The sequence below is a fragment of the Pseudomonas sp. 8(2025) genome (assembly GCF_052665325.1).
The window spans coordinates 1-57535 of sequence record NZ_JBQOIE010000024.1; the positions used below are offsets into that span (position 1 = coordinate 1).

General features: G+C 66.3%; 44 protein-coding genes and 1 pseudogene (1 of these 45 cut by a window edge). 21 read left to right on the forward strand and 24 right to left on the reverse strand.

The window, feature by feature from the left end; genetic code table 11:
• The 7 genes from ACUXVH_RS29125 to ACUXVH_RS29155 all read right to left on the reverse strand — a co-directional run.
• The coding region (locus ACUXVH_RS29125; RefSeq protein WP_445496585.1) for a beta strand repeat-containing protein at positions 1-1626 on the reverse strand (1626 nt) is incomplete at its 3' end.
• Between the two features lie 126 nt (positions 1627-1752).
• Positions 1753-2298 carry a GNAT family N-acetyltransferase gene (locus ACUXVH_RS29130; RefSeq protein WP_065364269.1) on the reverse strand — a complete coding sequence of 182 codons (546 nt, stop codon included), beginning with the start codon at positions 2296-2298 and terminating at the stop codon, positions 1753-1755.
• On the reverse strand, positions 2295-2852 hold the full coding sequence (locus tag ACUXVH_RS29135; protein ID WP_053152323.1) for a phage tail protein: 558 nt from the start codon (positions 2850-2852) through the stop codon (positions 2295-2297). The genes ACUXVH_RS29130 and ACUXVH_RS29135 overlap by 4 nt, the downstream gene beginning before the upstream one ends.
• Before the next feature lie 28 nt (positions 2853-2880).
• Positions 2881-3456, reverse strand: a complete 576-nt coding sequence (locus ACUXVH_RS29140) for a phage tail protein (RefSeq protein WP_019094514.1) — start codon at positions 3454-3456, stop codon at positions 2881-2883.
• Positions 3457-3473: 17 nt separating this feature from the next.
• Positions 3474-4019, reverse strand: coding sequence for a phage tail protein (locus tag ACUXVH_RS29145; protein WP_065364268.1), 546 nt, complete (start codon positions 4017-4019; stop codon positions 3474-3476).
• A gap of 723 nt (positions 4020-4742) precedes the next feature.
• The gene (locus ACUXVH_RS29150; protein ID WP_065364267.1) at positions 4743-5876 is read right to left on the reverse strand and encodes a branched-chain amino acid ABC transporter substrate-binding protein; all 1134 of its coding nucleotides are present in this window, start codon (positions 5874-5876) and stop codon (positions 4743-4745) included.
• Between the two features lie 121 nt (positions 5877-5997).
• Positions 5998-7251, reverse strand: a complete 1254-nt coding sequence (locus ACUXVH_RS29155) for a methionine gamma-lyase (protein ID WP_015635977.1) — start codon at positions 7249-7251, stop codon at positions 5998-6000.
• 124 nt (positions 7252-7375) lie between these two features.
• On the opposite strand from ACUXVH_RS29155, the gene ACUXVH_RS29160 reads away from it, so the two are divergent.
• Complete coding sequence (locus ACUXVH_RS29160) at positions 7376-7846, forward strand: Lrp/AsnC family transcriptional regulator (protein ID WP_011061793.1); 471 nt, start codon at positions 7376-7378, stop codon at positions 7844-7846.
• Positions 7847-7933: 87 nt separating this feature from the next.
• Here the strand turns inward: ACUXVH_RS29160 and ACUXVH_RS29165 are convergent, their stop codons facing one another.
• The 4 genes from ACUXVH_RS29165 to ACUXVH_RS29180 all read right to left on the reverse strand — a co-directional run bounded on the left by ACUXVH_RS29165 (position 7934) and on the right by ACUXVH_RS29180 (position 11863).
• Positions 7934-8443 (reverse strand): flavin reductase family protein, encoded by a 510-nt coding sequence (locus ACUXVH_RS29165; protein WP_019094510.1) that lies wholly within the window; start codon positions 8441-8443, stop codon positions 7934-7936.
• Positions 8444-8549: 106 nt separating this feature from the next.
• Positions 8550-9584, reverse strand: coding sequence for a methionine synthase (locus ACUXVH_RS29170; RefSeq protein WP_176707094.1), 1035 nt, complete (start codon positions 9582-9584; stop codon positions 8550-8552).
• A gap of 27 nt (positions 9585-9611) precedes the next feature.
• The gene (locus tag ACUXVH_RS29175) at positions 9612-10595 is read right to left on the reverse strand and encodes a DUF1852 domain-containing protein (protein ID WP_065364265.1); all 984 of its coding nucleotides are present in this window, start codon (positions 10593-10595) and stop codon (positions 9612-9614) included.
• Positions 10596-10948: 353 nt separating this feature from the next.
• Entirely contained in the window at positions 10949-11863 is a 915-nt protein-coding gene (locus ACUXVH_RS29180) for a LysR family transcriptional regulator (RefSeq protein ID WP_011061789.1), read from the reverse strand.
• A 106-nt stretch (positions 11864-11969) separates the two neighbouring features.
• Here ACUXVH_RS29180 and ACUXVH_RS29185 point away from each other — a divergent pair, with 106 nt between their 5' ends.
• The 5 genes from ACUXVH_RS29185 (at position 11970) to ACUXVH_RS29205 (ending at position 17931) form a co-directional block, all read left to right on the forward strand.
• Complete coding sequence (locus tag ACUXVH_RS29185; protein ID WP_065364264.1) at positions 11970-13709, forward strand: amidohydrolase; 1740 nt, start codon at positions 11970-11972, stop codon at positions 13707-13709.
• A 201-nt stretch (positions 13710-13910) separates the two neighbouring features.
• Positions 13911-14966, forward strand: coding sequence for a sugar phosphate isomerase/epimerase family protein (locus tag ACUXVH_RS29190; RefSeq protein ID WP_015635973.1), 1056 nt, complete (start codon positions 13911-13913; stop codon positions 14964-14966).
• Between the two features lie 22 nt (positions 14967-14988).
• Positions 14989-15876: an alpha/beta fold hydrolase gene (locus tag ACUXVH_RS29195; protein WP_065364263.1), complete on the forward strand. Its 888-nt coding sequence runs from the start codon at positions 14989-14991 to the stop codon at positions 15874-15876.
• Between the two features lie 144 nt (positions 15877-16020).
• Positions 16021-16620 (forward strand): TetR/AcrR family transcriptional regulator, encoded by a 600-nt coding sequence (locus tag ACUXVH_RS29200; RefSeq protein WP_065364262.1) that lies wholly within the window; start codon positions 16021-16023, stop codon positions 16618-16620.
• A gap of 132 nt (positions 16621-16752) precedes the next feature.
• Positions 16753-17931 carry a sugar transporter gene (locus ACUXVH_RS29205; RefSeq protein WP_011061784.1) on the forward strand — a complete coding sequence of 393 codons (1179 nt, stop codon included), beginning with the start codon at positions 16753-16755 and terminating at the stop codon, positions 17929-17931.
• Positions 17932-18173: 242 nt separating this feature from the next.
• On the opposite strand, the gene ACUXVH_RS29210 is transcribed toward ACUXVH_RS29205, so the two are convergent.
• The 7 genes from ACUXVH_RS29210 to ACUXVH_RS29240 all read right to left on the reverse strand — a co-directional run bounded on the left by ACUXVH_RS29210 (position 18174) and on the right by ACUXVH_RS29240 (position 26603).
• Positions 18174-19388 carry an MFS transporter gene (locus ACUXVH_RS29210; protein ID WP_019094505.1) on the reverse strand — a complete coding sequence of 405 codons (1215 nt, stop codon included), beginning with the start codon at positions 19386-19388 and terminating at the stop codon, positions 18174-18176.
• Between the two features lie 3 nt (positions 19389-19391).
• Positions 19392-20219 carry an ABC transporter ATP-binding protein gene (locus ACUXVH_RS29215; protein ID WP_255313412.1) on the reverse strand — a complete coding sequence of 276 codons (828 nt, stop codon included), beginning with the start codon at positions 20217-20219 and terminating at the stop codon, positions 19392-19394.
• Positions 20219-21286 carry a FecCD family ABC transporter permease gene (locus ACUXVH_RS29220; protein ID WP_053159148.1) on the reverse strand — a complete coding sequence of 356 codons (1068 nt, stop codon included), beginning with the start codon at positions 21284-21286 and terminating at the stop codon, positions 20219-20221. Before ACUXVH_RS29220 ends, ACUXVH_RS29215 begins: the two co-directional genes overlap by 1 nt.
• Positions 21283-22416, reverse strand: a complete 1134-nt coding sequence (locus ACUXVH_RS29225; RefSeq protein ID WP_103290086.1) for an ABC transporter substrate-binding protein — start codon at positions 22414-22416, stop codon at positions 21283-21285. The genes ACUXVH_RS29220 and ACUXVH_RS29225 overlap by 4 nt, the downstream gene beginning before the upstream one ends.
• Positions 22403-23275 (reverse strand): PepSY-associated TM helix domain-containing protein, encoded by an 873-nt coding sequence (locus ACUXVH_RS29230; RefSeq protein WP_239690378.1) that lies wholly within the window; start codon positions 23273-23275, stop codon positions 22403-22405. The genes ACUXVH_RS29225 and ACUXVH_RS29230 overlap by 14 nt, the downstream gene beginning before the upstream one ends.
• Before the next feature lie 16 nt (positions 23276-23291).
• Positions 23292-25523 (reverse strand): TonB-dependent siderophore receptor, encoded by a 2232-nt coding sequence (locus ACUXVH_RS29235; protein ID WP_065364259.1) that lies wholly within the window; start codon positions 25521-25523, stop codon positions 23292-23294.
• A gap of 177 nt (positions 25524-25700) precedes the next feature.
• Positions 25701-26603 (reverse strand): AraC family transcriptional regulator, encoded by a 903-nt coding sequence (locus ACUXVH_RS29240; protein ID WP_011061777.1) that lies wholly within the window; start codon positions 26601-26603, stop codon positions 25701-25703.
• A 12-nt stretch (positions 26604-26615) separates the two neighbouring features.
• On the opposite strand from ACUXVH_RS29240, the gene ACUXVH_RS29245 reads away from it, so the two are divergent.
• The 11 genes from ACUXVH_RS29245 to ACUXVH_RS29295 all read left to right on the forward strand — a co-directional run bounded on the left by ACUXVH_RS29245 (position 26616) and on the right by ACUXVH_RS29295 (position 45505).
• Positions 26616-26897, forward strand: coding sequence for a hypothetical protein (locus ACUXVH_RS29245; RefSeq protein ID WP_141679906.1), 282 nt, complete (start codon positions 26616-26618; stop codon positions 26895-26897).
• 80 nt (positions 26898-26977) lie between these two features.
• The gene (locus tag ACUXVH_RS29250; protein WP_065364258.1) at positions 26978-28645 is read left to right on the forward strand and encodes a (2,3-dihydroxybenzoyl)adenylate synthase; all 1668 of its coding nucleotides are present in this window, start codon (positions 26978-26980) and stop codon (positions 28643-28645) included.
• Positions 28638-30383 carry an ABC transporter ATP-binding protein gene (locus ACUXVH_RS29255; RefSeq protein ID WP_176707095.1) on the forward strand — a complete coding sequence of 582 codons (1746 nt, stop codon included), beginning with the start codon at positions 28638-28640 and terminating at the stop codon, positions 30381-30383. Before ACUXVH_RS29250 ends, ACUXVH_RS29255 begins: the two co-directional genes overlap by 8 nt.
• Entirely contained in the window at positions 30380-32146 is a 1767-nt protein-coding gene (locus tag ACUXVH_RS29260) for an ABC transporter ATP-binding protein (RefSeq protein ID WP_065364256.1), read from the forward strand. Before ACUXVH_RS29255 ends, ACUXVH_RS29260 begins: the two co-directional genes overlap by 4 nt.
• Positions 32136-35606, forward strand: a complete 3471-nt coding sequence (locus tag ACUXVH_RS29265) for a non-ribosomal peptide synthetase (RefSeq protein ID WP_065364255.1) — start codon at positions 32136-32138, stop codon at positions 35604-35606. The genes ACUXVH_RS29260 and ACUXVH_RS29265 overlap by 11 nt, the downstream gene beginning before the upstream one ends.
• Positions 35603-41026, forward strand: coding sequence for a non-ribosomal peptide synthetase (locus tag ACUXVH_RS29270; protein WP_065364254.1), 5424 nt, complete (start codon positions 35603-35605; stop codon positions 41024-41026). Before ACUXVH_RS29265 ends, ACUXVH_RS29270 begins: the two co-directional genes overlap by 4 nt.
• Entirely contained in the window at positions 41023-42138 is a 1116-nt protein-coding gene (locus tag ACUXVH_RS29275; protein WP_255313413.1) for a saccharopine dehydrogenase NADP-binding domain-containing protein, read from the forward strand. The genes ACUXVH_RS29270 and ACUXVH_RS29275 overlap by 4 nt, the downstream gene beginning before the upstream one ends.
• Positions 42135-42914: a thioesterase II family protein gene (locus ACUXVH_RS29280; protein WP_065364252.1), complete on the forward strand. Its 780-nt coding sequence runs from the start codon at positions 42135-42137 to the stop codon at positions 42912-42914. The genes ACUXVH_RS29275 and ACUXVH_RS29280 overlap by 4 nt, the downstream gene beginning before the upstream one ends.
• A 23-nt stretch (positions 42915-42937) precedes the next feature.
• Positions 42938-43261, forward strand: coding sequence for an isochorismate lyase (locus ACUXVH_RS29285; protein WP_026020138.1), 324 nt, complete (start codon positions 42938-42940; stop codon positions 43259-43261).
• Positions 43254-44678: an isochorismate synthase gene (locus ACUXVH_RS29290; protein ID WP_065364251.1), complete on the forward strand. Its 1425-nt coding sequence runs from the start codon at positions 43254-43256 to the stop codon at positions 44676-44678. Before ACUXVH_RS29285 ends, ACUXVH_RS29290 begins: the two co-directional genes overlap by 8 nt.
• 356 nt (positions 44679-45034) lie before the next feature.
• Positions 45035-45505: an Imm30 family immunity protein gene (locus ACUXVH_RS29295; RefSeq protein ID WP_011061767.1), complete on the forward strand. Its 471-nt coding sequence runs from the start codon at positions 45035-45037 to the stop codon at positions 45503-45505.
• A 76-nt stretch (positions 45506-45581) separates the two neighbouring features.
• On the opposite strand, the gene ACUXVH_RS29300 is transcribed toward ACUXVH_RS29295, so the two are convergent.
• The 4 genes from ACUXVH_RS29300 to ACUXVH_RS29315 all read right to left on the reverse strand — a co-directional run bounded on the left by ACUXVH_RS29300 (position 45582) and on the right by ACUXVH_RS29315 (position 50716).
• Positions 45582-46523 (reverse strand): alpha/beta hydrolase, encoded by a 942-nt coding sequence (locus ACUXVH_RS29300; protein ID WP_065364250.1) that lies wholly within the window; start codon positions 46521-46523, stop codon positions 45582-45584.
• Between the two features lie 166 nt (positions 46524-46689).
• Positions 46690-49110: a TonB-dependent siderophore receptor gene (locus ACUXVH_RS29305; RefSeq protein WP_065364249.1), complete on the reverse strand. Its 2421-nt coding sequence runs from the start codon at positions 49108-49110 to the stop codon at positions 46690-46692.
• Positions 49111-49226: 116 nt separating this feature from the next.
• On the reverse strand, positions 49227-50210 hold the full coding sequence (locus ACUXVH_RS29310) for a DUF4880 domain-containing protein (protein WP_065364248.1): 984 nt from the start codon (positions 50208-50210) through the stop codon (positions 49227-49229).
• Entirely contained in the window at positions 50207-50716 is a 510-nt protein-coding gene (locus ACUXVH_RS29315; RefSeq protein WP_011061763.1) for a sigma-70 family RNA polymerase sigma factor, read from the reverse strand. Before ACUXVH_RS29315 ends, ACUXVH_RS29310 begins: the two co-directional genes overlap by 4 nt.
• A 181-nt stretch (positions 50717-50897) precedes the next feature.
• On the opposite strand from ACUXVH_RS29315, the gene ACUXVH_RS29320 reads away from it, so the two are divergent.
• The 3 genes and pseudogenes from ACUXVH_RS29320 to ACUXVH_RS29330 all read left to right on the forward strand — a co-directional run bounded on the left by ACUXVH_RS29320 (position 50898) and on the right by ACUXVH_RS29330 (position 54924).
• Positions 50898-51869 (forward strand): bifunctional helix-turn-helix transcriptional regulator/GNAT family N-acetyltransferase, encoded by a 972-nt coding sequence (locus ACUXVH_RS29320; protein WP_011061762.1) that lies wholly within the window; start codon positions 50898-50900, stop codon positions 51867-51869.
• Positions 51870-52085: 216 nt separating this feature from the next.
• Positions 52086-53093, forward strand: a complete 1008-nt coding sequence (locus ACUXVH_RS29325) for a zinc-dependent alcohol dehydrogenase family protein (protein WP_065364247.1) — start codon at positions 52086-52088, stop codon at positions 53091-53093.
• Between the two features lie 456 nt (positions 53094-53549).
• Positions 53550-54924, forward strand: a pseudogene (locus ACUXVH_RS29330) (MFS transporter).
• Here ACUXVH_RS29330 and ACUXVH_RS29335 read toward each other — a convergent pair.
• Together ACUXVH_RS29335 and ACUXVH_RS29340 are read right to left on the reverse strand one after the other, a co-directional pair.
• Complete coding sequence (locus ACUXVH_RS29335; RefSeq protein ID WP_019094486.1) at positions 54893-55474, reverse strand: hypothetical protein; 582 nt, start codon at positions 55472-55474, stop codon at positions 54893-54895. The pseudogene ACUXVH_RS29330 and the gene ACUXVH_RS29335 sit on opposite strands and share 32 nt — an antisense overlap.
• Positions 55475-55583: 109 nt before the next feature.
• Positions 55584-56480, reverse strand: a complete 897-nt coding sequence (locus ACUXVH_RS29340; protein WP_011061759.1) for a LysR family transcriptional regulator — start codon at positions 56478-56480, stop codon at positions 55584-55586.
• Between the two features lie 115 nt (positions 56481-56595).
• Between ACUXVH_RS29340 and mdlC the strand changes: the two genes are divergently transcribed.
• Positions 56596-57535 carry the 5' portion of a benzoylformate decarboxylase gene (gene mdlC, locus ACUXVH_RS29345; RefSeq protein WP_065364245.1) on the forward strand. 647 nt of this gene lie beyond the right edge of the window, so 940 of the gene's 1587 nt are visible here — the first part of the coding sequence; it begins with the start codon at positions 56596-56598; its stop codon lies beyond the right edge, outside the window.

Genomic DNA, 57535 nt, shown 5'->3' on the forward strand with positions numbered 1-57535 from the left:
GATCGCACCGGTGCCGGTGTTCAGGCTGAGGCCGGTCGGCAGGCTGCCGGATGTGATGCTGTAGCTGTAGGGCACAGCGCCGCCGGTGGCGTTGAGGGTAGCGCTATAGGGCGTGCCGGCGGTGCCGTTGCTCAGGGAACCGGGGCTCAGGGTGATGCTCGGGGCACCGACGGTGATGCTCACCGTGGCCGGGCTGGAAGTGCCGCTGGCGTTGGTGGCGGTGTAGGTGAAACTGTCGGCACCGGAGAAACCGGCGGCAGGCGTGTAGCTGATGCTGGTGCCGCTGGCCGTGGCGCTGCCATGGCTGGGGGCGCTGGCCACGGCGACGCTGGTGGCGGCACCACCGGTGATGTTCAAGGGAATCGTGTTGGCGCTGCTGTTGGCCGCGACCGTGGTGCTCAGTGCGTTGGCAACTGGTGGCAGGCCGTTGATCAACAAGGTGTAGGCGCGAGAGCCGGTGGCGCTGTAGGCGTCGGTGGCGGTGATGGTCAGGTTGAATGCACCACCGGCAGTGGGGGTGCCGCTGAGTGTACCGGTGCCGGTGTTCAGGCTCATGCCGGCCGGCAGGCTGCCGGCAGTGATCGCGTAGCTGTAGGGGGCGGTGCCCGCGGAGGTGCTCAGGGTCTGGCTGTAGGCCGTGCTTTGAGTGCCGTTGGGCAGAGTCGTCGGTGTTATCGCCAGGGTGGGCGGGGTGACGGTGATGGTCACCGTAGCCGGGCTGGAAGTGCCGCTGGCGTTGGTGGCGGTATAGGTGAAGCTGTCGGTGCCGGAGAAACCGGCGGTGGGGGTGTAGCTGATGCTGGTGCCGCTGGCCGTGGCAGTCCCATGGCTGGCGGCGCTGGCCACGGCGACGCTGGTGGCGGCGCCGCCACTGAGGCTCAGAGTGATCGAGTTGGCGCTGCTGTTGGCGGCCACCGTGGCGCTGACCGGGCCGACTGTGGGGGCGGGCACGGCGTAGGTATAGCCATTGGTCAGGGTCGCGCTGCCGCCAGGGGTGATGATCGTTACGTTCACTGCGCCCGCGGCATGAGCCGGTGTGGTGGCCGTGATGGTCGTGGCGTTGTTGACGGTATAACTGGGGGCCGCCGTGCCGCCGAAGCTGACCGAGGTGGCGCCGGTAAAATTGCTGCCGGTGAGGGTGACGGCGGTGGCGCCTGCGATGCTGCCGCTGTTTGGGCTGACCGACGTCAGGGTTGGGACCGCAGAACTGGTGACCACCAGGTTGTAGGTGGCGACTCCAGCCTGGCCAACGCCGTCATTCAGGGAAATGCTGAAGGTATAGTTGCCGGCGGTGGTCGGTGTGCCGTGCAGGGTGGTGGCTGAACTGTGGGGCGAGGAGTCGAGGATCAACCCCGGCGGCAGGCAGGGGGTAATGCCATCGTAGCCCGGATCGTCGATGTCGCACTGGAACCATTGATCCAGGGGTGTTGCGCCGCCCACGGAAAGGATCGGGATGCTCATCGACTGGCCCACCGCAACTGACGGCAGGGTAGTGCCCGATACCGGGCTGGTGATCACTGGCGCTGCGGCCTGGGCCTGGGCAGCCAGGGCCAGGTTCAACAGCAGGAAGAGAAAGGCCAGCGGACGTGCCAGCCAAGCGTGGAAACAACTGCGTGATGTTTTCATAAAGGCTTCCTGCCATGCGACCTGCTTGGTTGAGTCGCATCCAGCGTGTAAGGGAGTCAAGGACGAAGGTGGAAAATACGCAGGCTGCCTGTTTCGGGCGTCCTGGCAGTAATACGCATTCAGGCTTCAGGGGTTGTCCAGATCCTCACGGACCGGTCGTTGTGCCGGCCGCTGCATTTGCAGGTACAGGCCATTCTCTTCAATGGGCTCAAAGCCCAGCCGCTGATACAGGTACCGGGCCCGGCTGGCGGTTTCGACGCTCAGGCTGCTGTTGTGTCCCTGGGCGTCGGCCTGCGCCAGGATCGCCCGCAACAGTCGGGTACCCAGGCCTTGGCCATGCCAGGCGGGCAGCAGGGCGATATCGACGATGCGCTGCTCAGTGGCGTGCCGATGCAGGCACAGGCGGCCGATGGGCTGGCCGGCCTGCTCGACAATCAGCCACTGCGCCTCCGGGTAGTGCCGCTCATAGTGCTGGCGTTGCAACTCGGCCTGGTTGTGCAGGAACGCCCGTCGTTGGGCGTCGCTCCAACCAGGAACGGCACTGACCTCGTCCCAACGGCGGGACACGAACAGCTCCCGCAGGAAGGCCAGGTCGTCAGCGCTCTGCGGACGCAGCCTGGCGCCGGCCGGCAGCGTGACCTGCAGGAGAGAGTCAAGGCATGATCTGGTCACGATTGCTGTGGGTACTCGCCGTTCAGGCAGATGCAATAGCGCAGGGTCAGGAAAGGCTGCATCACATCGCGCGTCGAACCTGTCTTCGCCGCCTCCGTACCGTTCGTGGTCACCGTACTTGGATGCAGGCTTGGTCCCGGAGCAGCGGTGGGCGGCACTGTGCCGTTGTACAAGCGCACACCCCGTGGTTGTGCCAGGTAGGCAGTGCCATTGGCCAGGTCCAGGGCGCCAGTGGTGTCGGTGCCGTCCTTGGCCAGTACGTGATGGGTATGGGGCGCAAAGTGTGCTGGCAACAAGGTCGTTGTATCGCCGCCCACGGCCTGGCCCAGGGATCGATTGGTCAGGTTGGCGCCCTGGCCGGTGCCGATGGTGACGCGACTTTTGAGGTTGGGCAGATTGAAACTGGTCCCGGCAGTACCGCCATAAGTGAGGCCGATCACGGAGTACAGTGCGGGGTAATTCTGCACGAGCAACGGGCTGCCGTCGCAGACGGCCCAGTTATCGGGAGCGAAGTTGAAGGGAAAGAGCCTGATTTCACCAGTAAAAGCGTCCATGGTCGAGCATTCCTGAAGTTAAGAGAAACTAGGGCTTTTGTGGGTAGTAGCCGTTCAGGCAGATGATGTAGGTGATCGCCAGGGACCCCATCATGTTGCTGTGTGGCTCGACTGCTTTATTGGGGATACCCAGAGCCGGGCTAAGAAAGTTGGGGCTCATGCTGACCACCGCCGATGTGCTGTCGCCCTTGCTGTAAAGGCCGGTAAAGCTGCCTTCAAGCTTGAACTTGCCAAAGGTGTAGCTATTGGCCGGTTGGTTGGCGGGGAGCGGGTTGGCGGATGTGACCTCGCTGGAACTGACCTGGAAGCCATGGATGTGCGGTGGGGTATTGAGCGCACTCATGGTGACCTGCTCGGTCCCTACGGCCTGGCCCAGGGCCCGGGGTGTGAAGCCGGGTCCATTGCCCTGGCCGATGGGGGTACGGCCGCGGTAGTCAGGCAGGCAGAAGGTGTTGCTGCCATCACCGCCGTAGGTCGTGCCGATCAGGGAGTAAAGGGCTTCAAAGTTCCGGATCAACAGTTGCGCACCGTTACACAGGGCCCAGCCCCTGGGGGCAAAGTTGCCGGCAAACATGCGGATTTCTCCGAGGTATGCATCAGACATATCACTATCCTTAGTCGTTAGGCCCGGGGTGGGTAGGTGCCGGTGACGGCAATGCAGAAGTTGCCGACGATCGACGGCTGCATGTTCGGCAGTGGATAGCCGAGGGTGGTCACCACTGTGGTCGGGTTGATCGTCACGCGATCTTTGTCGGCATAAGCGACATAGGTGGGCTTGGATACGACGCCTTTGGACGTCGAACTGATGGCGGGAATATTTCCCGCCGGCCCGCCGGTGCCGGCGGTGACCGCGACATTGGCGACATGGTTGTGGGCGGGCAGGTTGTTGAGGGTCAGTGCGACCCACTCGGCGCCGTCCATGCTGCCCAGTTCATGTACCCCCAGCACAGGGCTGGTCGACGCGACAGGGTTTTCCCCCAGGGCTGCGCGGCCTCGAAGGTCTGGCAGGCCGAAGGTGGTTCTACCGTCGCCGCCGTAGCGATCGCCGAGCAGGCTGGCCAGCGCCGTATAGTTCACGACGTCGAGGATCTGTCCCTGGCACAAAAGCCAGCCTTGCGGGGCCCAGGCCCAAGGGAACAGACGAATCTCGCCGAGAAAGGGTTCCATGTTCTTCGCTCCTTGAAAAGAGGCCTGGCAGAAGTACTTTCCGCAGCTGGCAATTTGATGTTGCGCACGATATACAAAATCGAATTTAGTTAGCAAACAGTATTTCTATCCATGAAAAAAGAGGAACTACTTCCCGATGTTAGTGGGTTTGCGGCTTATCTTTTTTTACTTCGTCGGTAACATTAAGTTCATCTTGATCGGTAACATTCAATGCGCGTCACAGTCTTGTGCTTTAACGTTTTAGTTGCGGCATAAGCGCAGCGCGGTAAGCCTCATGCCTAGCGGCTTGGCACTAAGGATAAGGGGCTTGGGGCTATTGAATGCTGGCTTGCGGCGGGTGGGCGGGGGTTATTGCGCTGCTCGCGAAAGTCCTCTAGTTCGGGCTTTTCAGGCCCTTTCATCATGAGCTCTAGTTGAGCGGAAGACGGCAGTCAAAAGTTCAGAAGAAAACAAAGCAGGCTAACGATCTTCCTGGGCGGGAAGCATGGGCCGCTTCCACGGGGAGGGTTCTGGAGTATAGGCAGGGGCTTTGGAAAGTGTTACCCGAAGCGGTCCTTGTTGTTACCCGTTCTTTAAGTTGTTCCCAACTAGAATACTCGGGAATTAGTGCTTTAAGTCTGGCTTGAAGGGCGTTGTTCAAACGGTGTGCAGAGCTTCTTTCAGGCCTTGTACCTGAAACGGGTAGGGCGCCGCTGCCCTGGCAGGCGGCACCCGGTGCCCGGCTTAGAGCCCGGCGTTTTCCGCCGCTACGCTTTTCGGCTTGCCGTAGTGCCACTCATAGACCACGAACTTGAAGTCCTTGAGATCGCCTTTCTCGTCGAAGCTCAGGTCTCCGGTGGGGGTCTTGAAGGTGCCCTTGTGGATCGCCTCGGCGACTTTTTCCGGGTCTTCGCTCTTGGCTGCGGCGATGCCTCCGGCAATCACTTCCACGGCCGAGTAGGACGGCAGCACGAACGGGCCGCTGGGGTTTTCCTTCTTGGCTTCGAAGGCCTCCACCAGGGCCTTGTTGGCCGGGTCCTGGTCGAAGGACTTGGGCAGGGTCACCAGCATGCCTTCGGAAGCGTCCTTGGCGATCTGCGAGATCGAGTCGTTGCCCACGCCTTCAGGCCCCATGAAGCGTGCGGTCAGGCCCTTTTCCTTGGCCTGGCGCAACAGCAGGCCCATTTCCGGGTGGTAGCCGCCGAAGTAGACGAAATCCACATTGGCCTGCTTGAGCTTGGCCAGGATCGAGGAGTAGTCGCGTTCGCCGACGTTGATGCCTTCGAACATCGCCACCTTGATGCCTTCCTTGCCGAGGATGTCCTTGACCGAGCTGGCAATGCCTTCGCCGTACTGTTGCTTGTCGTGCAGCACCGCCACATTGGTCGGCTTGAGCTGGGCGATGTAGCGTGCCGCCGCCGGGCCCTGGGCGTTGTCCAGGCCGATGGTGCGGAACACCATCTTGTAGCCACGGGCGGTGAGCTCTGGGCTGGTGGCGGCCGGGGTGATCATCACGATGCCTTCGTCTTCGTAGATGTCCGACGCGGGCTGGGTGGAGCTGGAGCACAGGTGTCCGACCACGAACTTGACGCCGTCGTTGACCACCTTGTTGGCCACGGCGACCGCTTGCTTGGGGTCGCAGGCATCGTCGTATTCCACGGCCACCAGTTGCTTGCCGTCGACGCCACCCTTGGCGTTGATCTGCTCGATGGCCATGCGCGCGCCGCTGAACTGCATGTCACCGTATTGCGCCACCGGGCCGGTCTTGGCCCCGGCGATGCCGATCCGGATGTTGTCGGCTGCCATGGAATGGCAGGCCAGGCCGGCAAGGATCATGGCGCTGAGCAGTTGGGTGGCTTTGTTATTGATACGACTCATGGGTTGTTCCACTCCTGTGGGTTACGGTTCTAAGGGTGTTGCGGGTGTTGCCTGGACTGCCGGCGCCCGGGCGCCGGCAGGGTGTTGTAGTCGGCTTTGCCGCCAGATGTGCTGATCCTGCTCAAGGCAGGGCCTTGCCGATCCGGCCCACGGCCTCCAGGGTGGGGCGCGCGGGTTCGGCGCTGGCGTCCAGGGCCTGGGCGATGTCGGCCAGCAGGTCGGCGATGTCTTCCAGCCCCACCGACAGCCGTACCAGGCCCTCGGCGATGCCGTGTTCGGCCCGTTCCTCCTGGGTGTAGGTGGAATGGGTCATGCTCGCCGGGTGCTGGGCCAGGGATTCGGCATCCCCCAGGCTGACCGCGCGGCTGAACAGCCCCAGGGCGTTCATGAAGCGTCGCCCGCTGGCCAGCCCGCCCTTGAGTTCGAAGGCGATCATGCCGCCGGGCAGCTTCATCTGTCTTGCGGCCAGGGCGTGTTGGGCAAAGGATGCCAGCCCCGGGTAGGCGACCCAGGCCACGGCGGGGTGGTCCTGGAGGAACTGGGCGACGGCCTGGGCGTTGGCGCAATGGCGATCCATGCGCAGGGCCAGGGTCTTGAGGCCGCGCATCAGGAGAAAAGCGTCCTGGGGCGAGAGCACCGCGCCGGTCAGGTCCTTCAGGCCCTGCAGGCGGATGCGTTCGGCCAGGGCCTGGCCGGTGACCACGATGCCGGCGGTGATGTCGCCATGGCCGCTGAGGTACTTGGTGGCCGAGTGCAGCACCAGGTCGGCGCCCAGTTCCAGCGGGCGCTGCAGGTAAGGTGTGCAGTAGGTGTTGTCCACCGCCACGAGCAGGCCGGGATGCTGGCGGGCCACCTGGGCCACGGCGGCGATGTCCACCAGTTGCATGTTGGGGTTGGCCGGGGTTTCGAAATAGATCATCCGCGTGGCCGGGCCGATGGCCGCCCGCAGCTCGCCCAGGTCGGTCAGGTCGACATGGCGTACCTTGACGCCGAATTCGCCAAGGCCGTGGTGCAGCAGGGCAAAGGTGCAGCCGTACAAAGTCTGGCCGACGATGACCTCGTCGCCCGGGCGCAGCAGGGTCCACAAGGTCGCGGCAATCGCCCCCATGCCGGAGCCGAACGCCACGGCCGCTTCGCCGTTTTCCAGGGCGGCCATGCGCGCTTCCAGCAACGCCAGGGTCGGGTTGCCGATGCGGGTATAGAAGTAGCCGGGTTCTTCACCGGCAAAACAGCCGGCGCCGTATTCGGCGGTGGCGAAGGTGAAGGTGGAGGTCAGGTAGATCGGCGGGATCAGCGCGCCCTGATGCTCCTGGGGGTTGTAGCCGTGATGGATGGCACGGGTGGAAAAACCAAGGTCACTGTTTTTATTGTTCATGGTGAACGCTCCCGGATTTGCTCTAATGCTATGCTCAAATCCGGCGCAATAATTTCCAATATCGGCCCTTTAAAACCGAATAATTGGAATAATTAACCATAAAAATAAGATAAAAAGGTAAGACATGCCTCTCGATCTGGACCGTATCGACAAAGCCCTGCTGATCGCCCTGCAAGACAACGCCCGGCTGACCAATGCCGAGCTGGCGGACAGCGTCGCCTTGACCACCTCGCCGTGCTGGCGCCGGGTGAAGATTCTCGAAGAGAGCGGGGTGATTACCGGTTACCAGGCGATCCTCTCGCCCAAGGCGCTGGGCTATGGGGTCACCGCCTTTGTCAGCGTGATGATGGAATCCCACTCCCAGGACACCGCCCGGGCCTTCGAGCAGAGGCTGCTGGAGATCCCGGAAATCATCGCCTGCCACAACGTCTCCGGGCGCTACGACTTTCTCCTCGAAGTGCTGGCCAAGGACCTGGAATCCTTCGGCGAATTCGCCCGTGAAGTGTTGCAGACCCTGCCGGCGGTGAAGGAGATCTATTCGAGCTTTTCCTTCAAGTCGGTCAAGCCGTTGCGGCAGATTCCGGTACAAGAGTGAGCGCAGGCGGGGCGCCAGCGTCCCTGCGATTCACAAGCAACCTTGCTGTCTGAAACAGGCCCTCAGCGAAGGAGCGCCGGTCAGGGGTCACACCGCGCCCGGGGCCGCGAGGTTGCAATATTGTCCTTTGAAATACAGCAATGGCTGCGCAGCAGTCGCTTGCTGCAGGTTCAGCGCCTTGACTTCACCGATCACGATCAGGTGGTCACCGGCGACGTGTTCGGCATGAATTTCACAATCGAGCCAGTGCAGGCTGCCGGCAATGATCGGGTTGCCCAGCGGCGATTCCTGCCATTGAACTCCCTGCCACTTGTCCGTGCCTTTGCTTGCGAACTGGTTGGAAATCCTGACCTGCTCGCCTGAGAGGATATTGACCATGAAGCGGCCCGCCTGACGAATCTTGGGGTAGCTGGCCGAGCTGGACATGACGCTGAATGACACCAGCGGCGGGCTCATCGACACGCTATAGAACGACTGGCACGTGAAGCCGAGCGGCTCGCCATCAACCTGTGAGGTAATCACCGTGATGCCGGATGCGTAGTGCCCGAGCGCTTCGCGAAAGCGCATTGGCTCGATAGCCGTACTGGGAAGTGACATGGCGGGTCCTGAATATTGGGTACTGTCCGACAGCGCGCAGAGGGGTGAAGCGGCGGCTTTTCAATCCACCGCTTCACCCCTCTGGCACACCACTTGCGGTTTTAGCTCAGCGCAGGTTCGAGAGTTCTCTTCGGATGATTTCTGCGCCGGCACTCAAAGCCTTCAGCTTGCCCCTTGCCACGCCACGGGATAAGGGCGCCATGCCACAGTTGGTGCAGGGATAGAGCTTGTCGGCATCCACGAACTGCAATGCCTTGCGCAAGGTGTCGGCCACTTCCTCGGGTGTTTCAATGGTGTTGGAGGCCACATCAATGGCCCCGACCATCACCTTCTTGCCTCTGATGAGTTCAATGAGATCCATTGGGACATGAGAGTTGTGACATTCCAGCGAAACTATATCGATACTGGATTTCTGCAGCTTGGGGAACGCCTCTTCATATTGCCGCCACTCTGAGCCCAGGGTCTTTTTCCAGTCCGTATTGGCCTTGATGCCATAGCCATAGCAAATGTGCACCGCCGTTTCGCATTTAAGACCTTCAATGGCTCTTTCCAGGGTGGCCACTCCCCAGTCATTCACTTCATCGAAGAAGACGTTAAAGGCGGGCTCATCAAACTGGATGATATCCACGCCGGCCGCCTCCAGCTCCCTGGCTTCCTGGTTGAGGATCTTGGCGAATTCCCAGGCCAGTTTTTCGCGGCTTTTGTAATGGCTGTCATAAAGCGTGTCGATCATCGTCATCGGGCCTGGCAGCGCCCACTTTATGGGTTGCTCGGTCTGCTGGCGCAGAAACCTGGCATCTTCCACGAAAACCGGCTTCTGGCGACTGACAGCCCCCACCACCGTGGGGACGCTCGCATCATAGCGATCACGAATCCTGACGGTTTCACGTTTTGCAAAATCAACGCCGCTGAGGTGTTCGATGAACGTCGTGACAAAGTGCTGACGTGTCTGCTCGCCATCACTGACGATATCAATGCCTGCTTGCTGTTGTTCTTGCAGTGACAAGCGCAAGGCGTCCTGCTTGCCTTCAACCAGTTCTTCCTCTTGCAACTTCCAGGGCGACCAGAGTGTTTCAGGTTGTGCAAGCCAGGAAGGTTTAGGCAAGCTGCCGGCAGTTGAAGTGGGTAACAACTTTTTCATCATGGGTGACCTTGTATTTTTGATGAGTCAAAGAGCGTAATTGGCGGACCACTGCTCAAGAATGGTCTGGTATGGCTTGATGAAGTTGTTCTCGACAAACTGCCCTTGCTCAATCGCCAGGCGGCTACGTTCTTCTCGGTCATAGACAATTCGAGTCAATGAATAGTCCTGGTGCTTCAGGCTCGGTTGATAGGATTTGCCTGCTGCAGAGTTGGCATTGTAGATCTCTGGCCGGTAAATCTTCTGGAAGGTGTCCATCGTGCTGATGGTGCTGATCAGTTCTAGGTTGGTGTAATCACTGAGCAAATCGCCGGCAAAGTAGAAAGCCAAAGGCGCAACGCTGTTGGACGGCATGAAGTAACGAACTTTCAACCCCATCTTGTTGAAGTATTCATCTGTTAGAGAATATTCGTCCTGCTGGTATTCAATGCCCAGTACAGGGTGCTGGTTTTCAGTCCGATGGTAGGTCTTGCTGCTCGAAACGCTCAGGCAGATCACCGGTGGCTTGTTGAAGTTTTCCTTGTAAGTGCTGGAGTTGATGAAGTGCTTGAATAGCTTTCCATGCAGCTCTCCGAAGTTTTCCGGAATGCTGAACTTTGGTCGCTCCCTGTTGTGCTCCGGCAACAGCACGCTGAAGTCGTAGTCCCGTACGTAAGAGGAAAAGTTGTTTCCTACAACGCCCTCAAAGCGTTCGTTGGTCTTTCGATCGAAAATATTGGTTTTCAATATTTCAATCAGGGGGATGGCATGGCCACTGCTTTGAGGGTCGATGTCCATCTCCACGGAGATGATTTCAAGCTCGACGGTATAACGATCGCCCTTGGGGTTATCCCAATGCGCCAAGGCATTGAAGCGGTTGTCAATCATCCTCAAGGTATTGCGCAAGTTCTCTTGGCGACTCTTGCCCCTGGCCAAGTTGGCAAAGTTGGTGGTGATGCGCGTATTCTCGGACGGGTGATAATCTTCGTCGAAGCAAATGCTCTTGATGGTGAATGTGAAATCGTTGTTCATTGTGATCTGGCATCCTGATTTCCGAGATAAGTCCTGAACTTGTTTATTGGCTTTCAGTGCTTTCCAGTTTTGTTCCTGGCTGCTTTTGCTCGGTAGTCTTTATGTTGTCTATTATTGAGGCGCATCTTATGTCGAGCTATTAATTGAGTACTAATGAATTGATTTCACCAGGTCTTTAGTCACATTCATGATGAGATATTCACTCAATCGCAAAAGCCTATTTGCCCCAGTATTCATTGCCCGGCCAAACCACTGGTTGAGGGTGTGCCTGGGCTCTGGCGCAGTCCGACCCGTGGTGGCTGCGGCAGCACTCGACAGGGCCGCCAGTGCCAGATGGGCCGGGAGCTGGCCCATCAATGCAATTGCTGCTCGTCCAGGTAGCGGTTCAGGCATTCGATGAACGCCTGGTGCTTGCGGGTCTGGCGCCGGTGGGCGGGGTAGATCACATGGATCCTCGGGCCGAACTGCTCCGGGTCCAGCTGCGCCTCGGGCAGCAGTTGCACCAGCTCGCCGCGACGCAGGTAGGGCGCGGCGCTCCACTGCGGGCACAGTTGCAGGCCCAGCCCGGCCAGTAGGGCACCGAACAGGAAATCGTAATTGTCACTGGCCAGCCGCGGCACCGGCTGGGGCACACGCTGCTGCTCGCCATTCAAGGTGAAGCGCCAGAAATGCGGGTTCAGTGCCGGGTGACGGAAGATCAGCCAGTCATGCTCGGCAAAATGCGCCGGGGTCACCGGCAAGGGCTGGCGCTGCAGATAGCGCGGGCTGGCGCAGAGCAGGATGCGGTTGGCCGTCAGCGGGCGGGCGATCAGGTCCGGCAGCTCCACCGGCCCGTCGCGCACGGCCAGGTCATAGCCGCCACTTTGCAGGTCGACGAATTCGTCGGTGAGCTCCACGTCCAGGCGCATCTGCGGGTACTGCTCAAGAAAGCCGTAGCAGGCGCCATTGAGAAAGGCCGGGGCGAAGGAGGGCGGCGCCACCAGGCGCAGGGTGCCGCACATTTCCTGCTGCAGGCGCTCGATGTCTTCCCCGGCCTGTTGCAGTTGGCGCAATACCTGCCGGGCGCTGGCCAGGTAGATATGCCCGGCCTCGGTGAGGGCGATCCGGCGTGTGGAGCGCTCCAGCAAGCGGGTGCCGAGCTGGCTCTCCAGGTGGCTCACTGCCTTGGTCAGGGCCGAGGTGGTCTTGCCCAGGCACGCTGCGGCGCGGGTGAAGCTGCCCTGATCGACCGTGGTCACGAACATGGTGATGGCGCCCAGCTGGTCCATTGCAGTCTTGCCTCTTTGGAAAGGATGGGTTGCGCGAAGCAGTATTCTTAAGCACCGGTGACTTGGCTAGTCTCTGGCGCATTCTGAGCCAAGGGTGCGAACAACAATGAAAAAGACGCTGAATATCACGCTGGCCTCGGCCCTGGCCCTGGTCTCGCTGCACAGCCAGGCCGCGGTGGACCTGGTGCTGCACAACGCCAAGGTGTTCACCGCCGAGCGGGGCCAGCCCCTGCAACAGGCGGTGGCGGTGGAGCAGGGGCGTATCGTCATGGTCGGCAGCGATGCCCAGGTGCTGGCGCTGAAGGCCCCGGGCACCCAGGTCATCGACCTGCAGGGCAAGGTGCTGATGCCGGGGTTCATCGACAGCCACAGTCATGCCATCTTCGGGGGCCTGAAGCTCAAGGCCGCCGACCTGGAAACCCAGCAACTGCCCCTGGACGAGCTGGAGCAGCGCCTGCGCGGCTGGCGCGATGACGGCAAGGCGCGGCATGGCGAGATCCTCAGCGTCAGCGGTTTTCCCTCGACCTACTGGAGCCAGGTGGACGCCCTGGAACAGCGCTTCAACCAGGGCGAATGGGCCGATGTACCGATTCTGTTCGTTGGCTGGGACTACCACACCGGCTGGGCCAACCGCGCCATGCTCAAGCGCGGCGGCATAGACGCCGCGCGGGTCAAGGCGCTGCAGGGCGAGGCCCAGGCCACCATCGGCCATCACCCGGACAGCAGCCCCGACGGTTTTGTCGCCGATGCCGGGCTCTCGGCCCTGACCTCGCAACTGCCGCCGCCGAGCTTCGAGCAGTTGCTCGACGCCGGGCGCGCCGCCCGCGACCTCAACCTGAGCCTGGGCATCACCGCGCTGATGGACCCGGCGGCCAACGCCACCCCGGGCGACGCGCTGTTCGCCATGCATCCCACGGCCCAGACCGTCGGTGTGCTGCCGGTGTACAAGGCGCTGGCGCAGAAGGGCGAGCTGACCCTGCGGGTCGCGGCCCTGATGGTGGCCAATCCCAAGAGCCGCCCGACGGACCTGGAGGTGCTGGAGCAGGTGCGCCAGCAGTTCCTCGGGGTGCCGAACCTGAGCCTGCCGGGGATCAAGATCTTCGCCGACGGTGTCGCCGAGTTTCCGGCGCAGACCGCTTCCCTGCTGACCCCCTACAAGAACTCGAAGAAGGACGGCGAACTGCTGATCGACCCGGCGCATTTCGGCGAGCTGGTCAGCGCCGCCGATGCCCGTGGCTGGCTGGTGCATGTACATGCCATTGGCGACCGCGCGGTGCGCGAATCCCTCAACGGCATCGAGCAGGCGCGGCGTGATCGCCAGAGTGGGGTGGTGCACTCCATCACCCACTTGCAGATGGTCAACCCCAAGGAGTTCGCCCGCTTCAAGCCACTGGACGTGATCGCCTCCATGCAGCTGTACTGGGCCGCCGCCGATGAGCTGAGCATCGATTTGCTCCAGCCCTACATCAGCGCCATGCAGTTCCAGTTCATGTACCCGGCCCGCTCGCTGCTGAAGAACGGCGCCACCATCGCCGGGGCCAGCGACTGGCCGGTAAGCACCCCGGAACCCTGGAAGGCCATCGCCCAGGCCATCAGCCGCAAGGGGCCCAAGGGCGTGTTGAACAAGGACGAAGGCATCGACCGGGAAACCATGTTCTACGCCTACACCCGCAACGCCGCGCGGGCCATTGGCCTGGAGCAGCAGATCGGCAGCCTGGCCCCGGGCAAGCAGGCCGACCTGATCGTTCTTGACCGCGATGTGTTCCAGGTGCCCCAGGAGCAACTGGCGCAAACCCAGGTGCTCAAGACCTACTTTGCCGGGCGTGAGGTGTATAGCCGGCCGTGATGCTGCATGGATACCGGCCGGGCCCGCGATCTTCATCGCGGGCTTTTTTTGCCTTGTCGACCACTGCGACGCCTTCGCTGGCAAGCCAGCGCCTACGTGCGAACGGCCTCACGGCCAAACACTTTTCTGCACGGCGATGATTGACGCGGCCAGAGCGTATCCCTATTCTTTGTCGACCGACAAAGAATAGGGAGCAGTTCGATGAAAACCCTCAAGGGGCCCAGCCTGCATCTGGCGCAATTCAGCGCCGAGACGGCGCCGTTCCACAATTTGCCGGCGATTGCCCAATGGGCCGCCGACCTGGGTTTCAAGGCGCTGCAGATCCCTGCCTGGGATGCGCGGTTGTTCGACGTCGCCACGGCGGCCGAGAGCCAGGACTACTGCGATGAACTCAAGGGCCAGCTGGCGCAGAAGGGCCTGCAGATCAGCGAGCTGACCAGCCATATCTTCGGCCAGCTGGTGGCGGTGCACCCGGCCTACGATGCGATGTGCGACAACTTCGCCCCGCCAGCGCTGCGGGGCAATCCGCAAGCCAGAACGGCCTGGGCCATGGAGCAGATGAAGCTGGCGGCCAAGGCTTCGCGCCGCCTGGGGCTGAGTGAGCTGGGGACCTTTTCCGGGTCCCTGGCCTGGCCTTATCTGTTTCCCTTTCCCCAGCGCCCCGAAGGCCTGATCGAGACAGCGTTCGACGAGCTGGCGCGGCGCTGGCGGCCGATCCTCGATGCCTGCGACGAGCAGGGGGTCAACCTGTGCTACGAGATCCACCCCAGCGAGGACCTGCACGACGGCACCAGCTTTGAACGCTTCTATGAATTGGTGGACCATCACCCGCGTTGCAACATCCTCTTCGACCCCAGCCACTTCGTGCTGCAACAGCTGGACTACCTGAGTTACCTGGACATCTACCACGAGCGCATCCGCATGTTTCACGTCAAGGATGCCGAGTTCAATCCCAGCGGCCGCCAGGGCATCTACGGCGGCTACAGCGCCTGGGTCGAGCGCGCCGGGCGCTTCCGTTCCCTGGGCGATGGCCAGGTGGACTTCAAGGGGATCTTTTCCAAGCTGGCGCAATACGACTACCCGGGCTGGGCGACCCTGGAGTGGGAGTGCTGCCTCAAGGATCAGGAGGATGGCGCCCGGGAAGGTGTCGAGTTCATCAACCGGCACATGATCCAGGTCACCCAGCGCATCTTCGACGACTTCGCCGGCGCGCAGATCGACCGCCAACAGATCAACGCCATGCTCGGCATTGCCTGAAACCCTTCATCGAGAACACACCATGAATGCTTTGACTGACACCCTCCAGGCCGACAGCCTCGACCTGGTTCACCGCTATGTGCGCGTCGATGGCCAGCGCATCCACTGTGTCACCGCCGGCACGGGCCGGCCGGTGCTGCTGATTCCCGGCTGGCCGCAGACCTGGTACGCCTGGCGTCAGGTGATCCAGGCCCTGGCTGCCCAAGGCTTCCAGGCCATTGCCGTGGACCCGCCGGGCAGCGGCCAGTCCGACCGCCCTGAGCACGGCTACGACACCGGCCATGTGGCCGGGGTGCTGCACCAGGTGATGGGGCAGTTGGGTTTCGAGCGCTACAGCGTGGTCGGCCACGACGTCGGCATGTGGATCGCCTACGCCTTGGCCTGCGACCATCCGCAGGCGGTGGAGCGCCTGGCGCTGACCGAGGCGGTGATCCCCGGGCTGGCGGATGCACCACCGATTTTCGTCGCGCCGCAGCAGAACATCTTTCTCTGGCACTTCATGTTCAACCAGCTGCGGGATTTGCCGGAAGCCTTGATCGCCGGGCGCGAGCGGGCCTATCTGAATTACATCTTCGACCACTGGTCCCATCGCCGCGAGGCGGTGGCCGCCGAAGTCTACATCGAGGCCTACGCTGCCCCGGGCGGGTTGCGCGCAGGCTTCGCCTATTACCGGGCGATCCCCGAGACGGTGCGCCAGAATCAGCTGCGCGCGCAGCGGCCGCTGACCATGCCGGTGCTGGCCATTGGTGCCGAGCACGCCACCAACGATGCACCTTTGCTGACCCTGCAGGGCCATGCCAATGACCTGCGCGGGGCCATTGTCGAGGACTGCGGGCACTTCATCATGGAAGAGGCACCGGAGGAATTTCTCGCGCTGCTGCTGCCGTTTCTGCAGGAGGGCCGTGACTGAGGCAGGGCGCAGGCAAGGCCGCGGCCACGGAAATTGGCCGCGGCCGGCGCAAATCTAATATCATTTCGTCCCGGCGCCCTGCGCCAACCGGCTGTTCGGGCTCAACCGAACGCCTTCCCTGTCCCGACGAGATACCCGACCCCCATGGCTGGAAGACCCCGCGAATTCGACCGTCACCAGGCACTGCGCCAGGCGCTCGAACTGTTCTGGCGCCGTGGTTTCGAAACCACCTCCATGGCCGACCTGGTGGCGGCCCTGGGCATCGCCTCGGCGCGCATCTATGCCGCCTTCGGCTCCAAGGAGGCGTTGTTTCGCGAGGCCATCGAGCTGTACGAAAGCCAGGAAGGCGGTTTCGCCGACCTGGCCCTGCAAGAGCCCTGCGCCTACGTCGCCATCGAGCGCATGCTGCAAGAAGCGGTGGCACTCTACACCCGGGCCGACGGCCCCCGTGGCTGCATGGTGGTGGCCTCGGCGGCGAACTGCTCAAGCGACAACGACAGCGTGCGCGAATGGCTGGCCGAACATCGCCGGGCGCGTACCGCAAGCATTATCCAGCGCCTGGAAGCCGCGCAGCAGGCGGGTGAATTGCCCGGCCACAGCGATGCAACTTCCCTGGGCGATTATTACTCTACGGTGCTCCACGGGCTGTCGGTGCAAGCCCGCGACGGCGTCAGTGCGGCGCGCCTGCTGCAGGGCGTGGCGCTGGCCATGCAGGTCTTTGCGCGAACCGCCCAAGGGAATTGAAGCGGCGCTGCACCCTGGCTCCGCCTGGGAGCCTTTGCCCGCAATCCGGGAGCAGTGATGCTGGCCCGGGTTGTGCATTTTTCCAGCGGGTCCCGGACCCGTTCCATCATCGAAAGAGTATGACGCCCCCCCATGAGTGATTCCGCGGCGACACCCCAAGGCAACTGGCAGCCGGTCATCGCGCTGGCGTTGGCGGCCTTTGTCTTCAACACCACCGAGTTCGTGCCGGTGGGCCTGCTCAGCGCCATTGGCGCCAGCTTCGACCTGCCCACCGAGCGGGTCGGTCTGATGCTCACCATCTACGCCTGGATCGTGTCCCTGACCTCGCTGCCGGTGATGCTGCTGACCCGCAACATCGAACGGCGCAAGCTGCTCACGGTGCTGTTCGGGCTGTTTATCGTCAGCCATGTGTTCTCCAGCCTGGCCAGCAACTTCGGCCTGCTGATGCTCAGCCGCATCGGCGTGGCCCTGGCCCATGCACTGTTCTGGTCCATCACCGCGTCCCTGGCGGTGCGCCTGGCGCCGCCGGGCAAGCAGGTGCAGGCCCTCGGGCTGCTGGCCACCGGCACCTCACTGGCCATGGTCCTGGGCATTCCCCTGGGCCGCTTGCTGGGCGAGGCCCTGGGCTGGCGCACCACGTTCAGCGTGATCGCGGCCATGGCCGGCCTGCTGGTGCTGTGGCTGATCCGCACCTTGCCGCTGCTGCCGAGCCAGAACTCCGGTTCCCTGCGCAGCCTGCCGCTGCTGTTCAAGCGCCCGGCGCTGGTGGCGATCTATGTGCTTACCGCCCTGGTGGTGACGGCGCAGTTCACCGCCTACAGCTACATCGAGCCCTTCATCAAGGTGGCGGCGGGCCTGGGGGGCGAGGTGGTGACCCTGGTCCTGCTGGTGTTCGGCGGCGCCGGGATCATCGGCTCGCTGCTGTTCAGCTGGCTGCACCGCCACAGCCCCCAGGGGTTTCTACTGACCGCGGTGGCGCTGCTGGCGCTGTGCCTGAGCCTGCTGTTGCCGCTCAATGGCCACGTCTGGTCGCTGGTGGCCCTGAGCGTGTTCTGGGGCATGGCGATCATGGGCTTCGGCCTGGCCCTGCAATCCAAGGTGCTGGTACTGGCGCCGGACGCCACCGACGTGGCCATGGCGATGTTCTCCGGCATCTACAACATCGGCATTGGCGGCGGTGCGCTGCTGGGCAGTTGGGTCGGCGGGCAGCTGGGCTTTGCCTATGTCGGCCTGGCGGGTGGCGCCCTGGCGACCCTGGCCTTGCTGTTGTACAGCCTGGCCCTGGGCCGCATGAGCCGCACCAGCGTGTAGCCGCTGCCGCAGGCTGCGAACGGTCTGGGCGGCACTCCGTCGCAGGGACGCGGCGCTCTCAAGGCCGTTGCGTGTTCGGCGGTCGATCGTCAAGCAAGGTCCTGCGGACCTTTGCGCAGCTTCGCGGGCTCAGCAGCGGCTACAGGGCCAGTGCCGATCGGGGATTTGTGGAGCCGCTGCCGCAGGCCGGCAGCGGCGACAGGGCCGCAGGGTTTCGATAATGCGCGTCGTTCGCCCGAAGGTTACCGGCGTCGGGCTACGGGCCAGCAGGCCACCAGTACGAGCAGCAGCGCCGCCAGCAGGTAGGGCAGGCGTGGCTCCAGCCCGTAGATCAGGGTCCCGGCCAGGGGCCCGACCACTACCCCCAGGCCCTGGGCCGCGCCGATGGAGCCGGCTGTGGCGCCTTGTTCGGCGGCGTCCACCGAGTTGCTGGCCAGGGCGGCGAAGGAGGGGAAGATCCAGCCCATGCCGGCGGCCGAAACAAAGAACCCCAGCCACAGCACCCAGGCGTGGGCCGCGAGAATGCTGGTGACAAAGCCCAGCGCCGCCACCAGGGCGCCGATGCGGATCATCCGCAGCGGCGGCCATTCCAGTTTGCGCACCACCAGTTGCGAGGCGATCAGCGCCACCCCCACCAGGGTCAGGGAAATGCCGGCGGTCTGCGCCGCATCGGCCGGGCTCATGCCCAGGCGGTCGAGGGCGAAGAAGCCCACGGTGATCTGCGCCATGGCCACGCACAGCATCGAGACGAACGCCACCACCAGCGGCCGGCGCAGGCGCGGGTCGCCCAGGCTCACTGGCTTGGGCGGCTGCTTGAGGTGCAGTTCCTGGCGCGGCAGCCGTGCCTTGAGGAAGGCGAAGCCCAGTAGCGGCAGCACCGCCAGCGCATAGAACGGCAGGCTCAGGCTGTGGCGCGCCAGCAGCGCGGCAAGCGCCGGCCCCAGGACCAGCCCGCAGGCGTTGGCCGCCCCCAGGGACGCCATGGCCCGGGCGCGATGCTCGGGTTCGATGTTGTCGGCGATCAGCGCATAGCCGCCCACCGGGATTGCCGCATAGAACACCCCGATCAGGCCGCGGCCCAGCAGCAACCCGGCAAACGCCAGCAGCGCCGAAGGCAGGGCGTGCAGCGCCACGTCGATAAACAGGCTGAGGGCGAGAAAGGCCAGGGTGAAGCCGCCGGTGCCCAGCAGCAGGATGCGCCGCCGACCGAGGCGGTCACTGGCCCGGCCCCAGGGCCGGGCCAGGAGCATCCAGATCACCCCGGAGACGGTCACCGCCATCCCTGCCTGCCAGGTGGCCAGGCCGAGAATCCGCGCAATGGGGCCGATCAGCGAAACGAACGCCATCATCGCCATGGTGCAGGCCAGGTTGGCCACCAGCAGCGGGCGCAGGTCGAAGGCCGGGGCGGCCTGGGGCGTGTCCAGGGTGTCGAGGGGCAGCTGTTGAGCGTTGGTCATGGTTTATCCCAGGGCTGAGTGAGAGGGCAGGCGGCCGTCGACCATCACCAGCGGTCGACCGCGTACCTGTTCCAGGCTGGCGTCGACGCCGTAGACGTCGCGCAGCAGTTGTGGGTTGATCACCTCCAGGGCCGGCCCGGCGGCGGCCAGGCGGCCATGGTGCAGCACCACCACCTGCTGGCTGAAACCCAGGGCCAGGTTGATGTCGTGGACCACCACCAGGGTGATCAGCTGGCGCTCGTGGGTGGCCCGGGTGATGGCGTCCACTACCTGGCACTGGTGGTACAGGTCCAGGGCGCTGGTGGGTTCGTCCAGCAGCAGCACCCGGGGCTGGCGCACCAGGGCCTGGGCCAGGCCCACCAGTTGGCGCTGGCCACCGGAGAGGGCGTCGATCGGGCGGTCGGCCAGGGCGGTGAGGTCCAGGTCCTGCAGCACTTGTTCGACCCCGTGCAACACCGCCGCGCTGGGCCGGCCAGGGGCGAAACCGCCAGTGCGATGCCCGGCCATGGCAGCGCTGAGCACTGCTTCGAAGGCGCACAGGCGGGTACGTTCCGGCAGGCTCTGGGGCAGGTAGACGATGTGCTGCGCCCGTTCCACCTGGGGCAGGCGGTTGAGGTCTACGCCGTCCAGCAGTACCTGGCCCGAGGTCTTGTGCAACCCGGCGATGCCCCGCAGCAGGGTCGACTTGCCCGCCGCGTTGGGGCCGATCAGCGCGGTCACGCTGCCCCCGGCCAGGGGCGGCAGGGCCACGTCGCACAGCACCTGGCGGTTGCCGTAGTGCATGTTCAGGCCAGCAGTGCACAGGCCGGCGTTGGAGGACACAGGCGGCATCACAGGACACCTCGACGGTTGCGCATGACGATGGCCATGAAGAAGGGAATGCCCACCAGGGCGGTGACGATACCCACCGGAATCAGCACCCCGGGGATCAGCGCCTTGCTGGCGATGGAGGCCATGGACAGGATCAGCCCGCCGCTGAGCACGCTGGCCGGCAGGAACAGCCGATGGTCTTCGCCCACCAGCAGGCGGGCGATGTGCGGGGCGATCAGGCCGATAAAGCCGATGGTGCCGACAAAGGACACCGCCAGGGCCGACAGCAGGCTGATGCGCAGCAGCGACAGCAGGCGCAGGCGACCAACGTCGATGCCGAAGCTGCGGGCCCGTTCCTCGCCCAGGGTCAGGGCGGTCAGGGCCCAGCTCTGGCGCAGGGAGAAGGGCAGGCACAGCAACAGCGCCAGGGCCAGTACCGCGAGCTTTTCCCACGAGGCCCGGGCCAGGCTGCCCAGGGTCCAGAACACCAGTTGCTGCAGGCTGTCCTGGGTGGCGACGAATTGCAGCAGCGCCACCAGGGCGTTGAAGGCGAACACCAGGGCGATGCCGAACAGCACCAGGCTTTCCACGCCGAAGCCGCGCCAGCGTGCCAGCAGGTACAGCAAGGCCACCGAGGCCAGGGCGAAGAGGAAGGCGTTGGCCGAGATCAGGTACTGCGCCGGCACCCCGGGAAGGCCCAGGCCGAGGACGATGGCCAGGGCTGCACCAAACGCCGCGGCGGCGGATACACCGAGGGTGAAGGGGCTGGCCAGGGGGTTATCGAGCACGGTCTGCATTTCCGCGCCGGCCAGGGCCAGGGCGGCCCCCACCAGCACCGCCATCAGGGCGTAGGGCAGGCGCACGTTCCACACGATCACCGCTTCCACCCGGGGCATCGAGCCCGGGTCCCAGAGCACCTGCAGCAGGCGCGACAGGCTCATCCCCGAAGGCCCGGTGGTGATGTCCAGGGCCAGGGACAGCAGCAGGGCCAGGGCCAGCCCGCCCAACAGCAGCACCCGGCGGCCATGGCGCCTTTGGTAGTGCCCTGAGGCAACGCGCTCCTGCACGTCGGTAGCAGCCTGGGTCATGGCGCCAGACTCGTGGCAAACACGCCGCTGGCGGGAATCGGCATGAAGCGCTGGTACAGCTCGCGGCGGGTCTGGTCCGGGTCCAGGTCCTTGAACAGTTCAGGGTGCAGCCACTTGGCCAGGGCCTGGACCGCGATCAGGTGCTCCGGCGAGTCGTAGAAAATGTGCCACAGGCCGTGCACATTGCCCTCGCGCACCGCCCGCAACTCGTTCAGCGGTGGGCGCTGGGCGGCCTGGCGCAGGCTGTCCCGAGCCTGTTGCAGGGTGGCGGAGTAACCCAGGGTCACGCCGCCCTGGCCGGCGGCAAAGACCCCGGTGGCCACGTAAACGTCCGGGTCGCTGGAGAGAATGTACTCCACGTTGAGCACACCAATGGGCCCGGGTATGCGCCCGTCGGCAATGTTGCGCCCGCCCGCCAGCTTGATCATCTCGCCGAAGTTGCCGGTGCCTGGCGAGCCGCAGCAGTCCTGCAGCCCGGCGAGCATGTCGATGAAGATCTTCGGCTGCTTGACGGTACCGGCCTTGGCCAGGGTCTGGGTGACCTTGGCCAGGGACTGCTGATAGAAGGCAATGAATTCCTCGGCCCGCTGCTCACGGCCCAGGGCCTGGCCCAGCAGGCGCATGCTGGGCACGGTGTTGCTCAGGGGATGGTCGCTGAAGTCGACGAAGATCACCGCCACCCCGGCGGCCTCCAGCTGTTTCACCGCCTCGCTGTCGGGGCTCGGCCCATGGCCGCCGCTCAGGGCCATGATCGCCAGGTCCGGGTGCACCGCCAGGGCCTTTTCGACGCTGAAGGTCTCGGCCGAGGTGCCGCCCACCAGCGGCACCTTGTCGGCCTGGGGGAAGACCTTGTGATAGGCCTCGTAGCCCTGCACGTCGAGGCCGCGAAAGTCCCCTTGCCAACCGGCGAGACGGGCGAACGGGTTCTGGCCTTCGAGCAGCGACAGGGAATAGATCATCCGGCCTTCACCCAGGAGGATGTGCTCGACCTTCTCCGGCACCTGGACCTGGCGTCCGGCCAGATCGGTGAGGGTCGCGGCGCTGGCCGTGGCGGCCCATAGCAGGCCCAGGGGCAACAGGCCGAGCAAGAGCCCGCGCTGGGCGCGGCGCAAGAAATCACGGTGTGTCATGGCTAGTTTCCTTGAACGATTGGACGGCCTGGCGGGCAGCGCGCTTGCGCCACCACAGCAGCAGGCCGGTGAGGTACAGAAGGGGTAACGAAATGCCGCAGAGAAAAGCCAGCCAGGCGCCGGGGGGGCCCAGCAGCAAGTGGCCATGGGCCGCGGAAAACAGCGGCTTGATCGCCATCGGCTGGGCGCCGGGCCAGGTGAAGAGGTCGGGGCGCGCCAGCCAGGCACCGCTGCCGGCAATCAGCAGCAGCGGCAGGCACAGCCAGGCCGCCGCCACGTTGTGCCATTCCCGCAGGCGCCGGTTGCCCCGGCTGCCGGGACGCAGGCTGGCGGCCTTCCACCAGCTGCGCCGGCCCGGCCACCACAGGTACAGGCCACTGCCCAGGGAGCCCAGCAGCGCCAGGCCACAGAGCAGCACCAGGTTCGACCCCCAGGCTGGCGGCAGCAGCAGGCTGCGGTGCAGCGCCACCAGCTTGGCCAGCCACAGGTCCTCGAAGACGAAGAAGCCCCGGGGTTCGCCGCTATAAGGATCGATCATGGCGATGCCGGTGCCGGGACGCTCCTTGAGGGCCCCGAAGACGATCACATTGTCCGATTCGAGAAAGCCCTGGCGCGGTGGGGCTGCGCCGAAGACCTTGTGCAGTTGCGGGTAGGCGTCGGAGGCGGCCCTGATCCAGGCGTCCTGTTGCAGCAGCGTGCCATGCTCGCCAGGGGCCAGTTGCAGCATCTGCGCACCGACCTCCCAGCGCAGGATCGGCCCCTTGAGCTCCAGCAGCGAACCACTGAGGCCCAGCAGCGCGAGGAACAGCCCCAGGCACAGGGCCAGCCAGCGGTGCAGCCTGAGCCAGATATCACGCATGGACAGCATCGGCGGCTTACCAGCGATAGCGCAGGCTGGCGATGACACTGCGGTCATAACCGGCGCTGCAATTGGTCAGCGAGCAGCCTTCGTAATAGTGCTTGTCGGTGAGGTTGGTGGCATTCACCGCCAGGCGCAGGCCCTTGGCCGCCGGGATCAGCTTGTCGAAGTCGTAGTGCACCGCCGCGTCCAGCAAGGTGTAGGAAGGCACGCGCTGGGTGTTGGCGGCATCGGCCTCGGTGGAGCCGATGTAACGCACCCCGGCGCCGAAGCCCAGGCCGCTGAGGGGGCCTTCGGGCAAGGTGTAGTCGGCCCACAGCGAGGCCATTTTTTCCGGGGTGTCGGTGGGGCGTTTGCCCTTCTCCAGCGGGTTGTTGCTCTTGCTCACCTCGGCGTCGTTGTAGGTCAGCGCCGCCAGCAGGTCCAGGCCCCGGGCCAGGCTGGCCTTGCCTTCGAGCTCGATGCCGCGCACGTTGATCTCGCCGGTCTGGATCTTGTTCAGGCGTTCGGCCGGGTCGGTGGTCAGGACGTTTTCCTGGGTCAGGTCGAACAGCGACAGGGTGATGTAGCTGTCGATGCCCGGCGGCTGGTACTTGACCCCTACTTCCGATTGCTTGGCGCTGGTGGGCTTGTACGGCGTGCCGTAGAAGTTGGTGCCCAGCACCGGGTCGAAGGACGTGGAGTAGCTGATGTAGGGCGCCAGGCCGTTGTCCGCCAGGTACACCAGCCCGGTGCGGTAGGTGAACTTTTCGTCGTCCTGCTTGCTGCCGCTGTCGTTCATGCGGTTATCGGTACGGGCGCTGGAGCGGTCCTGGCGTCCGCCGACGGTGAGCACCCAATGCTCATCGAAGGTGAACTGCTGCTGGGCGTAGACCCCGACCTGATCGGCGCGCTGCACGGTGTTGGTGAAGGGGGTGCAGGGGTCGAACACGCCGCCGTGCACCGGGTTATAGATGTCGATGGGCGAAGCCGAGCCGCCGCGCAGGTAGTAGTCCTCGCGGGTGCGCCGGTAGTCGATCCCCAAAAGCGACACCATTTGCGTGCTGCCCAGGTTCCAGCGGGCCTGGGCATTGTTGTCCAGGGAGTAGGTGTCGCCGACGATGCGAAAGCGATAGGCAGCGCGGTTCAGGGTGCGCAGGTCCGGAGCCAGGGACATGCCGCTGGCGGTGTTGGTCAGCAGGTTGACGTGGCCGTAGCGGGCGCTGGAATTGAGGCTCCAGACGTCATTCAGGCGGTGCTCCAGCAGGTAGCCCAGGGAGTACTGGGTGCGGTCGTTGTCCAGCCCCGGTTCATCGAGGAAGACGTTGTGCCTGACCTTGCCATTGGGGTTGCCAAGCAGGGTGCCCTGGGCCGGCAGGAACACCCGCGGCGCGCCGAACGTGTCCTGGGTGTAGTCGGCCAGGAGGGTCAGGCTGGTGTCGTCGTTGGGCTTCCAGGTGAAGGAGGGCGCGAAGTACTGTTTGTCGTCCTTGATGTGATCGAACTGGGTGCCGCTGTCGCGCTCCAGGCCCACCAGGCGATAGAGGAATTGCCCTTCATCGTCCAGCGGCCCGCTGAAGTCGAACTGGCCCTGGGCCCGGTCGAAGCTGCCCCCCTGGATCTGCACTTCATGGAAGGGCTTGTCCAGCGGGCGCTTGCTGATCTGGTTGACCACGCCCCCCGGCGAGTTCTGCCCGAACAGCACCGAGGCCGGGCCCTTGAGCACATCGATGCGCTCCAGGCCATAGGCTTCGACCTTGGGCCAGGCCTGGGCGGTATTGCCCTTGAGGCCATCGCGGAGCATGCCGGTGGTGACGTCGAAACCGCGGATCGAGAGGGTGTCGAAGCGCTGGCTGGCGGCGGTGGTATTGGCCTGGACCCCGGCGGTGTAGCGTAGCGCCTCGTTCACCGATTGCACCTGCTGGGCATCCATCTGGTCGCGGGTGATCACGGAAATCGACTGGGGAATTTCGCTCAGGCTGGCATCGGTCTTGGTCCCGCTGAGGCTGCGCTTGGCCACGTAACCGGCCTGCGGCCCGGTGGCGGAGTCGGGCTGGGTGGCGCTGATCACGCTGGTATCCAGGGTCAGGGCGTGGTCCTGGTCGGTATCGCCATCGGCGGCCAGCGCGGCGCCGGCCTGGGTCAGCGAGAGTCCCAGGGCCAGGCCGTGGATCAGGCACGCCAGCGGGTTGCGGCCCAGAGCCGGACGCGAGACCACACAATTGACGGGACAACCTGAGGTGTTTCGGTGCGCAACGCGGCTACCCATGCTTCACTCCGTGATGGGGATTAAATGAGAATGCAAACGTATCTCATTTGTGAGCTTGGGTTGCGGGCTAAAACTTTGGCTTGAGCGACCATTTCTTTCGTTTGCGGTACGGCGCGGGGAGGGCGCCCGGATCACCAGGCGCAGCTTTGGATGGAGCAGGCTCGAGCAGGAGCGGGCTCAACGCAAGGACTTGGGCGACACCCCGAAGCGCTTGCGAAAGGCCGTTGAGAAATGCGCCGGGCTGTAGCCGACCCGATAAGCCGCGCTGGAGACATTGGTCTCGCCACTGGCCAGCAAGCGATAGGCTTCTCCCAGGCGCTGCTCCTGCAGGTAGGCATAGACGCTGGTGCCAAACACCTGACGGAAACCGGCGGTGAGCTTGCGCGGGTTCAGGCCCACCTGGCGCGACAGCTCCGACAGCGAAGGCGAATCCTGCAATGAGTTGAGCAGCAGGTCACGGGCGGCATGGATGCGCTCGATGTCCGCCGAGCTGCACGGGCTGTCCTGCAGTGGCCTGGATTCGGCCTGGGCGAGAATCCCCTCGACCCCCAGGGCGGTGAGTTCCAGGGCCTTGCCACCCAGGTAGAAGGAGCGGGTCGGGCCCTGCAGCGGGCAGGTGAAGATCTGTTGCGCCAGGGCCAGCAGCGGTTTGCTCGCCGGCTGGCAGAACAGCATCGGGCCGCCGCCGCGCTGATCGAGCAGGCGCTCGGGTTCCAGGCCGACATTGCGGATCGAGGGGAAGTCCAGCTGCACCGTGGTGTAGCGCACCGGCACGCCGCTGGCGAACAGGTGGTCGCCGCAGTGCTCGCCCTGGTTGGCCACGGCGCACAGGGTCGGCCCGCGGATCTCCACTTCGGGCTGGCCTTCGACCCGGCAATTGAGCTGGCCGCTGAGCACCAGGATGATTTTCAGGCCTTCCCAGAGCGGCTCCTGCATCCACATCTGGCTGTCCATCAGCACGGTCCCGGTGGAGAGGGTGACCTCCGGGACTACGGCGGCCGACCCGGTGTGCTGCGGGTTGGGAAAGTGCAGGGTGGAATCCCTTTTGACAGGCTGCGGCGCAGCGTTGGGGCTGAGCATGGCGAACTCCCTGTGGACCTGAAAAGAGGCCATACGCTAGCAGGAAATTGCCTTTCTGTAATTAAGAATGATTATCCTTTAGCCTTCGAGCACCGTCCTGCCGCGCTCTTTCCGGGGCGCGCCGCGCAATCAAAAGAAAAAGCCGCGCAAACGAATGTCCTGCCGATTGCCGGGTCCGGCAAATTGCCTATTAATAATCACTCTCATTTCCAGGCACGGCAGCCTCCCATGGAAGACCCCTTGCTCGACAGCGCCGCAGGACCGCCGGCGACTCTTCATTCCCGCCAACCCTGACGGCGGATTCCCAGCTCATTCCAGGGGCCTGATCTCTCAGGTCCGGGGCCGCTTTTTGCGTAAAAAACTCAGGAGACAGCATGTCCACTTTCGATGACCTCAAGGATTGCCCCTCTTGGCCCGAAGACTTCGTCCAGCGCTACCGCCAGGCCGGCTACTGGCGCGACGAAACCTTTGGCGACCTGCTGCGCAGCGCCGCCCAGTCCTTTGCCGAGCGTGAAGCGCTGACCGAGGGCGAGCAGCACCTGAGCTACCGGCAACTGGACCTGCGGGTCGACCAACTGGCCGCCGGCCTGTACCGGCTGGGTCTGCGGGCCGGCGACAACGTGGTGCTGCAACTGCCCAACAGTGCGGCCTTCGTCGAAGTCTGCTTTGCCCTTTACCGCCTCGGGGTGCGGCCGATCTTCGCGCTGCCGGCCCACCGGCACCTGGAAATCGGCCGCTTCTGCGAGTTCGCCCGGGCCCGGGCCTACTTCTGCGCCGACCGGGACGCCAGCTTCGACTATCGGGCCATGGCCCGCGACCTCAAGGACCGCAACCCGCAGCTGGAGTGGGTGGTAGTCGCCGGCGAGGCCGAGGAATTCACGGCCTTGCACAGCCTGTATGAGCCGGCGCCTGCGCGCACCTTCCAGTCCCCCAGCGCCGACGCGGTGGCCTGTTTCCAGCTCTCCGGCGGCTCCACCGGGGTGCCCAAGCTGATCCCGCGCCGGCATCACGAATACCTCTACAACCTGCGGGCCAGCGCCGAGCGCTGTGGCCTGTCCGAGGCCAGCGTGTACCTGGTGGCGCTGCCCATGGCGCACAACTTTCCCATGTGCTGCCCAGGGTTCATCGGCACCTTTTCGGTGGGCGGGCGGGTGGTGCTGAGCCCCTCGCCGAGCCCGGAAGTCTGCTTCGAACTGATCGAGCGCCAGGGGGTGACCCACACCGCGCTGGTGCCGCCCCTGGCCCTGGTCTGGCTGGAAGCGGCCCAGGCCCGCGGGCGTGGCCTGGCGCCGTTGCAACTGCTGCAAGTGGGCGGCGCCAAACTCAGCTACGAGGCCGCAAGGCGCATCGAACCGGTGCTCGGCTGCCGCCTGCAGCAGGTGTTCGGCATGGCCGAGGGGCTGATCTGCTACACCGACCCCGAGGACCCGCCACAGCGGGTGCTGCACACCCAGGGCCGGCCGCTGTCGCCGGCGGACGAAATTCGTGTGGTGGACGAGCACGACCAGCCGGTGCCGGTGGGGCAGGTGGGGCAGTTGCTGACCCGCGGCCCCTACACCATCCGCGGTTACTACCGTTACCCCGAGCACAACGCCCAGGCCTTCACGGCCGATGGTTTCTACCGCACCGGCGACCGGGTCATGCTCACCGCCGACGGCTACCTGATGGTGGAAGGGCGCGACAAGGACCTGATCAACCGCGGGGGCGAAAAGATCGCTGCCGAAGAAGTGGAAAACCTGCTGCTCAGCCACCCGGCGGTGGCCGACATCGCCCTGGTGGCGATGCCTGATGCCTTCCTCGGCGAACGCACCTGCGCCTTCGTCATCCCTCGCGGCACCGCGCCCCGGGCCCCGGAACTGCTGCGTCACCTAAGGGCCCAGGGCCTGGCGGCGTTCAAGCTGCCGGACCGCTTCGAGTTCATCCCGGCCTTCCCCCAGACCGGGGTCGGCAAGGTCAGCCGCAAGCACCTGCGCGAGGCGATCCAGGCCCTGTACTTCGGCGCCCAGGCCGAACCCCTGGAGGGAAGTGGCGCCCGTGGCTGAACGACAAGGACTTTGCGACCTGTTGCACCCGGTGCGCGGGCGCCTGCTGGCGGCCATGCTGCTGCAGGCCCTGGCGGCGCTGGTGGGGCTGTTGCCGTTCATTGCCGTGGCCGAACTGGCGCCGCTGCTGCTCGCCGGCGAGCTGGATGCGCAGCGTGCGCAGTTCTGGCTGCTGGCCGGCGCCGCCGCGTTGCTCCTGCGCCTGCTGGGGCTGGCGGCGGCATTGCAGATCACCCACCTGGCCGACAGCGACCTGCAACGCCAACTGCGCCAGCGCATCGCCGCACACCTGGCACGGGTGCCCCTGGCCTGGTTCGGCCAGCAGCGGGAGACCGCCGAACGGGCCTTGCTGGATGATGTCGGCGCCCTGCACCAGTTGGTGGCGCACCTGCCCAACAACCTGGTGGCGGCGCTGGTGGTGCCCCTGGCCAGCCTGGTCTACCTGCTCACGGTGAGCCTGCCCATGACCCTGGTGGTGCTGCTGCCGCCATTGCTGGCGCTGTGGCGCTTGCGGGTCATGCGCACCCCGGCCTATCAGGCCGAGCGCCAGCGCCTGGGGGCGGCCCTGGGCGACCTGTCCACCGCGACCCTGAACTTTGTGCAGAGCATCGCCATGGTCAAGTCCTTCGGCCGTGCCGAGCGGGTGCAGGCGGATTTCGTCAGCGCGGTGCAGGGTTTCGGGCGTTTTTTCTCCCAGTGGGTGGAGCGCTGGGCGGGCCTGGGGGCGAGTGTCGAGGTGCTGCTGTCGCCCTTGCTGGTGCTGGCCCTGGTGCTGGTGGCCGGGGTGGCGCTGACGGCGGCCGGCTGGCTGCACCCGGTGCAACTGTTGCCGTTCGCCCTGCTTGGCCCGGCCCTGGCGGCGCCGGTGGCGGCATTGGGGCATGGCGCCGATTCCCTGGTCCAGGGCCGGGCGGCGGCGCAGCGCATCAGCACCGTGCTGAGTACCCCGGTGCAGGCGCAGCCGGCATTTTCCCGGGAGCCCGAGGGGCATCAGGTGATCTTTGATGAAGTGGCTTTCAGCTACCCCGACGGCACCCAGGTGCTGCACGGCATCGACCTGTGCCTGCAACCGGGGACCCTGACCGCCCTGGTGGGGGATTCGGGCGCTGGCAAGTCGACCCTGGCCACCTTGCTGGCGCGCTTTGCCGACGTCAGCGCCGGGGCCATCCGCATCGGCGGCGTCGACCTGCGGGACATGGACAGCGCGACCCTCTATCGCCAGGTGGCCTTTGTCTTCCAGGACGTGCGTCTGCTGCGCAGCAGCGTTCTGGACAACCTGCGCCTGGGGCGTCCCGAGGCCACGCTGGCCGAGGCCGAGGAGGCGGCCCGTGCGGCGCAGATCCACAGTCGTATCACCGCCTTGCCCCAGGGTTATCACACCCAGCTGGGCAGTGGCGTGCAGTTCTCCGGTGGTGAAGTGCAGCGCCTGGGCATTGCCCGGGCGATGCTCAGCCAGGCACCGATCCTGGTGCTGGACGAAGCCACCGCCGCCAGCGACCCGGAGTCCGAAGCGGCGATCCAGCAGGCGTTGTCGCGGCTGGCGGCGGGGCGCACGGTGCTGGTGATCGCCCATCGCCTGAGCAGTATCCAGGATGCCGACCAGATTGCCGTGCTGCAGGCCGGGCAACTGGTGGAATGCGGCCGGCACCAGGCCCTGCTGGAGCAGCAGGGGGTGTATGCCGGGCTGTGGGCGGCGCAGCAGTTCTGCGCCGTGGAAACGGCGGGGGAGCAGGCATGATTGGCGCACTGTTACGCAGTTTGCAGCCGGCCGAAGCCAGCCTGCTGCGCCGGGCCTTGCTGGCCATGGCCGCCAGTGCCCTGGCCCAGGGCGCGGCGCTGGCCCTGTTACCCATGGCCTTTGCCAGCCTGTTCGATGCCGCTGCCGGGCAGGCGCCGTGGCGATGGGCCGGGGCCTTTGCCGGTTTCGCGCTGCTGTGCCTGGGGTTGCGCCGGCATGCGCAACTGGCGGGCTACCGCGCGGGCGCCGCGGCGGCCCAGTCGTTGAACCTGCGCATCGGCGAACAACTGGTGCGCCTGCCCCTGGAGTGGTTCGTCGAGCGCCGCAGCGCCGAGCTCAATCGGCTGGTGACCCACACCGTACTGCAGATCATGAGCACCCCGGCGCACCTGTTGCAGCCCATGGCCAACGCCTTGCTGACGCCCCTGGCGCTGCTTGTGGCGCTGTTCTTCTATGACCGCACCATGGCCCTGGCGGCCTTGGCCAGCGTGCCCCTGCTGCTGGTGTTCTACCACTGGGGCGTACGCTGGGGCGGCCAGGCCGAAAGCCGCAGTGAGGCGGCGGCCAACGAGGCGGCGGCGCGGGTCCTGGAGTTCCTGCGCCAGCAGCCGCTGCTGCGTGCCAGTGGCCGCACCGGCGAAGGCTTCAGCCTGCTCACCGAGGCCTTGCAGCAACAGCGCCGGGCCCAGCGTCGGGCCCACTGGCGGACCTTTCCGGCGGCCCTGGGGCTGGCGGTGGTGCTCCAGGCCGGCTACACCGCGATGCTGCTGTGCGGCCTGTATGCAGTGCTCGGTGGCAGCCTGGGAGTGGCCCAGTACCTGGCGCTGGCGGTGCTCGCCACCTGCCTGGTGGAACCCATGGGCACCCTGGTCAACCTCGGCACGACCTTGCGCCAGACCCGCCATGGCCTGAACCGTTTGCGCCACTTGTTGCGCCTGCCGGCGCTGCCGGAGCCGAGCCAGCCCGAGGAACCCCGGGGGCATCAGGTGCAGGTGCGCGACCTGGGGCTGGTGCGCCAGGAGCAGGTGATCCTGCAGGGCATCAGCTTCGAGCTGGCGCCGGCCTCGCTGAACCTGCTGGTGGGCGCCTCCGGCTCCGGCAAGTCGAGCCTGCTGCGCCTGCTGGCGCGGTTCAGCGATGTCGATAGCGGCGCCATTTTGTTGGGTGGTGTCGACCTGCGCCAGCTGTCCGCCGCGCAGCGCGATCGTTCCATCGCCCTGATGTTCCAGGACTGTCCGCCGCTGGCTGCGAGCCTGCTGGACAACCTGCGCCTGGGCGACCCCGAGGCCAGCGACAGCCAACTGATGGACGCCGCCCGCGCCACCGGCCTGGACCTTGTGGCCCAGCGCCTGCCCCAGGGCTGGCAAACCCGGGTCGGCGAGGGCGGCGTCAGCCTCTCCGGGGGCGAGCGCCAGTGCCTGGCCCTGGCCCGGGTGCTGCTCAAGGACGCCAGCCTGATCCTGCTGGACGAACCCACCGCGGCCCTGGATGCCATCAGCGAGGCCCGGGTCAACCGTTGCCTGCTGCAACTGGCGCGCAAGCACACGGTGCTGCTGGTGACTCACAAACCGACCCTGGCCCCCAGCGCCGGACAGATTCTCCTGCTGGAGCAGGGCTGCCTGGCCCAGCGCGGTACCCACGCCCAACTGATGGCGGCCCCGGGCCGTTATCGCGAGCTGTTCCACGAGCGCGAGGCGATCAATCGCTGGCGCCTGCGCCAACCCCCTTCCGTACCCCAAAGGAACGTCCACCATGACCGATAACCCAGCACTGGCACGCGCTCATCCAGCGGACGCCGGCCTGAGTCATTCACCCCAAGGACTCTGCGAAGGCATTGCCCGGCTGCTCGGCTACAGCGCCGAGGATCTTGAACCCCAGGCCTCCCTGATCGAGCAGGGGCTCGACTCGGTGAGCATCATGCGCCTGCCGGCGCTGCTGGCCGCCGAAGGCGTGGCCCTGAGCTTCGCCGAACTGATCCAGCAACCGACCCTGGACGCCTGGTGGGCGCTGATCGAGGCTCGCCGTGGCCTCGCGGCGCCGCGCCTGCAGGCTGTGGCCCGCGCTCCTGCCAACAGCGATTTCGCCCTGACCCCACTGCAACAGGCCTACTGGTTCGGCCGCGATCCGGGCATGCCCCTGGGCGGCGTCGGCTGCCACCTGTACCAGGAACTGGACGGCCATGGCCTGGAGCCCCAGCGCCTGGAGCAGGCCCTGCGCCGCCTGTGCCAGCGCCATCCGATGCTGCGGGCGTGCTTTATCAGCGACACCTGCCAGCGCATCCTGCCCCAGAGCCCCTGGCCCGGGCTGACCGTCCACGACCTGCGCCAGGCTTCCTGCGTCGGGGCTGCCGAGGCCCTGGAGCAGATCCGCGAAAACCTCTCGCACCGGTGCCTAGAGGTCAGCCGCGGGCAGGTGTTCGATGTGCAGTTGAGCCTGCTGCCCGAAGGTCGCAGCCGCCTGCACCTGAACATCGACCTGCTGGTGGCCGACGTGCTCAGCATTGGCATCCTGCTGCGCGACCTGGCGCTGATCCATGCCGGCCAGGAGCACAGCCTGCCGGCCCTGGACTGGAACTTCGCCGACTACCTGCGGGCCGAACAGGCGGCGCGCGCGCCACTGCTGGCGGCGGCCCGGGACTATTGGCTGGAGCGCCTGGAAGAGCTGCCGGACGGCCCGCAACTGCCCCTGGCCCAGGAGCCGCAGAACGCCGGTACTGCGCGTTTTCGCCGCCTGGCCATGCGTCTGGACCAGGGCCAGTTGCAGGCCCTGGAGCAGCGCGCCCGGCAGCACGGGCTGACCCTGGCCAGCGTGCTGGCCTGCGCCTATGCCCAGGTGCTGGGGCGCTGGAGCGCCAGCCAGCATTTCCTGCTCAACGTGCCGCTGTTCAATCGCCAGGAACTGCACCCCTGCGTGCCTCATCTGCTGGCGGACTTTTCCAACCTGGTGCTGCTGGAGGTCGACCAGCGCCAGCCCGCGCCCTTCAGCCAGCAGGCCCTGGCGTTGCAGGCTCAATTGCACCGCGACATCGCCCACAGCGCCTGGCCCGGGGTCGAGGTGCTGCGCGAGCGGGCGCGGCTGCGCCAGGGCGGTGGCCAGGGCGCGCCGGTGGTGTTCGCCTGCAACCTGGGCCCGGCCTTTGTCGACGCCACCTGCCGCGAGCAACTGGGCGAACCGGGCTGGGCGCTGTCGCAGACGCCCCAGGTCTGGCTCGACCACCAGAGCTACCCGCTGGCCGACGGCCTGCTGCTGAACTGGGACGCGGTGGACGCGCTGTTCCCCGAAGGCCTGCTGGACGAGATGTTCGACGCCTACCGCGCCTTGCTGTTGTGGCTGTGCGCCAACGACTGGCAGCAGGTGGCGCCCTTGCCGCTGCCGGCGGCGCAACAGCAGCGCCGCCAGCAGGTCAATGCCACCGCACACGCGACCCCGGCGCAGCTGTTGCACCAGGGCTTTTTCCAGCAGGCGCGCCTGAACCCCGAGGCCGTGGCGCTGATCTGCGAGCAGGGCAGCCTGAGCTACGCCGAGCTCGCCCGGCAGGCCCTGCAAATGGCCGGGGCCTTGGGCGAGTGGGGCGTGCAGCCGGGTGACGCGGTGGCGATCACCTTGCCCAAGGGCCGCGACCAGGTGGTCGCGGTGCTGGGGACCCTTGCCGCAGGGGCGGTCTATGTGCCGGTGGGCATCGAGCAGCCGCCGGCGCGCCGCGACATGATCTACCAGCGCGCCGGGGCGCGGGTGGTGATCACCGATCAGGCCCACCGCGAGGGCGGTATCTGGCTCGCCGAACTGCGGGTGGTGACCCTGGCCCAGGCGCTTGTCGCACCGGCGCTGGGGCAATCCCTGGAGATGGCGGCGGATGCCCTGGCCTACGTGATCTTCACCTCGGGCACCACCGGCGAACCCAAGGGCGTGGAACTGTCCCACCAGGCGGCGATGAACACCATCAGCGCCATCAACCGGCGCTACCAGGTGAGCGCCGAGGATCGGGTGCTGGGGGTCTCGGCCCTGGATTTCGACCTGTCGGTGTACGACCTGTTCGGCCTGCTGAGTGTCGGCGGCGCCCTGGTGCTGCCGGCGGACGGGCTGCGCAAGGAGCCCCGGGAATGGCTGCGGCTGATCCGCGAGCAGCGGGTGAGTGTGTGGAACTCGGTGCCGGCGCTGCTGGACATGCTGACCCTGCAAGTGCGCGACGACGGCGGCCTGGGAGCCTTGCGCCTGGCCATGGTCTCCGGTGACTGGGTCGGCCTCGACCTGCCACGGCGCCTGGAGCGGGCGGCGGGCCACCGCGTGCCGTTCGTGGCCCTGGGCGGCGCCACCGAGGCGGCGATCTGGTCCAACTACCAGGACGTGGCGCAGGTGCCCGGGCACTGGCGTTCGATCCCCTACGGGCGGCCCCTGGACAACCAGTGCTTCCGGGTGGTGGACAGCCAGGGCCGGGACTGCCCGGACTGGGTGCCCGGCGAGCTGTGGATCGGCGGTGCCGGGGTGGCCGCCGGCTATCGCGGCCTGCCGACCCTCAGCGCCCAGCGCTTTGTCGAGCACGAGGGCCGGCGCTGGTATCGCACCGGCGACCAGGGCCGCTACTGGGCCGACGCCAGCCTGGAGTTTCTCGGGCGCCTGGACCATCAGGTCAAGGTCCGCGGCTTTCGCATCGAGCTGGCAGAAATCGATGTGGCCCTGGAGCGCCACCCGGCCATCGACCGCGCGCTGAGCCTGGTGCTGCCCGGCAGCGAAGCGCAGCTGGCGGCGGTGCTGCTGGCCCGGGAGCCGCTGCCCGAGCCCCAGGCCCTGCGCCAGTGGCTGGGGCAATGGCTGCCCGAACACATGCTTCCGGACCTCTGGCTGAGCCTGCCGGAACTGCCCCTGAGCACTAACGGCAAGGTCGATCGCGCGGCTTTGCTGTGGCTGCTGCAGGAGCAGCGCCGGGGCATCCAGCCGCAGAGTGCCGAGCCGCCGCAAGGGGAATGGGAAGAGGCCGTGGCCGCGCTCTGGCAGGAGCTGCTGGAGGTGCCGCAGGTGGGCCGGCACCAGGGCTTTTTTGCCCTGGGCGGCAACAGCCTGCTGGCGGCCCGGTTGATCGAACGCATCGCCCGGCAGTTCCAGCTGGAACTGTCGCTCAAGGATTTTTTCAACGCGGCCACCGTGGCCCTGCAGGGGCAGTTGCTTGCCTCGCGCCGGGAACAGCGGCCCGTCAATCAGAACGCAATGGTGGAGGGCGTGTTATGACGCTGCAGCAACTGCAACAGGATCTGCAACAACTGGGTGTGGAGCTCTGGGAAGAACAGGGTCGCTTGCGCTATCGGGCCCCGGCCGGGGTCATGGACGAGGCGCGCCTGCAACAGCTGCGCGAACACAAGGAGGCGCTGCTGCAACAGCTGCAAGCGGCGCAGATGCCGACCCTGGAGGCCGACCATTCGGCCCGGGAAGAACCCTTCCCGCTGACCGACGTGCAGGCCGCCTACCTGCTGGGCCGCACCACGGCTTTCAGCTACGGCGGCGTGGCCTGCCACGGCTACCTGGAGTTCGCCCAGAAGGACCTGGACCCGGTGCGCCTGGAGCAGGCCTGGAACCAGTTGATCGCGCGTCACGAGATGCTGCGGGCCGTGGTCCTGGAGGAGGGCTACCAGCGCATCCTGCCCCAGGTGCCGCATTACTCCATCGCCCGCCACGACCTGAGCCGGGACGACGGCAGCGCCTTGCAGGCCTTGCGCGAGCGCATGGAACTGCGCCGTGCACCGCCCCAGCAATGGCCGCTGATCGAGCTGTGCGTGAGCCAGGGCCGCGACACCTCGCGCTTGCACCTGTCAGTGGACCTCTTGGTGTGCGACTACCAGAGCGTGCGCATGCTGCTGGCCGAACTGCAGCAGCTGTACCGCGGCGAGAACCTGCCGGTGCCGGCGCAGATCAGCTTTCGCGACTATGTGCTGGGTGAGCGCCGCCTGCGCGAGCAGCCGCGCTACCAGCGTGATCGCGACTACTGGTGGGCGCGGGTCGACAGCCTGCCGGGTGCGCCGGAACTGCCATTGCTGGGGCCGCCCAGCGGGCCGCGCTTCCAGCGCCGGGCCATGGGCCTGGAGGCCCGGGACTGCAATGCCTTGCGCCTGAACGCGGCGGCGGCCGGGGTCGGTGTGTCGGCGGCAATCCTCTCGGCCTATGCCGAAACCCTGGGCCGCTGGAGCCGGCGCGGGCACTTCTGCCTGAGCCTGACCCTGCTCAATCGCCTGTCCCTGCACCCCCAGGTGGATCGCCTGGTGGGGGACTTCAGCTCGGTGGAACTGCTGGAAGTGCAGACCCTGCAAGGCGGCAGCTTCGGCCAGCGCAGCCAGCAGCTGCAGGAGCGCCTGTGGCAGGACATGGACCATCGCCTGTGTTCGGGCATCGAAGTGCTGCGCGAGCTGGCGCGGCGCAAGGGCCAGGACGCGGCGCTGATGCCCTACGCCTTCACCAGCACCCTGGGGGCCGGCGGCGAGAGCGGCGGCGGGGCCTTCATGCCCGGTGCCGAGCTGGTGTTCGGCATCAGCCAGACGCCCCAGGTGCTGATCGACTGCCAGGTCAGCGAGCGTGACGACGGCTTGGCGATCAACTGGGACATCCGCGAAGGCGTGTTCAGCGAGACCCTGCTGGATGCGCTGTTCGACACCTTCGAACGCCTGCTCAAGCGCCTGGCCCGGGAGCCCTCGGCCTGGACCCTGGATGACTGCCTGGAGTTGCCGGCGGCCCAGCGTCTGCAGCGCGAGCTGGTGAACCAGACTGCCGCGCCTTTGCCCTCCGGCCTGCTGCATGAGCCGTTCTGGCGCCAGGCCGCGGCTGCTCCCGAGCGTGTGGCGCTGATCCAGGGCGCCGCGCAACTGAGCTACGGCGAACTGGCCGGGCGCGCCGAAGCCGTGGCCGAAGCCTTGCTCGACGCCGGCTGCCAGCCTGGAGAGCGGGTCGCGGTGTGCATGGACAAGGGCCTGGAACAGGTGATCGCGGTGCTCGGCATCCTGCGGGCCGGGGCCGCCTACCTGCCCCTGGACACCAACCAGCCCGAGGCCCGGCGCCAGTTGATCCTGGACAACGCCGAGGTCGCCCGGGTGCTCAGCCAGTCCTGGCTGAGCGACAGCCTGTGCTGGCCGGCGCGGGTGACCCAGGTGATCGCGGTGGACCAGGGCCCGCGGGCGGCACAACGGGCGTTGCCGAGCCTGGACATCGACCCGCAGCAACTGGCCTACGTGATCTACACCTCGGGCTCCACCGGGGTGCCCAAGGGCGTGATGATCAACCATCAGGCGGCCCTCAATACCATCGTCGACATCAACCAGCGCTTTGCCATCGAGGCCCAAGACCGGGTACTGGCCCTGGCCAGCCTGGGCTTCGATCTGTCGGTGTACGACATCTTCGGCCTGCTGGCCGTGGGCGGCGCCCTGGTGCTCCCGGACCCGCAACGCCGCGCCGACCCTTCGCACTGGGCCGAGTGCGTCCGGGAACACGGGGTGACCCTGTGGAACTCGGTGCCGGCGCAATTGCAGATGCTCATCCACTACCTGCAGGCCGTGCCATCCATGGCCCCCGGTTCCCTGCGCCTGGCGCTGCTGTCTGGAGACTGGATCCCCCTGAACCTGCCGGCGGAGGCCGCCCAGCTACTGCCCGGGCTGCGGCTGATCAGCCTCGGCGGCGCCACCGAAGCGGCGATCTGGTCGATCTACTATCCGATTACCCAGGTCAACCCCCAGTGGCGCAGCATTCCCTACGGCATGCCCCTGGCCAATCAGCGCTTCATGGTGCTCGACGAGCAGGGCCGGGATCGCCCGCAAGGGGTGGCCGGCGAGCTGTACATCGCCGGTAGCGGTCTGGCCCTGGGTTACCTGGGGGATGCCGAGAAAACCGCCGAGCGCTTTGTCGACCATCCGCGCAGCGGCGAGCGCCTGTACCGCACCGGCGACCTGGGGCGCTACCTGGACGACGGCCTGATCGAGTTCCTCGGCCGCGAAGATTTCCAGGTCAAGGTCCGTGGCCACCGCATTGAACTGGCGGAGGTGGAAAGCGCGCTGCTCAGCCATCCCCATGTGGAGTCCGCGGTGGTGGTGGCAGCGGGCGAGGGCGCCTTCGAGCGGCACTTGCAAGCCTGCCTGCGGGCCAGCCTGCGGGACACGCCGATCGCCTGGCCGGCGCAGTTGCAGGCGCGCACCCAGGCGGCGGCCGAAGCCGTGCGCGGCGGCTTGAGCGATGCCCTGGTGAGCGAGATGTCGGCCTGTGTCGAGCGCGCCGCACTGCTGTCCATGGGCCTGGCCCTGCAACGCCCCGGCTTGTTCGAGAGCGCCGGGCAGAGCCATGCCCTGGACGAGATTGTCGCGGCTTGTGAGGTGGCGCCGCGCAACCAGCGCTTGATCCGCCGTTGGCTGCAAGCCCTGGCCCGGGAAGGCCTGGTGCACCGGGACCTGCACACCGGGCGTTATTCGGGCCTGCAGGTATCGGCCGAGGAATACCGCCAGCAATGGCAGCGCATCGATGCCCTGGAACCGTCCGTGGGCTGGGGCGCCGAAGTGCTGCGCTACCTGCGCGAAAGCCAGGAGCAACTGCCGGCGCTGATGAGCGACCAACTGGACCCGCTGCACCTGCTGTTTCCCCAGGGCCGCACCGACACCGCCGAAGGCGCCTACCGCAAGAACCTGATCAGCCAGTACCTGAACCAGGCGGTGTGCGCCGCGGTGCAGGAGATCATCCGCCAGCGTCCGGCCGGCCAGCGCCTGCGCCTGCTGGAAATCGGCGCCGGGGTCGGCGGCACCAGCGCCGACCTGATCCCGGCCCTGGACGGGCTGGCGGTGGACTACCAGTTCACCGACCTGTCGCAGTTCTTTCTCAACGAGGCCCGGGAACATTTCGCCGCTTACCCCTGGGTCAGCTACGGGCTGTTCGACCTCAACCAGGACCATTGGGCCCAGGGCGTGGCCGCCAACTCCCTGGACGTGATCCTCTGCGCCAACGTGCTGCACAACTCGCGGCATGCCAGCCGGGTGCTGGCGCGGCTGCGGGAGATGCTGGCCCCGGGCGGCTGGCTGATCTTCATCGAGGCCACTCGCGACACCTACCAGATCATGGCGTCCATGGAGTTCAAGGAGGGCCTCACCGCCTTCGAGGATTTCCGGGCCGAGCTGGACACCACCTTCATCCGCCGCGAACAGTGGCAGCAGTTGCTGCTGGAGGCCGGAGGCGAGACCCCGCTGTGCCTGCCCGGGGCCGATGACGCCATGTCGCAGATCGGCCAGCACCTGTTCATCACCCGCTTCAAGAGCGAGCGCCAGGCCCTGGAGCCCGAGCAGATGCGGGCCCATCTGGCCCGGCACCTGCCGGAGTACATGATCCCGAGCCACTGGCAGATCCTCGATGAAATGCCCCTGACCGCCAACGGCAAGGTCGACCGCCAGGCCCTGGCGCGGATCGGCGTGGCCGGCCCCGAGCAGCAGGCCAGCAGCGGCGCGGCGCCCGTGGATGAGCTGGAACGCAGCATTGCCGAGGTCTGGCAGACCCTGTTGCGGGTGCCGGCGGTGGGCCGTGACCAGGGCTTCTTCGAGCTTGGCGGCGACTCGCTGCTGGTGGCCCAGGTGGTGGGCCGCCTGCGTGAAGCCTTGCCCCAGGCCCGGCAGTTGCCCTGGAGTGACCTGCTGCGCCAGTTGATCAACCAGCCCACGGTGGCGGCCCTGGCCGATTACCTGCGAGGCCAGGGCGTGGAGGGCGATTCGCCGCTGGTGCGCATCAGCGACAAGGCCCAGGGCCCGACGCGGATCTTCGTCCACGACGGCAGCGGCACCCTGGCGCCGTACCGCGCGCTGTTTGCCGCCCTGGGGGAAGAAGCGCCCCTGGAAGGGCTGGTGCTCAACGATGTGCCGGCCTATCTGGCCCTGGAGCCGGCCACGGCGATCCGCCAGTTGGCCGAGCGTTATGCCGACACTCTGCAGGCCGAAGGCCGGCGCCAGGTGAGCATCGTCGGCTACTGCCTGGGCGGGCTGCTGGCCACCGAGCTGGCGGCGTGCCTGGCGGCGCGCTCCATCGAGGTGCTGCAACTGAGCGTGATCAGCAGCTACCGGGTGCCGTTCATGATCGAGGACGACCTCTTGGCCGAGTACGTGTTCGCCCGGGTGATGCAGGCCGATCCGCTGGCCCTGGGTTACCCCGAGGATGAACAGGCCATGGAACGCACCATCGCCCGGGTGCTGGCGCAGACTCCGGGGCGCGTGCCCCAGGGTTCGCTGCTGGCCTTGAGCGAGGATGCCCAGTGCGCCCCGGCCCTGGCCTGCCTGCGGCGTCTGGCACACAAGACCCCGGAGCAGCGCCTGCAGGCCATTGCCGAGGCCATGCGCCACGCCGGCTCGCAACTGAGCGACCTGCACTGGCTGCGCGAGCAGTTGCAGGTATTGCGCCACAGCCTGGCCGCGGTAGCCCTGCACGAGGCCACGCCGTACCAGGGCGACATGCTGTTCATTCGCCAGAGCGGCGAGGTGCAGGTGCTGCCCGGCATGCACCGCGACATGAGCGCCTACTGGCAGGCCCTGTGCCTGGGTGAGCTGCGGGTAGTGGATGTGCCCGGGGATCATTTCAGTTGCATGCAGCAGCCCCAGGTGCAAGCCGTGGCTCAGGCCTTCGATGCACCCACCGAGGTGGCGGCATGAGGGCAGGGGTGATGGGGCTGGTCGGCGCTTACGGCAGCGTCGGCCGTCAGGTCGCGCAGTTGCTGGCCGGCAAGGTGGCACTGCGCCTGGGTGGACGCGATCCGCGGCAGGCCGAGCAACTGAACCAGCAGTTGGGGGCGCGGGCCGAGGTGCGCGCCCTGGACCTGTGGGAGCCACAGAGCCTGGCGGACTTCTGCGCCGGCTGTTCGCTGGTGATCAACTGCGCCGGGCCCAGCTACCGGATTCTCGATCGGGTGGCCCGGGCCGCCCTGGCCGCAGGCGCCGACTACCTGGATGTGGGGGGCGACGATCCACTTCATGAGCGGCTGGTGGGACAGCTGCCGGCGGGGCACCGGGTGCTGTTGTCGGCGGGCATGCTGCCGGGGCTCTCGGGGCTGTTTCCGCAACTGCTGGCGCAGTCCTTCCAGCGGGTCGATGCCTTGCGCTGCTATGCCGGTGGGCTGGGGCGCTTGTCCGCCACGGCTGCCGAGGATTTCCTGCTGAGCCTGGGCAACGGCTTCGGCCAGGCCCAGTGCGGCTGGTGCGAAGGGCAGGTGGTGCGCAGCACGGCAAGTGCCGAACAGGCATTGCAACGCGACTGGCTGTCACCGGCCGGGGTGCAGGCCTATCCGTACCTGAGCACCGAGCAGCAGCGCCTGTTCGGTGATGTACCGGTGCGCCACGGTCAGGGTTTCAACCTGTTCGAGGGCGGCCAACTGGCGGCGGCCCTGCAACGTATCCAGGGCTCGGCGCCAGAGGCGCGGAGCAGCGCGCAGAACATCGCTGCGCTGGTGCAGGCCAGCGCCCTGGATGTGGCCGGGCGCCGGCCCTATCAACTGCTGGCGGTGGAAATCGACGGCCTGCGCGAGGGCCGCCAGCAGCAGGCCAGCGCCTGGCTGCGGGCCAGCGACGGCTCGCGCCTGACCGGCAGCGTCGCAGCCTTCTGTGCATTGCAGTGGGCGCATCTGCCTGAGGGGCTGCACTACGCCGCCCAGGTGCTGGACGCGACGGCCTGCCTGGAACAACTGCTGCGCTGGCTGCCGGATACGCGGGTGCACCTGCCCGACTTCGCCGCTGTGGCGCTGGCCGAGCCAGAGGAGGGCGTGCTGTGAGAAAGGTTCCCAGTGCCTGGCTGCGTCGTTATCCGCAGCCGCAACCGCCACGCTGCCGCCTGGTGTGCCTGCCCCATGCCGGTGGCAGCGCGAGCTTTTTCAACGACTGGCGTGGCCAGTTGCCGGCGGATGTCGAGCTGGTCAGCGTGCAGTACCCGGGGCGCGAAGAGCGCCTGAGCGAAAGCTGGCCCGGCAGCCTGGAGTGGATGGCGGGCACTATTACCCGGGCCCTGTCGGACCTGGTGGACCGGCCCCTGGTGCTGTTCGGCCACAGCATGGGCGCGGCCCTGGCCTATGAGGTGGCGGCGCGCATGCAGCAGCAGGGCTCGGCGCCACAACGGTTGATCGTGTCCGCGCACCCCGCGCCCCATCGCCAGCGCAGCGGCGAACTGCACCTGGGCCCGGACGAGGACCTGCTGGCGGATGTGCGACGCCTGTCGGACGGTGCGTCGTCGCCCCTGGATGACCCGGCGCTGCGCGACCTGTACCTGCCGGCGTTGCGCAACGACTACCGGCTGATCGAGTGCTACCGCGGTGCGCCCGGCCGCGCCCTGGACCTGCCCCTGAGCGTGTGCCTGGGGGCCCGGGACACCGAGGTGGACCAGGACGAAGCCTATGCCTGGGCCGAGGTCAGCGCCCAGGTCACCGACTTCCAGGCCTTCCCCGGCGGGCACTTCTACCTGCGCGAGCAACAGGCCGAACTGCTGCGCCACCTGACCCGGCTGCTGGCCGGCCATGGCGAGCAGCCGTGGCAGTGCTGGCCCTCGACCCCATGAATTTTCCCTTGGTAGACCCCGACATGAAGACACCCGAGCAGTGCAGCGGCCTGGACGACGTCCGCTGCGGTATCGACGCCATGGACCAGCAGATCATCCAGGCTCTGGGCCGGCGCCTGGCCTACGTCAAGGCGGCGGCGCAGTTCAAGCCGACCGAGGACAGCATTGCCGCCCCGGAGCGGGTTGCGGCGATGCTCCCGCAACGTCGGCAATGGGCCGAGCAGGCGAGCCTGGACCCGATGTTCGTGGTGCCGCTGTTTGCCCAGATCATCCACTGGAACATTGCCCAGCAAGTGCGCCACTGGCGCCGTCAGCACGGGCTGGATCAAGGAGCCCAAGATGAGTGAATCCTGCCTGTCCGGCTTGACCCGGGCCCTGCGCAAGGGCGAATCCCTGGCCCGACGCAGAGGTCGGGCGGTGCTGGTGGTGTACAGCCTGGCCGCCGAGCGCCTGGAGCCGCTGCGGTTGTTCGCCGCCAACCGCCAGATGTTCGGCCAGAGCCTGTTCTGGTCCAGCGACCAGGGCGCCCTGGCCCTGGCCGGGTTCGGCTGCACCGAAGAAATCAGCCCGCCGGCCGCCGAGCGTTTTGCCGCCAGTACCCACGCCTGGCGCCAGTTGCTGCTGCAGGCCCATCAGGTCGGGCCCAAGCGGGCCTACCTGTGCGGCGGCTTTGCCTTCGACCCCCAGGGTCCGCGCAGTGCCCCGTGGCAATCGTTCGCCGCCACGTCCCTGGTGCTGCCGCGGATCCTGCTGCTGCGCGAAGGCGAACAGCAGCACTGGCTGTTCAGCCTGTGGGTCGAGCCCGGCGCCGACGTGGCCCAGTGCGCCGGTGCCCTGGAGGCGGAGTGGAGCTTGTTGCAGGCGCGCTATAACCACGCCCCGGCGGCGCAACTGCCCGCCGGGATCGAGGTCGAGGCCGTCCCCCAGGCCGCCGAACGCTGGCAGGACTGCGTGGCCCGGGCGATTGGGCGAATCCAGGGCGGCGAATTGAGCAAAGTGGTCCTGGCCCGGGAAGTCTGTCTGCAGGCGAGCCGCAGCATTCCCTGCGGCCCCTTGCTGGAAAACCTCGGCGCGGCCTATCCCCAGGCTTTCCTGTTCGCCTTCAGCCGTGGCGACAGCTGCTTTCTCGGTGCCACGCCGGAACGCCTGGTGCGCCTGGCCCGCGGCACCCTCAACACCGTGGCCCTGGCCGGCACCTGCGCGCGCGGCCAGCATGAGCAGCAGGACGCGGAACTGGGCCAGGCCCTGATGGACAGCGCCAAGGACCGCCATGAACACGCCCTGGTGGTGCAGACCCTGCGCGAAGCCCTGCAGCCCTACTGCGCGATGCTGGAGATTCCCCCGCAGCCGCAACTGCACCGCCTGGCCCACGTCCAGCACCTGCTGACCCCGGTGCTGGGGCGGTTGCGGCCCCAGGTCGATCTGCTGCAAGTGGTGGATGCCCTGCACCCGACCCCGGCGGTGGGCGGCCTGCCTCGGGGCAAGGCCCTGGGCTATATCCGCGAGCATGAGCAACTGGACCGCGGCTGGTACGCCGCCCCGGTGGGCTGGCTGAACGCCGAGGGCGATGGCGAGTTTGCCGTGGCCTTGCGTTCCGCCCTGATCCGCGGCAACCAGGCGCACCTGTTTGCCGGTTGCGGCATCGTCGGCGAGTCGGACCCCGAGAGTGAATACCAGGAGACCTGCCTGAAGTTGCGCACCATCGGCGAAGCCCTGCGCCCGCAACCGGCCGCCACCTACGAAAAGCTCGGCCTCTCCCTGTAGGAGCCGGCTTGCCGGCGAACCGCGCAGCGGCCAGTTGGCGCGGTTCGTGGCGAAGGAATGCGACGCTCTTGCGGGCCTCTTCACTGGCAAGCCAGCTCCTACGGATGAGCGGGTGTGCACCCGTAGGAGCCGGCTTGCCGGCGAGCCGCACAGCGGCCAGTTGGCGCGGTTCATGGCGAAGGAATGCACCAGGGCGTTGATGGCCTGACCGGAGCCCTTGCCCGCCAGGCTCAGGCGCGGCGGTACGTAGTCGTCCTTCAGGCCATGGACCACCCGCAGCGGCATGCCGATTTCGCGGATGGTGTCGATGGCGTATCGTTGCGCCTCCCTCCCTTCGAGCTCCCTGGCGAGTACCCATGAAATTCGACGCGTTGACCGACATCCTGCTAAAGCTCGAAAACGCCTTCAACGACCCTGGCGAGAACCTTGTGCGGCGCATCGACGCCTGCATCGCCGAGGTGGCCCAGTTGGCCGACCCGGCCAGCATTGGCCCGCTGTTGTCGTTGCTCGACGATGAGGCCGAATATGACGAGGTGATGTTTTCGCTGATTCACGCCGCCGAGCATTTCGATGATGCTGTGTATGTGCCGGCGTTGCTGGCGGCGCTGCCCGGCTTGCAGGAACACAGCCCGAGGTGGGCGCAGACGCTTTTCATGCGGGTGCTCAACAGCGAGCCCGCGCGCCTGGAGATGGTCCGTGCCTTGCGCGAAGCGGCGCCTGCGGTCAAGGCGGCGGCCCTGGAGTTGGCCGATTCGATCAATCAGCAGTCTCCGGCATTCCTGGCCAAGACCGTGGTGGTCATGGTGGCGGCTCAGCCGGCTGCGTAAGGGACGTCTAGGGACAGGTTTTTTGCAGGTGCCGCGGGCCCATTCGCTGGCAAGCCAGCTCCTATACAAGCCAGCTTCAGCTGGTGGGGGCGGCGGTGGGGGGCGGGCCGGCGAGGTTGTGGCCGGGCTTGGCTCGCAGCAGGGCGTTGATGGCCTGGCCGTAGCCCTTGCCCGCCAGGCTCATGCTGTTGTTGTGGGTGCCGCCGGGCACCAGCAGCAGTTTCTTCGGCTCCAGGGCGGCCTGGAACAATTCCTTGCTCAGGCGCGGCGGCACGTAGTCGTCTTTGAGGCCGTGGACCACCAGCAAGGGCATGCCGATCTCGCCGATCTTGTCGATGGAGTCGAACTTCTGCGACATCACCCAGCGCACCGGCAGGGAGGTCTTGGTCACCGCCGCGGCAGCGTCGGCCAGGGTAGTGAAGGTAGATTCGACGATCAGCCCGCGAGCGGCGGTCGGCGCCTTGGCGCTGGCGGCCTGGCGTCCCAGCTCGGCGGCCAGGTCGATGGCCACCGCGCCACCCAGGGAATGGCCGTAGATCAGGCGCTTGCTGGCGTCGGGCTGCAAGACCTTGAGCCGCTCCCAGGCGATGCGCGCGTCTTCATACACGCTGCTTTCCGAGGGCAGGTCGCCGTGGCTCTGGCCAAAGCCGCGGTAGTCGATGGCCAGCACCGAGTAACCCAGGGCGTGCAGCTGCTCGATGCGAAACAGCTGGCCAGTGAGGTTCCAGCGGACCCCGTGCAGGTAGAGGATCGCCGGGGCATCGGCGCGTTGTGCCGGCCACCACCAGGCGTGGATGTTCTGCCCGGCCTTGAAGCTTTTCGGCTTGAGTTCGAATTCCTGCACCGTGCTCGGCAGGCCGCGATACCAGCCGGCGGTGCCGGGCTCGATGCGAAACACCAGTTGGCGTTCCTTGTGTTCGAGCACCGCGCAGCTCACCGGCAGGCCGACCACCAGCGCGGCCATGCACAGCAGGGAAAACCAGCGACGGCGCAGGCGCTGGGGCAGGGTTGGGGACATGGAAGGCTTCACCGCAGGACAGTCGAAAACGCGTTTTAACAGATGTGCCGCGACGGCTGCAGGAATTTCGGCGCAACGGTCGGCGGCAAGGGTTAGCAAATGCTACAGAGAGGGTCGGCAAGCGCCGTGGCCACCCGCTGCCGGGGCGGGCCACGACGGTGGGGCTTTAGAAGTTCCAGCGGGTGCTGAGCATCACATTCCGCGGGTCGCCGTAGTACGACGAGTTGTAGAAACCGATGTTGGTGAAGTACTTCTTGTCGAACAGGTTGTTGACGTTGAGGGTGGCCGAGACGTTCTCGGTGATCTGGTAGCGGGCCATCAGGTCCACCAGCCAGTAAGGGTCCTGGGCGAATTTTTCCTCGGTGCCCTTGCCGTAGTTGCTGAGTATCTTCCAGCCAGTGCCCTGCCAGCGCACGCCGCTGCCCAGGGTCAGCTTGTCGAGGCTGCCGGTCAGCTTGTAGCTGGTGTAGAGGTTGACCTGATCTTCCGGTTCCCAGGTGGAGACCTTGGCCCCGCTCTGGTCGCGAATGATCTTGTGGGTGTAGCCGGCCTGCAGTTGCCAGCCGGGAGCGACCTCTCCGGAGATTTCCGCTTCATAACCCTTGGCCTTGGACTTGATGCCCTTGGACGCATAGTCCAGCCCGGGGGTGGTGGGGTTGGCGTTGTAGGCCAGGTCATCCACCGGCCGGTTTTCTTCATGCACTTCGAAATAGGCCAGGCTGGAGTTCAGGCGGCCGTCGAAGAACTCGCCCTTGAGGCCCACCTCGTAGTTGGTGCCTTCGTCGGGCTTGAGCACCTTGTCGTTGCGGTCGCGGTAGTCGTCCTGGGGCAGGTAGATCTCGGTGTAGCTGGCATAGACGGAGAAGTTCTGGTCGAGGTCGTAGACCACCCCAGCATAGGGAATGACCTTGCCGGTGTCCTTGGTCCGGCTGGTACCGCTGACCTCGTAGTTGTTGACCCGGCTGCCGAGCAGCAACGAAAGATCATCGTTGAGGCTAAAGCGCGCAGTCATGTAGCCGGCGCTCTGGCGGGTGGTCTCGTCGTTCTTCTTGGTCATGCTGCCCCAATCGGGCTTGGGGCTGTGCCCGTCCCAGTTGAAGTAGTCGTAGAAATTGTCGTGATTGGTGGCGCTGGTGAAGTCCCGGCCTTTCCAGTGCGAGTTGGAGATCGATGCACCGACCACCAACTGATGCTCGCGCCCCAGAAGGTCGAAGGGGCCCGTGGCGTAGAGGTCGCCGCTGTCGCTGACGGTTTCGCCGGTGTACTTGCGGGTCAGCAGCGAGGCGATGCCGGTCTCGGCATTGGGCGACATCAGCGAACCCAAGGGCGCGTTGTAGCCATTGATCTGGTGGTTGTATTGGGCCTTGGCCACCCAGCCGTTGGCGAAGCTGTGCTCCAGGGTGCTGAACACGGTGCGGGTGTATTGCGACCAGCGGCTCCAGCTCGCGCCGTTGTTGTAGGAGCGCGAGGTGCTGATGGCATTGCCCTTGGAGTCGTACAGCGAGCTGCTGCCCGACCAGCTGGAACCCTTGGGGTCGTTGTCCTGATAGTCGGCGCCGACGGTCAGCAGGGTGTCCGGTGACAGGTCGAACTCCAGGATGCCGTAGTAGACGCTGGTCTGGCGCTGGTAGTGGTCAAGGAAGGATTTCTTGTCCTGATAGGCGGCGACCATCCGTCCGCGGATATTGCCGCTGTCGGTCAGGGGGCCACTGACATCGACCTGGGAGCGGTAGTTGTCCCAGGAACCGGCCCCCAGGTCGATATGCCCGGCGAATTCGGCGGTGGGTTTCTTGCGCACCATGTTGATGGTGCCGCCGGGGCCACCGGCACCGGTGAGCAGGCCGGTGGCGCCCTTGAGTATTTCCACGCGGTCGTAGATCACCGTGTCGGTGAGGGTGTGGCCCGAGGAGTACTGCGCGTCCTGCAGGATCGGAATCCCGTCGTACTGGAAGTTCTGAATGGCAAAGCCGCGGGAGAAGTAGCTGGTGCGGTCACTGTCGTAGGTGGCCACGGTGATGCCCGGGGTATGGCGCATCACCTCGTCGATGGAGTTGAGGCCGAAATCGTCCATGGCCTGGCGGGTGACCACCGAGATCGACTGCGGGGTTTCCCGGGGTGTCAGCACCAGCCGGGTGGCGGTGGCGATGGTGCCCGGCGTGTAGGAACCGCTGCCTTCGGTGACGGTGCCCAGCTGGTTGGTGGTGACCGTGGTTGCTCCCAGCTCGACCCGTTCACCGCCGTTGGCCTGTATTACCCGATAGCCCGCGCCCTCGGCCACGGCTTGCAGGCCCAGGGGTTTGAGCAGGCGCTGCAGGCCTTCGGCCACGCTGAAACGGCCATTCAGGCCGGTGCTGCGCTTACCGGCGCTGAGGTTGGCGTCGATGGCGATCATGCTTGCCGATTGCTGGCCGAAGATGCCCAGCACCTGGTCCAGGTTGCCCGGGGCGATGGCGTAGTCGCGCTGCTGGTGGTCGGTCACGGCGGCGCCGGCTTCCGTGGCCAGCAGCGGCAGGCTGGTGCTGGCGATGGACAGGCCGATGATGACCGGGCGCAAGGTCGCGGCAAGGGGCGTAAGGCGAATGTGCATAAGGAAAATCCGTGGGTTGGGAAGGGATGGCGCTGAGCTGTTTTCCAGCTTCTTCCCTGGTCTTGATGCACGAGATTGAAAAAACTGCCGCCGCCCTGAAAAAAACAGGAAAACAATCAGGCAGCGTCCACGGAGGCCCAGTACCCCATTACCCGCCGGATGCGAATCGGCAGGGTCCTGGCCAGCAAATCGAGGCTGGCGTCCGGCTGGTCCAGGGAGAACGAGCCGGAAACCCGCAACCCGGCGACTTCGGCGGAGCAGCGCAGCAGGCCGGGGCGATAGCGGTCGAGTTCGGCGATCACCTCGCCCAGGGGGCGACGCTCGGCGATCAGCAGGCCCTGGGTCCAGGCATTGGCCGTGGTGGGCACGGCGGCCAGGGCGCTGATCCGCTGTTGGGCGATATCCACTTGCTGGCCCGGGTCCAGGCTTAGCGCAGGGGCATGGGCGGTGCTTACCGAGCCGCTGCCGGCGAGCAGTTGTACCCGGGTGCCGTTGATGCCCGGCAAGCCGACGCTGAGGATCAACTGCGAGCGCGGGGCGAGCTGGATGTGCCCATCGGTGGTGGTGACCTGCACGGGCGCGGCGTTGCCCAGGGTCAGCAACAGGCGGCCGCTGTTGAGCCGCAGTTGCAGGCCCTGGGGGCTGGCCTTCTGGTCGAGGCTGGTGCGGGTGTCCAGTTGCAGGCTGGCGCCAGCGGCCAGTTGCAGCTGGCGGCGCTCGCCGGTGGCGGTGTGGTAGTCGCTGAACAGTTGCGGCAACAGCAACCGTTCGCGCACGCTCCAGCTGCTGGCGGCCACCACGCCCAGGCCGACGATGCCCTTGAGCAGGGTGCGCCGCCCGGGGTGGCTGCGAGCCTGCAGTAGTTGCCGGGCGTGGGGCGCGGGCAGGCTGCGGGTGCTGTCGCGCAGGTCCTGGCCGATGCCGGCCAGGCGCTGCCAGGCCAGCTCATGCTGCGGGTCGGCCCGGCGCCAGGCCAGGCAGGCGGCCTGCTGCTCGGGGGGGCTGATGCCCGATTGCAGCAGCACCAGCCACTCCAGGGCCTGGTCCAGTACCTGCTGCTCCACGGCGCCCTGATCGTCCACTGGCTGGAAGGCGTTCATCCCGGGTACACCGCCGCGTAGCAGTGGCGGTAGGCCTTGAGCATGGCTTTCTGCACCACGTTGACCGAGAGCTGCAGGCGTTGGGCAATTTGCGGGTAGGTCAGGCCTTCGAGCTGGGACAGCAGAAACACCTCGCGCACCCGGCTGCCCAGGCCGTCCAGCACCTGGCCCACGGCGTCCAGGGCCTCAAGCACCAGCAGCCGGGTTTCCGGCGAGGGCTGGTACTGCGGCTCCAGCTGCGCCAGGGTTTCCAGGTAGGCGCGCTCCAGGGCCTGGCGCCGGAAATACTGCCCGCACAGGCGGCTGGCCACGGTGTTGAGGTAGGCCCGGGGTTCGCGCAGTACCGGCAGTCGCTCGCTGCGCAAGATGCGCACAAAGGTGTCCTGCGCCAGGTCCATGGCCTGGTCCTGGTTGCCGAGCTTGCGTCGCAGCAGTTGCACCACCCAGTTGTGATGCTGGAGGTAGAGCTCGCCCACGGCGTGCTGTAGCGAAGGGTTGGGCACCATCGATAAGGGTTCCGAGGTCGAGGTGGGTGAAATGGGCGTTTATGGTAATGCTTCTCATTAGTGAGTGCTTGAGTTTTTATTGTCGTTCATTAGGGCTGACTGTCACTCGGAAAAGTGAGCAGGGTTGAGGTTTAATTGGTTGCAAGGTACAACTAAATGCCTCACTTGCGAGGTCACGCCCATGCCGAGTTCATCCGCTTCCCTTATCCCATCACTGCGCCAGGCCTCCCGGCAGATGGTCCGCGAGCTGGGCTTCATGCAGGCCACCCTGGCCGCCACCGACTACCCGCCCTCGGCGGTGCACGCACTGCTGGAGATCGGCCAGGGCAATGCCCTGACCGCCGGTGACCTGGTGACCCTGCTGGGCCTGGAGAAATCCAGCGTCAGCCGCCTGGTGCGCAAGCTGGTGGACGCCGGCGAGATCAGCGAGCAGGCCCATGACCAGGACGCCCGCTCCAAGAAGCTGCAGCTCAGCGCCCGGGGGCGCCAGACCCTGGCCGGCATCGACCGTTTCGCCCAGGCCCAGGTGGCCGCGGCCCTGGCCCACCTGAGCCCGGCCCAGCAGCGCAGCGCCTGTGCGGGCATCGCCGACTACGCCCGGGCATTGCGTGCGGTGCGGCTGGGAGACGTGCCCGAGCCGCCCGAGCGCTGCTCCATCGCCCGTGGCTACCGGCCCGGAGTGATTGGCCGCATCGCCGAAATGCACGCCCGTTACTACGCGGATCTGGCGGGTTTCGGCCAGCCCTTCGAAAGCCTGGTGGCGCGGGACATGGCCGAATTGATGGGGCGTTTGCACAACCCGCGCAATGAAGTCTGGGTGGCGCTGCAGGGGGAACGGATTGTCGGTTCCATCGCCATTGATGGGGAGGGCGAGGGCGGCGAGGCGCTCCTGCGTTGCTTCATTCTCGATGAGGCCGCCCGCGGCCAGGGGCTGGGCCGGCGGTTGCTGGCCGAGGCCCTGGGCTTTTGTGACCAGTGGGGTTTTGCCGCCACCCGGCTGTGGACCTTCAAGGGCCTGGATGCGGCGCGCGCGTTATATGAGGAACAGGGCTTTGTGCTGGTGCAGGAGCAAGAGGGCGAGCAATGGGGCGCGCCAGTGACCGAGCAGTGTTTTGTGCGAGCAAGGGTGGCGCAGCGCGACACAATCCGCTGAGCGCTGTAGCCGCTGCTGAGCCTGCGAAGCTGCGCAAAGGCCCGCAGGGCCTTGCCTGGCGGTCTCGAGCCGAGCCTGTGGCGGCCCTGAAAACCTGCGTCTGCTGCGTCGGAATGCCGCCCAAGCCGTTCGCAGCCTTGTGCAGCGGCTACAGATAGCCGGTACTGGTGGTAGGGTTAGCCCCCTGATGATTATCGATCTGTGGAGAAGCATCCCATGCAAGCCATCAAGCTCAGCCTGCCGGCATCCCTGGACAACCTGAAGCGCGTGGAGCTGGCAGACCCCGGCCAGCCCGGCGCCGGGCAGATCCGCGTGCGTATCCATGCCTGTTCCTTGAACTTCCACGATTACGCCGTGGTGACCGGCGCGCTGCCTACCGCCGACGGGCGGATTCCCATGGCCGATGGCGCCGGGGTCGTGGAAGCGGTGGGCGAGGGCGTCAGCGAGTTCAAGGTGGGCGATGCGGTGGTGTCCTGCTTCTTTCCCCATTGGCACGATGGCGGCCCGGCGATCGCCGATTTCAGCACCACTCCGGGCGATGGCGTCGACGGTTACGCCCGTGAAGTGGTGATCCAGCCCAGCCACTGGTTCACCCATGCGCCCAAGGGCTACAGCCATGCCGAGGCGGCGACCCTGACCACCGCCGGCCTGACTGCCTGGCGCGCACTGGTGGTGGACGGCGCGCTCAAGGCCGGGGAAACCGTGCTGGTGCTGGGCACCGGCGGGGTGTCGATCTTCGCCCTGCAACTGGCCAAGGCCATGGGCGCCACGGTGATCGCCACCTCCTCCTCGGACGCCAAGCTGGCCAAGGTGCGCGAGCTGGGGGCCGACCATACCCTCAACTACCGCACCCACCCCGAGTGGGGCGCTGAAGTGCTCAAGCTCACCGGCGGCCGCGGCGTCGATCACGTGGTGGAAGTCGGTGGCCCGGGCACCTTGCCGCAGTCGATCAACGCGTGCCGCATTGGCGGGCACATCGCCCTGATCGGCGTGCTCACCGGCTGGGCCGGACCGGTGCCGACGGCGGCGCTGATGGCCAGGCAACAGCGCCTGCAGGGGCTGATCGTCGGCAGCCGCCAGCAGCAGATCGAGATGGTCCGGGGCCTGGAAGCCACCGGCATCAAGCCGATCATCGACAGTACCTTCCCCCTGGCGGATATCGCCAAGGCCTTCGCCCATGAAGCCTCGGGCGCGCACCTGGGGAAAATCTGCCTGAGCCTCTGAAGCGATGCCGCAACCCGGGCCCAGCCTACTGATCGGATCCCCTGGGGATCCGATCTCTATGGCCGCTGCTGCAGGTGGCGACAGAAGGCGCAGCTCCTGCCTGCCCCAGCCAGCCACTCACAAACAGTTGATCCATGCTAATGGATCCAAAAATAAAGCCATAATTTAAGGGCTTCATCGTTTACAGCGTAAAAAGTCGATAGTGCGCGATAATCGCCCATAAAAAGCACTATTCGCGTGTCTCTCTATTGTTTGTGGATCCATTAATTGATTGATTAGGCCCCTGGCGATGGCAGGAACCTTCCTGGCCGTCCCCGCATAACAATTACAAGAAAAGGGTTTCGTCATGCGCGTTCTCCCAAGGGCACGGGCCGTTCTCGGTCCTGCGTGCCACCTGCCTGTGTGCCTGTCCGTCCCCGCGCTTTGCGCGTCCAGCCCGAGCAGGGGAGGACGGCCATGAACCACGATCTCAAGCAACGGGTCGACCAAGGCCCGATGGGCTCCTTCCAGTGCCTGGCGATCGGTATCTGCATCGTCCTCAACATGATCGACGGCTTCGATGTGCTGGTGATGGCCTTCACCGCCGCTTCGGTGTCCGCCGAGTGGCAACTCAACGGGGCGCAGATCGGTCTGCTGCTCAGTGCCGGTCTGTTCGGCATGGCCGCCGGTTCGCTGTTTATCGCGCCCTGGGCCGACCGCTTCGGGCGCCGGCCGCTGATCCTGTTCTGCCTGCTGCTGTCGGGTGTCGGCATGCTGCTTTCGGCCGGCAGCCAGAGCCCTTTGCAACTGGCGCTGTTGCGCGGCCTGACCGGCCTGGGCATCGGCGGCATCCTGGCCAGCAGCAACGTGATCGCCGCCGAGTATTCCAGCCGCCGCTGGCGCGGCCTGGCGGTCAGCCTGCAATCCACCGGCTATGCCCTGGGCGCGACCCTGGGCGGGCTGTTGGCGGTGTGGCTGTTGACTCATTGGGGCTGGCGCTCGGTGTTCCTGTTCGGCGGCATCGTCACCTTGCTGGTGATCCCCCTGGTGCTGCTCTGGCTCCCCGAATCCCTGGACTTTCTCCTGGCCCGGCGGCCGGCCGATGCCCTGGCGCGAATCAATCGCCTGGCCGGGCGCCTGCGCCATCCGCAACTGCTGCAAATGCCCGCGGCAGCGGTACGCGAGCAGGGCGCCGGCAGCGGTTTTGGCCAACTGTTCGCCGGGCCGATGCGGCGCACCACGCTGCTGATCTGGCTGCTGTTTTTCCTGGTGATGTTCGGTTTCTACTTCGTCATGAGCTGGACCCCGAAACTGCTGGTGGCCGCCGGGCTCTCGGCGCAGCAGGGGATCACCGGCGGGGTGCTGCTGAGTGTCGGCGGGATCTTCGGCGCGGCGCTGGTCGGCGGCTTGTCCTCGCGCTGGCCGCTGACCCGGGTGCTGTCGCTGTTCATGCTGGTGACCGCCGGGCTGCTGGTGCTGTTCGTCGGTTCGGCCTCCTCGATTGCCGCGGCCCTGGGCCTGGGGCTGCTGATCGGGCTGTTCGCCAACGGCTGCGTGGCCGGGCTCTACGCCCTGTCACCGGTGGTCTACGACGCTTCGGTACGGGCCACCGGGGTCGGTTGGGGGATCGGCATCGGGCGCATGGGCGCGATTGTCTCGCCCACGGTGGCCGGGGTGTTGCTGGATGCCGGCTGGCAGCCGCTGCACCTGTACGCAGTGTTTGCCGTGGTCTTCGTGCTGGCGGCCGCTTGCCTGTTGCTGCTGCGGCCGGTATCGGCGCAACCGCAGCCCGCCCTGGCCTAGTGTGGCCAGGGTGGGGGTTAAAAGATCGAGTCCCTGTCCTTGCGGGTAAAGGCACTGATCCGGGTGTAGCGCCCGTTGACCGATTCGACGTTCAGGTTGCCATTGAAGTCGGGATAGCTCACGCGCCCGCTGGACAGCGGCAGCAGCGCCACCTTGAGTTTTTCCACGGGGATCGAGGTGAACTTCAGGTCGGCGATGTTCGGCGCCATGTGGGGCAGGGCATAGCGGGCGCTTTTCAGCTCGCCGACGTAGCTGAAGATCATCGGCGTGGTGTAGTCCTGGGTGCGCGGGCGATAGGTGGAGGAGTAACCGACGATGCTCAGGGTGCGGCCCTTGATCTCGACGAACATGAAGGTCGGCGTGCGCTCGGTGATCCGGGTGCTGTCTTCCAGCAGCGCCCTGGCTTCGGCGGCGCTGATCAGGCTGTTGTCTTCACCGCTGAAGTCGTAGGCATGAAAACCGTTGAGCTCGGTCATGGCGCGCAGCAGCAGTTCCTTCGACGGGTCCGGGTGCATCCAGCGCACGTTGGGGCCACAGGCGCTCAGCAGCAAGCTGATGCAAATGGTCAGGAAAACTAAAGGCAGGGAGCGGGTGCTCATGGTGGTCAGAGTCCTTTCAAGAGAGGTGCCTGGTTGTGGCCCAGGCCGGCCATGGTCGCCCAAGGGATGGGCGGTTGTCAGCACGGCCCGGCAAAGTGCGGGCGCTGTTTCAAGACTGGCCGTCGATGATCGCCGCGGCCACGGCCTGGCGGAACCAGCTCAGGGCGGCGGAGCTGTCGCTGTTGGGGTGCCAGTGCAGCGAGACTTCGAACTCCCCCACGGAAAACGGCAGTTCCAGTTGCCGCAGGCCGCCTTCGAGGGTGAACAGGCGGGCGATCTGCGCTGGCAGCACGGTCAGCAGGTCGGTGCCGGGCAGCACTTTGGGCAGCACCGAGAAGTGCGGCACGTGCAGGCTGATGCGGCGCCGGGCGCCCATCTGCTTGAGCACGTCCTCGACGCTGCCGTGGCCGGTGGTGCGGGTCACGGCGATGTGCCGCTCGGCGAGGAACTGCTCCAGGCTCAGCTGGGTGCCGATGCGCGGATGACGGTCGCTGAGCAGGCACACGTAGCGCTCGCGGATCAGCACCTGGCTGCGGGTGCCGGTCAAGGGTTTGCGGCAGATCAGCGCGTCGACCTTGGCGCTGCTGAGCCACTCGCCGGCCTGGTCCACCTGCAGCGGCAGGACTTCGACTTCGGCCTCGGGGGCCTGCTGGTTCAGGCGCGCCAGGATCAGCGGCAGGAAGCCCATTTCGCCAAGGTCGGAGAGGGCGATGCGAAAGCGCCGTTCGGTGGTCGCCGGGTCGAAGCGCCGGGTGCTGTGCACGGTGTTCTCGATCCGCGTCAGGGATTCGCGAAAGGCCGGGTACAGCTCATCGGCCAGTTGGCTGGGCTGGATGCCGTCCCGGGTGCGGCTGAACAGGCCGTCGTCGAACAGCTCGCGCAGCCGCGCCAGGCCGTAGCTGACCGAGGGCTGGGTGACGAACAGGCGCTCGGCGGCCAGGGTCACGCTGCGGGCTTCGTAGAGGGTGACGAAGGTGCGGATCAGGTTCAGATCGATGTGGCTCATGCTGCCTCATGGATATAGACGGGTCTTATTTTTAATAGAGATAGTATCGATTTGATCAATTTCTTGGCGGCTGCAAGAGTAACTCAAATTCTAAAAAACAGCGGCAAAGGTCCATATGAAAACCGTCCATAGCGCCTCCTACGACATCCTGCGGCAACAAGGCCTGACCACCGTGTTCGGCAACCCGGGTTCCAACGAGCTGCCCTTTCTCAAGGGCTTCCCCGAAGACTTCCGCTACATCCTCGGCCTGCATGAAGGCGCGGTGGTGGGCATGGCCGACGGCTTCGCCCTGGCCAGCGGCCAGCCGGCCTTCGTCAACCTGCACGCCGCGGCCGGCACCGGCAATGGCATGGGCGCCCTGACCAATGCCTGGTACTCCCACAGCCCGCTGGTGATCACCGCCGGCCAGCAGGTGCGCTCGATGATCGGCGTCGAGGCGATGCTGGCCAACGTCGATGCACCGCAGCTGCCCAAGCCCCTGGTCAAGTGGAGCGCCGAGCCGGCCTGCGCCGAGGACGTGCCGCGGGCCCTGAGCCAGGCGATCCACATGGCCAACCAGGCGCCCAAGGGCCCGGTGTACCTGTCCATTCCCTACGACGACTGGGCCCGCCCGGCGCCGGCCGGGGTCGAGCATCTGGCCCGGCGCCAGGTGGCCACTGCCGGGCTGCCCTCGGCGGCGCAATTGCGTTCGCTGGTGCAGCGCCTGGCGGCAGCGCGCAACCCGGTGCTGGTGCTGGGGCCGGATGTGGATGGCAGCCAGAGCAACCACCTGGCCGTGCAACTGGCGGAGAAACTGCGCATGCCGGCCTGGGTCGCGCCGTCCGCTTCGCGCTGCCCGTTTCCCACCCGTCACCCGAGCTTTCGCGGGGTGCTGCCGGCAGCCATTGCCGGCATCAGCCGCTGCCTGGCGGACCACGACCTGATCCTGGTGGTGGGGGCCCCGGTATTCCGCTACCACCAGTTCGCCCCGGGGGACTACCTGCCTGCGGGCACCGAGCTGCTGCACATCACCTGCGACCCCGGCGAAGCGGCGCGTGCGCCCATGGGCGATGCGT

Bases quoted from the DNA above. Each gene is read 5' to 3' on its own strand.
- ACUXVH_RS29260 (WP_065364256.1), top strand. From the start codon at position 30,380: ATGATTGGCGCACTGTTACGCAGTTTGCAGCCGGCCGAAGCCAGCCTG.
- ACUXVH_RS29170 (WP_176707094.1), bottom strand. From the start codon at position 9,584: ATGAAAAAGTTGTTACCCACTTCAACTGCCGGCAGCTTGCCTAAACCT.
- ACUXVH_RS29175 (WP_065364265.1), bottom strand. From the start codon at position 10,595: ATGAACAACGATTTCACATTCACCATCAAGAGCATTTGCTTCGACGAA.
- ACUXVH_RS29290 (WP_065364251.1), top strand. From the start codon at position 43,254: ATGAGTGAATCCTGCCTGTCCGGCTTGACCCGGGCCCTGCGCAAGGGC.
- ACUXVH_RS29160 (WP_011061793.1), top strand. From the start codon at position 7,376: ATGCCTCTCGATCTGGACCGTATCGACAAAGCCCTGCTGATCGCCCTG.
- ACUXVH_RS29165 (WP_019094510.1), bottom strand. From the start codon at position 8,443: ATGTCACTTCCCAGTACGGCTATCGAGCCAATGCGCTTTCGCGAAGCG.
- ACUXVH_RS29335 (WP_019094486.1), bottom strand. From the start codon at position 55,474: ATGAGCACCCGCTCCCTGCCTTTAGTTTTCCTGACCATTTGCATCAGC.
- ACUXVH_RS29155 (WP_015635977.1), bottom strand. From the start codon at position 7,251: ATGAACAATAAAAACAGTGACCTTGGTTTTTCCACCCGTGCCATCCAT.
- ACUXVH_RS29205 (WP_011061784.1), top strand. From the start codon at position 16,753: ATGAGTGATTCCGCGGCGACACCCCAAGGCAACTGGCAGCCGGTCATC.
- ACUXVH_RS29225 (WP_103290086.1), bottom strand. From the start codon at position 22,416: ATGACACACCGTGATTTCTTGCGCCGCGCCCAGCGCGGGCTCTTGCTC.
- ACUXVH_RS29320 (WP_011061762.1), top strand. From the start codon at position 50,898: ATGCCGAGTTCATCCGCTTCCCTTATCCCATCACTGCGCCAGGCCTCC.
- ACUXVH_RS29215 (WP_255313412.1), bottom strand. From the start codon at position 20,219: ATGCCGCCTGTGTCCTCCAACGCCGGCCTGTGCACTGCTGGCCTGAAC.
- ACUXVH_RS29295 (WP_011061767.1), top strand. From the start codon at position 45,035: ATGAAATTCGACGCGTTGACCGACATCCTGCTAAAGCTCGAAAACGCC.
- ACUXVH_RS29325 (WP_065364247.1), top strand. From the start codon at position 52,086: ATGCAAGCCATCAAGCTCAGCCTGCCGGCATCCCTGGACAACCTGAAG.
- ACUXVH_RS29135 (WP_053152323.1), bottom strand. From the start codon at position 2,852: ATGGACGCTTTTACTGGTGAAATCAGGCTCTTTCCCTTCAACTTCGCT.
- ACUXVH_RS29210 (WP_019094505.1), bottom strand. From the start codon at position 19,388: ATGACCAACGCTCAACAGCTGCCCCTCGACACCCTGGACACGCCCCAG.
- ACUXVH_RS29250 (WP_065364258.1), top strand. From the start codon at position 26,978: ATGTCCACTTTCGATGACCTCAAGGATTGCCCCTCTTGGCCCGAAGAC.
- ACUXVH_RS29145 (WP_065364268.1), bottom strand. From the start codon at position 4,019: ATGGAACCCTTTCTCGGCGAGATTCGTCTGTTCCCTTGGGCCTGGGCC.
- ACUXVH_RS29230 (WP_239690378.1), bottom strand. From the start codon at position 23,275: ATGCGTGATATCTGGCTCAGGCTGCACCGCTGGCTGGCCCTGTGCCTG.
- ACUXVH_RS29315 (WP_011061763.1), bottom strand. From the start codon at position 50,716: ATGGTGCCCAACCCTTCGCTACAGCACGCCGTGGGCGAGCTCTACCTC.
- ACUXVH_RS29220 (WP_053159148.1), bottom strand. From the start codon at position 21,286: ATGACCCAGGCTGCTACCGACGTGCAGGAGCGCGTTGCCTCAGGGCAC.
- ACUXVH_RS29310 (WP_065364248.1), bottom strand. From the start codon at position 50,210: ATGAACGCCTTCCAGCCAGTGGACGATCAGGGCGCCGTGGAGCAGCAG.
- ACUXVH_RS29200 (WP_065364262.1), top strand. From the start codon at position 16,021: ATGGCTGGAAGACCCCGCGAATTCGACCGTCACCAGGCACTGCGCCAG.
- ACUXVH_RS29140 (WP_019094514.1), bottom strand. From the start codon at position 3,456: ATGTCTGATGCATACCTCGGAGAAATCCGCATGTTTGCCGGCAACTTT.
- ACUXVH_RS29340 (WP_011061759.1), bottom strand. From the start codon at position 56,480: ATGAGCCACATCGATCTGAACCTGATCCGCACCTTCGTCACCCTCTAC.
- ACUXVH_RS29180 (WP_011061789.1), bottom strand. From the start codon at position 11,863: ATGGACCAGCTGGGCGCCATCACCATGTTCGTGACCACGGTCGATCAG.
- ACUXVH_RS29195 (WP_065364263.1), top strand. From the start codon at position 14,989: ATGAATGCTTTGACTGACACCCTCCAGGCCGACAGCCTCGACCTGGTT.
- ACUXVH_RS29150 (WP_065364267.1), bottom strand. From the start codon at position 5,876: ATGAGTCGTATCAATAACAAAGCCACCCAACTGCTCAGCGCCATGATC.
- ACUXVH_RS29275 (WP_255313413.1), top strand. From the start codon at position 41,023: ATGAGGGCAGGGGTGATGGGGCTGGTCGGCGCTTACGGCAGCGTCGGC.
- ACUXVH_RS29185 (WP_065364264.1), top strand. From the start codon at position 11,970: ATGAAAAAGACGCTGAATATCACGCTGGCCTCGGCCCTGGCCCTGGTC.
- ACUXVH_RS29240 (WP_011061777.1), bottom strand. From the start codon at position 26,603: ATGCTCAGCCCCAACGCTGCGCCGCAGCCTGTCAAAAGGGATTCCACC.
- ACUXVH_RS29265 (WP_065364255.1), top strand. From the start codon at position 32,136: ATGACCGATAACCCAGCACTGGCACGCGCTCATCCAGCGGACGCCGGC.
- ACUXVH_RS29235 (WP_065364259.1), bottom strand. From the start codon at position 25,523: ATGGGTAGCCGCGTTGCGCACCGAAACACCTCAGGTTGTCCCGTCAAT.
- ACUXVH_RS29190 (WP_015635973.1), top strand. From the start codon at position 13,911: ATGAAAACCCTCAAGGGGCCCAGCCTGCATCTGGCGCAATTCAGCGCC.
- ACUXVH_RS29305 (WP_065364249.1), bottom strand. From the start codon at position 49,110: ATGCACATTCGCCTTACGCCCCTTGCCGCGACCTTGCGCCCGGTCATC.
- ACUXVH_RS29285 (WP_026020138.1), top strand. From the start codon at position 42,938: ATGAAGACACCCGAGCAGTGCAGCGGCCTGGACGACGTCCGCTGCGGT.
- ACUXVH_RS29270 (WP_065364254.1), top strand. From the start codon at position 35,603: ATGACGCTGCAGCAACTGCAACAGGATCTGCAACAACTGGGTGTGGAG.
- ACUXVH_RS29300 (WP_065364250.1), bottom strand. From the start codon at position 46,523: ATGTCCCCAACCCTGCCCCAGCGCCTGCGCCGTCGCTGGTTTTCCCTG.